General features: G+C 66.4%; 48 protein-coding genes and 1 pseudogene. 23 read left to right on the top strand and 26 right to left on the bottom strand.

The genetic code is table 11. From position 1 onward, the window contains the following. Nucleotides 1-504 precede the first annotated feature (504 nt). The 3 genes from QOJ24_RS00245 to QOJ24_RS00235 are packed head-to-tail and all read right to left on the bottom strand — an operon-like array spanning nt 505 to nt 3,415. Nucleotides 505-1,746: an SLC13 family permease gene (locus QOJ24_RS00245; protein ID WP_526257943.1), complete on the bottom strand. Its 1,242-nt coding sequence runs from the start codon at nt 1,744-1,746 to the stop codon at nt 505-507. Continuing rightward, entirely contained in the window at nt 1,737-2,657 is a 921-nt protein-coding gene (locus tag QOJ24_RS00240) for an MBL fold metallo-hydrolase (protein ID WP_526257941.1), read from the bottom strand. Before QOJ24_RS00240 ends, QOJ24_RS00245 begins: the two co-directional genes overlap by 10 nt. Continuing rightward, entirely contained in the window at nt 2,657-3,415 is a 759-nt protein-coding gene (locus QOJ24_RS00235; RefSeq protein ID WP_526257939.1) for a LamB/YcsF family protein, read from the bottom strand. The genes QOJ24_RS00240 and QOJ24_RS00235 overlap by 1 nt, the downstream gene beginning before the upstream one ends. Before the next feature lie 29 nt (nt 3,416-3,444). On the opposite strand from QOJ24_RS00235, the gene QOJ24_RS00230 reads away from it, so the two are divergent. Continuing rightward, nucleotides 3,445-4,272 (top strand): sulfurtransferase, encoded by an 828-nt coding sequence (locus QOJ24_RS00230; RefSeq protein WP_526257938.1) that lies wholly within the window; start codon nt 3,445-3,447, stop codon nt 4,270-4,272. Here the strand turns inward: QOJ24_RS00230 and QOJ24_RS00225 are convergent. The 3 genes from QOJ24_RS00225 to QOJ24_RS00215 are packed head-to-tail and all read right to left on the bottom strand — an operon-like array spanning nt 4,269 to nt 6,853. Continuing rightward, nucleotides 4,269-5,129, bottom strand: a complete 861-nt coding sequence (locus tag QOJ24_RS00225) for a metal ABC transporter permease (RefSeq protein WP_526257936.1) — start codon at nt 5,127-5,129, stop codon at nt 4,269-4,271. The two genes, QOJ24_RS00230 and QOJ24_RS00225, sit on opposite strands and share 4 nt — an antisense overlap. Then, nucleotides 5,122-5,943 carry a metal ABC transporter ATP-binding protein gene (locus tag QOJ24_RS00220; RefSeq protein ID WP_526257934.1) on the bottom strand — a complete coding sequence of 274 codons (822 nt, stop codon included), beginning with the start codon at nt 5,941-5,943 and terminating at the stop codon, nt 5,122-5,124. The genes QOJ24_RS00225 and QOJ24_RS00220 overlap by 8 nt, the downstream gene beginning before the upstream one ends. Before the next feature lie 4 nt (nt 5,944-5,947). Then, nucleotides 5,948-6,853, bottom strand: coding sequence for a metal ABC transporter solute-binding protein, Zn/Mn family (locus QOJ24_RS00215; RefSeq protein ID WP_526257932.1), 906 nt, complete (start codon nt 6,851-6,853; stop codon nt 5,948-5,950). A gap of 93 nt (nt 6,854-6,946) precedes the next feature. On the opposite strand from QOJ24_RS00215, the gene QOJ24_RS00210 reads away from it, so the two are divergent. Beyond that, nucleotides 6,947-8,047, top strand: coding sequence for an Rv3575c family transcriptional regulator (locus QOJ24_RS00210; RefSeq protein WP_526257930.1), 1,101 nt, complete (start codon nt 6,947-6,949; stop codon nt 8,045-8,047). 1 nt (nt 8,048) lies between these two features. On the opposite strand, the gene otsB is transcribed toward QOJ24_RS00210, so the two are convergent. Continuing rightward, nucleotides 8,049-10,586 carry a trehalose-phosphatase gene (gene otsB / locus QOJ24_RS00205; RefSeq protein WP_526257928.1) on the bottom strand — a complete coding sequence of 846 codons (2,538 nt, stop codon included), beginning with the start codon at nt 10,584-10,586 and terminating at the stop codon, nt 8,049-8,051. Between the two features lie 3 nt (nt 10,587-10,589). Further along, on the bottom strand, nt 10,590-11,201 hold the full coding sequence (kstR, locus tag QOJ24_RS00200) for a cholesterol catabolism transcriptional regulator KstR (RefSeq protein ID WP_526257926.1): 612 nt from the start codon (nt 11,199-11,201) through the stop codon (nt 10,590-10,592). Nucleotides 11,202-11,461: 260 nt separating this feature from the next. Here kstR and QOJ24_RS00195 point away from each other — a divergent pair, with 260 nt between their 5' ends. Further along, nucleotides 11,462-13,582, top strand: coding sequence for an acyl-CoA dehydrogenase family protein (locus QOJ24_RS00195; RefSeq protein ID WP_526257924.1), 2,121 nt, complete (start codon nt 11,462-11,464; stop codon nt 13,580-13,582). 54 nt (nt 13,583-13,636) lie between these two features. Beyond that, nucleotides 13,637-14,236, top strand: a complete 600-nt coding sequence (locus tag QOJ24_RS00190) for a TetR/AcrR family transcriptional regulator (RefSeq protein ID WP_526257923.1) — start codon at nt 13,637-13,639, stop codon at nt 14,234-14,236. Here QOJ24_RS00190 and QOJ24_RS00185 read toward each other — a convergent pair. Beyond that, the gene (locus tag QOJ24_RS00185) at nt 14,233-14,811 is read right to left on the bottom strand and encodes a hypothetical protein (protein ID WP_526257921.1); all 579 of its coding nucleotides are present in this window, start codon (nt 14,809-14,811) and stop codon (nt 14,233-14,235) included. The genes QOJ24_RS00190 and QOJ24_RS00185 overlap by 4 nt on opposite strands. Nucleotides 14,812-14,849: 38 nt before the next feature. After that, complete coding sequence (locus QOJ24_RS00180) at nt 14,850-15,902, bottom strand: 2Fe-2S iron-sulfur cluster-binding protein (RefSeq protein ID WP_526257919.1); 1,053 nt, start codon at nt 15,900-15,902, stop codon at nt 14,850-14,852. Between the two features lie 213 nt (nt 15,903-16,115). Between QOJ24_RS00180 and hsaA the strand changes: the two genes are divergently transcribed. The 4 genes from hsaA to hsaB are packed head-to-tail and all read left to right on the top strand — an operon-like array spanning nt 16,116 to nt 19,664. Continuing rightward, entirely contained in the window at nt 16,116-17,300 is a 1,185-nt protein-coding gene (hsaA, locus tag QOJ24_RS00175; protein WP_526257917.1) for a 3-hydroxy-9,10-secoandrosta-1,3,5(10)-triene-9,17-dione monooxygenase oxygenase subunit, read from the top strand. Continuing rightward, nucleotides 17,300-18,190, top strand: a complete 891-nt coding sequence (hsaD, locus tag QOJ24_RS00170) for a 4,5:9,10-diseco-3-hydroxy-5,9,17-trioxoandrosta-1(10),2-diene-4-oate hydrolase (protein ID WP_526257915.1) — start codon at nt 17,300-17,302, stop codon at nt 18,188-18,190. Before hsaA ends, hsaD begins: the two co-directional genes overlap by 1 nt. Further along, nucleotides 18,187-19,086 carry an iron-dependent extradiol dioxygenase HsaC gene (hsaC, locus tag QOJ24_RS00165; protein ID WP_526257913.1) on the top strand — a complete coding sequence of 300 codons (900 nt, stop codon included), beginning with the start codon at nt 18,187-18,189 and terminating at the stop codon, nt 19,084-19,086. Before hsaD ends, hsaC begins: the two co-directional genes overlap by 4 nt. Before the next feature lie 26 nt (nt 19,087-19,112). Further along, complete coding sequence (gene hsaB / locus QOJ24_RS00160) at nt 19,113-19,664, top strand: 3-hydroxy-9,10-secoandrosta-1,3,5(10)-triene-9,17-dione monooxygenase reductase subunit (RefSeq protein WP_526257951.1); 552 nt, start codon at nt 19,113-19,115, stop codon at nt 19,662-19,664. Here hsaB and QOJ24_RS00155 read toward each other — a convergent pair. Further along, the gene (locus QOJ24_RS00155) at nt 19,661-20,428 is read right to left on the bottom strand and encodes an alpha/beta hydrolase (protein WP_526257911.1); all 768 of its coding nucleotides are present in this window, start codon (nt 20,426-20,428) and stop codon (nt 19,661-19,663) included. The genes hsaB and QOJ24_RS00155 overlap by 4 nt on opposite strands. Before the next feature lie 244 nt (nt 20,429-20,672). Between QOJ24_RS00155 and QOJ24_RS00150 the strand changes: the two genes are divergently transcribed. Next, nucleotides 20,673-20,888 carry a hypothetical protein gene (locus QOJ24_RS00150; RefSeq protein ID WP_526257909.1) on the top strand — a complete coding sequence of 72 codons (216 nt, stop codon included), beginning with the start codon at nt 20,673-20,675 and terminating at the stop codon, nt 20,886-20,888. A gap of 66 nt (nt 20,889-20,954) precedes the next feature. Continuing rightward, nucleotides 20,955-21,701, top strand: a complete 747-nt coding sequence (locus QOJ24_RS00145) for a 3-hydroxybutyrate dehydrogenase (RefSeq protein WP_526257907.1) — start codon at nt 20,955-20,957, stop codon at nt 21,699-21,701. Nucleotide 21,702: 1 nt separating this feature from the next. Here the strand turns inward: QOJ24_RS00145 and QOJ24_RS00140 are convergent, their stop codons facing one another. The 5 genes from QOJ24_RS00140 to fadD3 all read right to left on the bottom strand — a co-directional run bounded on the left by QOJ24_RS00140 (nt 21,703) and on the right by fadD3 (nt 27,517). Continuing rightward, on the bottom strand, nt 21,703-22,815 hold the full coding sequence (locus tag QOJ24_RS00140; protein ID WP_526257905.1) for a pyridoxal phosphate-dependent aminotransferase: 1,113 nt from the start codon (nt 22,813-22,815) through the stop codon (nt 21,703-21,705). A 79-nt stretch (nt 22,816-22,894) separates the two neighbouring features. Next, the gene (gene ipdE2 / locus QOJ24_RS00135) at nt 22,895-23,836 is read right to left on the bottom strand and encodes an acyl-CoA dehydrogenase IpdE2 (protein ID WP_526257903.1); all 942 of its coding nucleotides are present in this window, start codon (nt 23,834-23,836) and stop codon (nt 22,895-22,897) included. Continuing rightward, on the bottom strand, nt 23,833-24,789 hold the full coding sequence (locus tag QOJ24_RS00130; RefSeq protein WP_526257901.1) for an acyl-CoA dehydrogenase family protein: 957 nt from the start codon (nt 24,787-24,789) through the stop codon (nt 23,833-23,835). The genes ipdE2 and QOJ24_RS00130 overlap by 4 nt, the downstream gene beginning before the upstream one ends. Continuing rightward, complete coding sequence (locus tag QOJ24_RS00125; RefSeq protein WP_526257899.1) at nt 24,786-25,925, bottom strand: acyl-CoA dehydrogenase family protein; 1,140 nt, start codon at nt 25,923-25,925, stop codon at nt 24,786-24,788. Before QOJ24_RS00125 ends, QOJ24_RS00130 begins: the two co-directional genes overlap by 4 nt. Beyond that, nucleotides 25,925-27,517 carry a 3-((3aS,4S,7aS)-7a-methyl-1,5-dioxo-octahydro-1H-inden-4-yl)propanoate--CoA ligase FadD3 gene (fadD3, locus tag QOJ24_RS00120; protein ID WP_526257897.1) on the bottom strand — a complete coding sequence of 531 codons (1,593 nt, stop codon included), beginning with the start codon at nt 27,515-27,517 and terminating at the stop codon, nt 25,925-25,927. Before fadD3 ends, QOJ24_RS00125 begins: the two co-directional genes overlap by 1 nt. Before the next feature lie 47 nt (nt 27,518-27,564). Here fadD3 and ipdE1 point away from each other — a divergent pair, with 47 nt between their 5' ends. From ipdE1 to fadA6, 4 genes are read left to right on the top strand one after another with little or no spacing between them, the layout of a single operon-like run. Beyond that, entirely contained in the window at nt 27,565-28,713 is a 1,149-nt protein-coding gene (gene ipdE1 / locus QOJ24_RS00115; protein WP_526257895.1) for an acyl-CoA dehydrogenase IpdE1, read from the top strand. Next, the gene (gene ipdF / locus QOJ24_RS00110; protein WP_526257893.1) at nt 28,710-29,498 is read left to right on the top strand and encodes a (5R,7aS)-5-hydroxy-7a-methyl-1-oxo-2,3,5,6,7,7a-hexahydro-1H-indene-carboxyl-CoA reductase; all 789 of its coding nucleotides are present in this window, start codon (nt 28,710-28,712) and stop codon (nt 29,496-29,498) included. Before ipdE1 ends, ipdF begins: the two co-directional genes overlap by 4 nt. Next, the gene (gene kstR2 / locus QOJ24_RS00105; RefSeq protein ID WP_526257891.1) at nt 29,495-30,100 is read left to right on the top strand and encodes a TetR family transcriptional regulator KstR2; all 606 of its coding nucleotides are present in this window, start codon (nt 29,495-29,497) and stop codon (nt 30,098-30,100) included. Before ipdF ends, kstR2 begins: the two co-directional genes overlap by 4 nt. Further along, nucleotides 30,093-31,241 (top strand): steroid 3-ketoacyl-CoA thiolase FadA6, encoded by a 1,149-nt coding sequence (gene fadA6 / locus QOJ24_RS00100; RefSeq protein WP_526257889.1) that lies wholly within the window; start codon nt 30,093-30,095, stop codon nt 31,239-31,241. The genes kstR2 and fadA6 overlap by 8 nt, the downstream gene beginning before the upstream one ends. Nucleotides 31,242-31,275: 34 nt before the next feature. On the opposite strand, the gene QOJ24_RS00095 is transcribed toward fadA6, so the two are convergent. From QOJ24_RS00095 to echA20, 6 genes are read right to left on the bottom strand one after another with little or no spacing between them, the layout of a single operon-like run. After that, nucleotides 31,276-32,019, bottom strand: a complete 744-nt coding sequence (locus QOJ24_RS00095; RefSeq protein ID WP_526257887.1) for a hypothetical protein — start codon at nt 32,017-32,019, stop codon at nt 31,276-31,278. After that, a complete protein-coding gene (locus QOJ24_RS00090) occupies nt 32,016-32,669 on the bottom strand; it encodes a SatD family protein (protein WP_526257885.1) in 654 nt (217 codons plus the stop codon). The genes QOJ24_RS00095 and QOJ24_RS00090 overlap by 4 nt, the downstream gene beginning before the upstream one ends. Nucleotides 32,670-32,711: 42 nt before the next feature. Next, nucleotides 32,712-33,773, bottom strand: a complete 1,062-nt coding sequence (gene ipdC / locus QOJ24_RS00085; protein ID WP_526257883.1) for a (3aS,4S,5R,7aS)-5-hydroxy-7a-methyl-1-oxo-octahydro-1H-indene-4-carboxyl-CoA dehydrogenase — start codon at nt 33,771-33,773, stop codon at nt 32,712-32,714. Further along, complete coding sequence (ipdB, locus tag QOJ24_RS00080; RefSeq protein ID WP_526257881.1) at nt 33,770-34,519, bottom strand: cholesterol ring-cleaving hydrolase subunit IpdB; 750 nt, start codon at nt 34,517-34,519, stop codon at nt 33,770-33,772. Before ipdB ends, ipdC begins: the two co-directional genes overlap by 4 nt. Beyond that, a complete protein-coding gene (gene ipdA, locus QOJ24_RS00075) occupies nt 34,516-35,394 on the bottom strand; it encodes a cholesterol ring-cleaving hydrolase subunit IpdA (RefSeq protein ID WP_526257879.1) in 879 nt (292 codons plus the stop codon). The genes ipdB and ipdA overlap by 4 nt, the downstream gene beginning before the upstream one ends. Further along, on the bottom strand, nt 35,391-36,146 hold the full coding sequence (gene echA20, locus QOJ24_RS00070; RefSeq protein ID WP_526257877.1) for a (7aS)-7a-methyl-1,5-dioxo-2,3,5,6,7,7a-hexahydro-1H-indene-carboxyl-CoA hydrolase: 756 nt from the start codon (nt 36,144-36,146) through the stop codon (nt 35,391-35,393). The genes ipdA and echA20 overlap by 4 nt, the downstream gene beginning before the upstream one ends. Nucleotides 36,147-36,202: 56 nt before the next feature. Here echA20 and QOJ24_RS00065 point away from each other — a divergent pair, with 56 nt between their 5' ends. The 6 genes and pseudogenes from QOJ24_RS00065 (at nt 36,203) to QOJ24_RS00040 (ending at nt 41,677) form a co-directional block, all read left to right on the top strand. Continuing rightward, nucleotides 36,203-36,994 carry an SDR family oxidoreductase gene (locus QOJ24_RS00065; RefSeq protein ID WP_526257876.1) on the top strand — a complete coding sequence of 264 codons (792 nt, stop codon included), beginning with the start codon at nt 36,203-36,205 and terminating at the stop codon, nt 36,992-36,994. A gap of 17 nt (nt 36,995-37,011) precedes the next feature. Further along, on the top strand, nt 37,012-37,917 hold the full coding sequence (locus tag QOJ24_RS00060; RefSeq protein ID WP_526257874.1) for an SDR family oxidoreductase: 906 nt from the start codon (nt 37,012-37,014) through the stop codon (nt 37,915-37,917). Between the two features lie 120 nt (nt 37,918-38,037). Next, on the top strand, nt 38,038-38,313 hold the full coding sequence (locus tag QOJ24_RS00055) for a hypothetical protein (RefSeq protein ID WP_526257872.1): 276 nt from the start codon (nt 38,038-38,040) through the stop codon (nt 38,311-38,313). After that, nucleotides 38,253-38,450, top strand: a pseudogene (locus QOJ24_RS00050) (NADP-dependent oxidoreductase); the annotation flags it as partial. The gene QOJ24_RS00055 and the pseudogene QOJ24_RS00050, both read left to right, overlap by 61 nt. A gap of 156 nt (nt 38,451-38,606) precedes the next feature. Then, nucleotides 38,607-39,578: a TAXI family TRAP transporter solute-binding subunit gene (locus QOJ24_RS00045; RefSeq protein ID WP_526257949.1), complete on the top strand. Its 972-nt coding sequence runs from the start codon at nt 38,607-38,609 to the stop codon at nt 39,576-39,578. Next, nucleotides 39,575-41,677: a TRAP transporter permease gene (locus QOJ24_RS00040; RefSeq protein WP_526257947.1), complete on the top strand. Its 2,103-nt coding sequence runs from the start codon at nt 39,575-39,577 to the stop codon at nt 41,675-41,677. The genes QOJ24_RS00045 and QOJ24_RS00040 overlap by 4 nt, the downstream gene beginning before the upstream one ends. Here QOJ24_RS00040 and QOJ24_RS00035 read toward each other — a convergent pair. From QOJ24_RS00035 to QOJ24_RS00020, 4 genes are read right to left on the bottom strand one after another with little or no spacing between them, the layout of a single operon-like run. Next, nucleotides 41,674-42,123, bottom strand: a complete 450-nt coding sequence (locus QOJ24_RS00035) for a nitroreductase family deazaflavin-dependent oxidoreductase (RefSeq protein ID WP_526257871.1) — start codon at nt 42,121-42,123, stop codon at nt 41,674-41,676. The genes QOJ24_RS00040 and QOJ24_RS00035 overlap by 4 nt on opposite strands. A gap of 35 nt (nt 42,124-42,158) precedes the next feature. After that, nucleotides 42,159-42,830 carry a mycothiol-dependent nitroreductase Rv2466c family protein gene (locus QOJ24_RS00030; RefSeq protein WP_526257945.1) on the bottom strand — a complete coding sequence of 224 codons (672 nt, stop codon included), beginning with the start codon at nt 42,828-42,830 and terminating at the stop codon, nt 42,159-42,161. A 55-nt stretch (nt 42,831-42,885) separates the two neighbouring features. After that, nucleotides 42,886-43,275: a DUF8021 domain-containing protein gene (locus QOJ24_RS00025; RefSeq protein ID WP_526257869.1), complete on the bottom strand. Its 390-nt coding sequence runs from the start codon at nt 43,273-43,275 to the stop codon at nt 42,886-42,888. Further along, entirely contained in the window at nt 43,272-44,438 is a 1,167-nt protein-coding gene (locus QOJ24_RS00020; protein WP_526257867.1) for a steroid 3-ketoacyl-CoA thiolase, read from the bottom strand. Before QOJ24_RS00020 ends, QOJ24_RS00025 begins: the two co-directional genes overlap by 4 nt. Nucleotides 44,439-44,559: 121 nt before the next feature. Here QOJ24_RS00020 and QOJ24_RS00015 point away from each other — a divergent pair, with 121 nt between their 5' ends. From QOJ24_RS00015 to fadE29, 3 genes are all read left to right on the top strand, one after another. Continuing rightward, complete coding sequence (locus QOJ24_RS00015) at nt 44,560-45,831, top strand: cytochrome P450 (protein WP_526257865.1); 1,272 nt, start codon at nt 44,560-44,562, stop codon at nt 45,829-45,831. A gap of 27 nt (nt 45,832-45,858) precedes the next feature. Next, nucleotides 45,859-46,875 carry an acyl-CoA dehydrogenase family protein gene (locus tag QOJ24_RS00010; protein ID WP_526257863.1) on the top strand — a complete coding sequence of 339 codons (1,017 nt, stop codon included), beginning with the start codon at nt 45,859-45,861 and terminating at the stop codon, nt 46,873-46,875. Next, on the top strand, nt 46,860-47,628 hold a 769-nt coding region (gene fadE29 / locus QOJ24_RS00005; RefSeq protein WP_526257861.1), incomplete at its 3' end, for an acyl-CoA dehydrogenase FadE29. The genes QOJ24_RS00010 and fadE29, both read left to right, overlap by 16 nt.

The raw sequence follows: 47,628 nt of genomic DNA, 5'->3' as shown, positions 1-47,628 counted from the left end.
TCGCGGATCACACCTCAGCGCGGAGCCACGGAATTGAACATGCATTCAAAATCGCCGGGCGGACAGCCGTACTGGGTAGGATCCGGGACGCCCGCGCATCCTGTCCCATCTGTCGTGGGGAATTGTCCCTGGGGACATTGTTGGTTGGGCTGCGGTTCGGCGCTCGCGATGGGTGCGGCGAGCAGCCCGACCGCTGCTATGCCTGACACCGCTGCGAGGACCGCCGGAATCTTCATACGAACGGCAATCTTTTTCGGGTCATGATTGACCCCCCTTTTTTCCCTTTTCGGTGTTGCTGCCCCGTTCTTCCGGGTGCCAGCACGATAACCACATATTTGTCGCCGGGGTTGGTCATTTGCTAGAAACGTATCCAGGTGCCCCCGGGTGACAACGGCAGCGCCTTGGAAAGCGGAAGTGACCACGAGATCTCCAGGCTTTCGAGCACTCGTCAACCGGACGCACGCCGTGGTGAACGTTGCGTCCACCAGCCCGGCGTCCAGCGAGTTAAACGCCGAACAGTCGGGCGCCCACCCACAGCCCCAGCACGGCAACGACTAGCGTGAGTGGCGTCGTGATCAACCCGACTCGGCTGAACTCGCGGAAGCCCGCGGGGATGTCCCGACGGACGACGCTTCGCCACAGCAGGTTCGCTAGCGAGCCGACGTAGGTCAGGTTCGGCCCGATGTTGACGCCGAGCAGCATCGCCAGCACCGCGGCCGGACCCGATGCGGTCACCAGCGGCAGCAGCACGAGAACCGCGGGCAGGTTGTTGACGATGTTGGACAACACCGCGGCGACGGCCGCAATGCCGAGCAGCGCGAGCAACGTGTCGCCACTCGGCAGTACGCCGTGCATCGCGGATTCGAGCCCGTGCAGCATGAGTCCATCCACGACAACGCCGAGGCACAACACGAACACCAGGAACGGCACGTCGGCCGCGGAAGCTATTCGGCGCAAGGATGTCTCGCGCCGGGCAAGCGCACGCACGCCGAGGACTACGGCACCGGCGAGCGCAGCCCACGCAGGCGAGAAACCGAGCAGCGACGCGACGGCGAACCCGACCAACGTCAGGCACAGCACCACCAGCACGAATACCGGTACCCGCACCGGATCCGTCGCAGGCTCGGGGTGCGGTTTCACGGCCAGGTCGCGTGCGAAAAGCCAACGCAGCAAAAGGAATTCGACGGCGACTGCGGCCAACCACGACGGCGCCATCACCGCGGTGAAGTGGAGGAACGACAGGCCCGCGGCGGTGAACGCGAGCAGGTTGGTCAGGTTGGACACCGGCAGCAACAGCGACGCGGTGTTGGCCAGATGCGCGGTGGCATATGCGTGCGGCCGTGCGGGCACCCGCAGCGCGCGCGTCGTGGCGAGCACCACGGGAGTGAGCAGCACGACCGTGGCGTCCAGGCTCAGCACGGCGGTCGTCACGGCTCCGATGACGAACACCCGTGCCAGCAGCCGCCGGGAATTGCCATCGGCCGACCTGGCCATTGCCGCACCCGCCGCCCGGAACAGGCCCTCGTCGTCGCACAGTTGTGCCAGCACAAGCACCGCCGCGAGGAATCCGACCACGGGGAGCAGTTGCTCGACTTCGTGCACCGCATCCCGCAGTGGGACAACATGGAAGGCGATCAGAAGCGCAGCCGCAGGCACCGCGGCGACGGCCTCCGGCCAGCCTCGCGGCTTGACCATTGCGAACGCCAGCACGACCGCCAGCGCGACCAGCGCGAGCGTCAGCTCCACGGGTCGGAGCGCTGCCAGAGCGTCGGCAGATGCAGGGGAATGCCGTCGTCGTCGGCGAGCGCGGTCAGAACCCGCATCGAGACGTCAAGGTCGTCTGCGGCGTAGGGGAGTGCGCGCAGCGGCTTGGTCAGCGGCCGGAAGAAGTCGTCCCAGTGGATCAGCACGACGCGGCGCGCGCCGACGGTCCGCACCGTCTCGATCCAGTAGTCGACGAGGTACCGCTCGGGCTGCATACCCAACTGCCCGACGCCCAGATACACCGCTTCGGCCCGGTACCCGGCGAGGGCGCCCGGGACGAAGCCTGCGCTGCCGATGACCAGCAGCCGTCGATTCGACGGCCGATGGTGCACCAGCGTCGACCAGGCCTCGCCACACTTATAGGCCGATGTCTTCACCGGCGGGGTGACAGGAGCGGTGATCACACCCGGAAAACGGTCGGGCGGACAGTGTTCCGCCTCGACAAGTGTGACGTCATAATCGCCGAGGGTGATGGCCTCGCCAGGGGTTGCGACGACGACGCGGTCCTGCGGGAGGCCGCCGCCGAGGCCGACCTGGGCCGCCGACTCGCCGCCCACGATCCGTGCACCGGTGCGCTGTGCGACGACAGCCGAGTCCATCGCGTGGTCGAAATGGGTGTGTACGGGCAGCACAGCTTCCAGGCCGTGCACCCCCAGCCGCTCGAGGCTGCCATCGATGCGTGCGGCCGACGGAGCGATCTGACCCAGACCGACGGCGGCCAGCCCCGGGCGGGAGAAGAAGCCGTCGGTCATCAGTGCCGACGAGCCGTCGTCGACAAGGAGCGTGGTGACTCCGGCCCACGTCACCGTCAGCGGGGCGTCCGCATTCGCATCCGGCGCGTCGAAATACCGCGCGTAGTCAGCCAGATCCGGTCGACCCGCCTTGAGTCGCATCAGACGAACGCCGCCAGTTCGACGCCGTCGCTCGCCAGCCGGTCCCGCACCGCCGTGGCGATCTGCACGGCTCCCGGCGAATCACCGTGTACGCATACGGATTCGACAGTGATGGCGATTGTCGATCCGTCAACGGCGACGACCCGCCCGGACTGCACCATGGACGCCACCCGGTCGGCGATCTCTGCCGGGTCGTGCAACACGGCGTTGCGTTCCCGCCTGGATACCAGCTGCCCGTCGGGCCGGTAGGACCGGTCGGCGAACGCCTCGGGCACCGTGCGAAGGCCGAGGCGCTCGGCTTCTGCGAAGAACACGGACCCTGCCAGCCCGAGCACGGGGAGATTCGGGTCGACAGCGTGGACCGCCTCGGCAACGGCGCGGGCCTGGTCGTGGTTGTTGACGATCGTGTTGTACAGCGCGCCATGGGGTTTGACGTAGCTGACCGATGATTCGGCCACGTGCGCGAGTGCCTGCAGTGCGCCAATCTGGTAGATCACGTCGGCGGTGAGATCGACCTGTGTGACATCGATGAAGCGCCTACCGAACCCGGCAAGGTCGCGGTAGCCGACCTGGGCGCCGATCCGAACGCTCTGCTTGGCGGCTTCCTCGCAGCTGTGGCGCAGGGTGGTTGGGTCGCCCGCGTGGAATCCGCATGCGACGTTGGCGCTGGTGACCAGGCCAAGCATCGCGTCGTCGTCGCCGAGCTGCCACGTGCCGAAGCTCTCCCCGAGATCGGCGTTGAGGTCGACTGAGGCCATGTCGCAAGCCTAGATGGCAGGCTGCATACGTGGACCGACGACGTCGTGACGAGGTGTTGATCACCGCAACCGAACTGGCCGACCTACTGGCTGCCGGTGACCCGGTGACGATTCTGGATGTGAGGTGGCGGCTGACCGAGCCCGACGGGCGCGCCGCCTATGAACGCGGCCACCTGCCGGGGGCGGTGTACGTATCGCTGGAAGACGAGCTCAGCGATCACTCGGTCGAAGGGCGCGGACGCCATCCGCTGCCCTCGGGCCGCGCACTGGAGGGCGCCGGGCGCCGGTGGGGATTGCGCACGGGCGTGCCCGTCGTCGTCTACGACGACTGGAACAGGGCGGGCTCGTCGCGCGCCTGGTGGGTGTTGACCGCAGCGGGTATCCAGAACGTCCGCATCCTGGACGGCGGATTGGCGGCCTGGGCCGGCGAACTCGAGTGTGGACCGGTGACGCCCGAACCCGGCGACGTCACGGTCGGCCACGATGACCTCTACGCCGGCGCACTTCCCACCCTGACCGCTGACACGGTGACGGCCGCCGACACGCTGCTCGATGCGCGGGCGCCAGAGCGGTTCCTCGGCCACGTCGAGCCGATCGATCCGGTTGCCGGACACATCCCCGGCGCGTGCAACGCGCCGAGCACGGGCTTTCTTGCCAACGACGGGACATTCCTCGACGAGAAGGACCTCGCGATGCTGTTCGGCGACATCGACGGCGTCGGCGCGTACTGCGGCTCCGGCGTCACCGCGTCGGTCGTTGTCGCGGCGCTCGCGACGCTCGGCGTCGACGCTGCCCTGTATCCCGGCTCGTGGTCGGAGTGGTCTTCGGACGGGACGCGTCCCGTCGAAACGGGCTAGTGCATGGCAGCGCGGCGGCTGCCGACGAGCCAGCACAGCAGGAAGATCGCGAACGAGATGATCGTGACGAACACCGATACGGGTACGCCGGGGGCCAGCGACAGCAGAATGCCGCCAACGGCCGATAGCTCGGCGAACGCCACCGAGGCGGCGATCGTGGCGGCCGGGGAGACGAAAACCCGCGCGGCCGCTGCGGCAGGCGTGATCAGCAGCGACATCACCAGCAGCGCGCCGACGATCTGCACGCCCTGCGCCGCCACCACGCCCACCAGCGCGGCGAACACGATGCCCATCGCGCGGACCGGCACGCCGCGCGCCGCCGCCACATCAGGGTCCACGGTGGAGAACAGCAGCGGTCGGTAACAGACGGCAAGCACGACGATGACGACGATGGTGACGACCGCCAGCAGCGCCAGGCCCGAGTAGCCGACGCCGACGATCTGTCCGGTGAGCAGTGCGAAGCTGGTACCCGAACGGCCCGGGTACAGGTGAATGAACAGCACCGCGAGGCCCAGCCCGAATGCCAGCACGACGCCGATGGCGGAATCACGCTCGCGGGCGCGTTGGCCGAGGATGCCGAAGAGCACGGCGGCGAGCGCACTGCCGACGAGTGCGCCGAGACCGACGTTCAGCCCGGTCAGCAACGCGAAAGCGGCTCCGGTCAAAGATAATTCGCTGGATCCGTGCACGGCGAAGGACATCTGGCGCATCACGATGAACGGCCCGATCAGACCAGCGACCAGCGCCAGTAGCGCGGCCGCCACCAGTGCCTGCTGGACGAAGCTGCGGCCCAGGAGGTCGGCGGTGACGTCGAACGCGAACAGGTCCGCGAGCAGGTCGGCGAGCCGATCATTCATGGGAGTGCCCGCTGGTATGGCCGGAATGGTCGATGTGTTCGCCCACGACGACGTAGCGACCGTGCACCTTCACCACTTGGATGTCGGCGCGGTACAGCTCTGACAGCGTGTCGGACGTCATCACCTCGTCGACGGATCCGACGCGGAACCGCCCGTCGACCAGATAGATCACCCGATCCACATACGGCAGAACGGGATTCACCTCATGCGTGACGAACAACACGGCCGTGTCGGCGTCCCGCCGGCGCTGATCGATGAGCGAGGAGACCAGCCGCGCGTTGGCCGGGTCGAGATTGAGCAGCGGCTCATCGCACAGCAGCAACACGGGATCGCTGGCGAGCGCTTGGGCGATCCGTACCCGTTGCAGCTCGCCTCCTGACATGACCCCGACGGGCACACCCGCAAGCCGGCCGGCGTTCACCTGCCGCAGCGCCGTCTGGACGGCGGCACGGCGCCGGGTCCGTTCGGCGGGACGCAGGCTTGTCACACCCCAGCGGTGACCGTCGAGCCCGAGCCCGACGAGGTCGCTGCCGCGCAGGGTCAGGCCACGATCAAGCGCCCGGTGTTGGGGTACGTATCCGATCAGGTCGCTGCCTTCGGTGACAGGTTTTCCCGCGATTGTGACCATGCCCGCGCTCAGCAGCAGCTGACCAAGGAGCACCCTCAGCAGTGAGGTCTTGCCGGTCCCGTTCGGCCCCAGCACCGCAATGAACTCGCCCGCCCGGATCGTGAGGTCGAGGTGGTCCCACAGCACCCGGTCGCCGAACGCGAGGCGGCCGCCCCTCAGGTCGACGACGTCTGCAGCATCAACCAAGGCGCTATCGATTCGTCTGCGGTGCTTTGTCGAACTGGGCGGCGAGTTGGTCGACGGTGTCGCGCTGCCACGTCAGATAGTCAACGCCCGGCGGCAGCGTCTCGGTGACCGTGACGACGGGTAGCGACGCGCTGTGCGCCGCGTCCTCAATCTGTTTGGTGGCCGCCGTCTCGGTCTGCGGGTTGAACAGCAGCACCGACACCTGGTGGCTGCTGATCAGGTCGAGCATGGCGGCGACATCGGCGGGGGCGGGGTCGTCGCCCTCCTCCACCGAGCTGGCGAAGCCGGCCGGGGTGCGGTCGGTGACACCTGCGTTGCGCAGCAGGTAATACGCCACCGGCTCGGTCGCGATGACCGATCCCGACGGGTGAGCTTTGCCGATTGCTCGCTCCGACGTTGCGATGTCATCGGCCTGCTTGCCGAATCGTGTTGCATTGGAGCGGTATTCGTCTGCATGCGTCGAGTCGATTTTCGCGAGGTGCTTCGCGATCTCGTCGGCGACGGCCTTGGCGACGCTCAGGTTGTAGAAGACGTGTTCGTTGTCGCGACCCGGCGTCCCGCGCAGTGAGTAGGCGTCGACGGCGTCGATCTCGGGGTCGGCCGCGATCACGTCGTCCACCCAGTGGTCGTACCCGCCGCCGTTGTAGACAAGCAGTGACGCGTCGGAGATCTCCGCGACGTCGGCGGGACTCGCTTCAAACGAGTGCGGGTCGGCGGAGGCGCCCGATTCGATCGACTTGACCAACGCATATTCTCCGGCAACGGCACTGGCGACGCTGCCCCACACGTCGGTGGAGGCGACGATATCGACCGAGGTGTCGTCATGCCGGGATGAATCCTGGCTGCATCCGGAGGCGGCGAGTGCGGCCACCGTCAGTCCGACTGCGAGCCTGATCGCCGTCTCGCCCACCGAAGCCTCCTAATACAAATGAAAACCGTTTCCAATAACTTTATCGCAACCGGTGCCGCCGCGCGAACCGATACGTCGGATAACGTCACCGGCATGTCCAGGAGCCCCACGCCACGGCGCCGGGCCACGCTTGCTTCCCTCGCGGCCGAACTGAAGGTCTCCCGAACCACGATCTCGAACGCCTACAACCGGCCCGACCAGCTGTCGGCCGACCTACGCGACCGGGTCCTCGCGACGGCCAAGCGCCTCGGATACCCGGGACCGGACCCGGTGGCCCGCTCGCTGCGGACACGCAAAGCCGGCGCGGTCGGTCTGGTGATGACCGAACCACTGAACTACTCGTTCAACGATCCCGCCGCGCTGGACTTCGTCGCCGGGCTGGCCGAGTCCTGCGAGGAGGCGGGCCAGGGCCTGCTGCTCGTCGCGGTCGGACCGAACCGAAGCGTGAGTGACGGTTCGGCAGCGGTGCTTTCGGCAAGTGTCGACGGCTTCGTGGTCTACTCCACGTCCGACGACGACCCCTACCTGCAGGTCGTCCTCCAACGCCATCTGCCCGTGGTGGTCGTCGACCAGCCGAAGGACGTCCCCGACACGTCCCGGGTCTGTATCGACGACCGCGCCGCCATGGCCGAGCTCGCGAAACACGTTGTGCAGCTTGGCCATCGGCAGATCGGCGTGCTCACGATGCGATTGGGCAGGGAGCGGCCGCCAGGTGACGGCAAGCCGGTGGTGGCCGATCCGGATCGGCTCCGGACGCCGCACTTCCACGTGCAACGGGAGCGGATCGACGGCGTGTACGACGCGATGACCGAAGCGGGACTCGATCCTGAATCGCTGACGGTGGTGGAAAGCTATGAGCACCAGCCGGCTTCGGGCGGGATCGCGGCGGACGTCGCCCTCGAGGCCAACCCTGGCATCACGGCATTGATCTGTACCGCGGACGTGCTGGCGGTCTCGGCGATGGACCACCTGCGAGCACGCGGAATCTACGTGCCGGGTCAGATGACGGTGACCGGTTTTGACGGGGTGCCCGACGCGGTGCGGCGCGGACTGACGACGGTGAAGCAGCCCAGCATGGACAAGGGTCGCCGTGCCGGCGACCTTCTGCACAACCCACCGCGATCGGGTCTGCCGGCCATCGACGTGCTCGAAACGGAGTTGATCCGCGGCCGCACCTCGGGTCCGCCTTCCTGACTCAGGCGCCGAGGAGTTGCGCGCAGCGCAGCAGTCCCAGATGGCTGTAGGCCTGCGGATGGTTACCGAGTGCGCGTTCGGCGACCGGGTCGTACTCCTCGGACAGCAGGCCGGTCGGACCCGCCGCGGTGACGAGGCGGTCGAATAGCGCCTCAGCCTGCGACCGCTGGTCGGTCAGCAGGTATGCCTCGACCAACCACGCGGCGCACAGGTGGAAACCGCCTTCGGTGCCCGGTAGGCCGTCATCACTTCGATACCGGTAAACGGTTGCACCACTGCGCAATTGTGCCTCGATGGCGACGACCGTGGCCGCGAACCTCGGGTCGGACGGGTCAATGAGACCGGACAGGCCGATGTGCAGGGTCGCGGCGTCCAGATCGGTGCCGTCATAGGCCGCGGTGTAGGACTGCACCTCGTCGCTCCAGCCACGGTCCTGCACCTGCTGGGAGATGACATCGCGCAGGGTTGCCCAGCCAGGAGGTGTGTCGCGTCCGAACTCCTCGGCGAGTCTCAGCGCCAGGTCAACGGTCAGCCAGCACATCACCTTCGAGTAGACGTGGTGCCTGGGCGCCCCGCGGATCTCCCAGATGCCGTGATCCGGTTCGGCCCAACGGCTCTCGACGGCGAACACCATCTCGCTGACCAGATTCCAGTCTGCGTCGGTCAGTGCGTCGGCACGCCCGCTCTCCACCCGCTTGTGCACCAGATCGGATATCAGCGCAACCACCGGGCCGAACACATCAAGCTGTACCTGGGCGTTCGCGGCATTGCCGACCCGCACCGGGCGCGAGCCCGCGTAGCCGGGCAGCGAGTCGATGACCGCCTCCGGTCCGAGGATCATGCCGGAGAGCGCGTAAAGAGGGTGGAGGCGCTCCGGCCCGTGCATCGTCTCGATCACCGCGTGCAGCCAATTCAGATATCCCTCGGCCTCGCCGGTCGATCCCAACGAAACCAGCGAAGCCGCCGTCATCGCGGCGTCCCTGATCCAGCAGTATCGGTAGTCCCAGTTGCGGACGCCGCCGATCTCCTCCGGCAGCGACGAGGTCGCCGCGGCCATGATCGCCCCGGTGTCGACGTGCACGAGGCCGCGCAGCGTCAGCGCCGACCTCTTCATCAGCGGCTGGTTCAGTGCAGGCAGTGTCAGCGTCTGCACCCAGTCCCGCCAATAGCTCTCGGCCCGCTCGCGTCGTGAATCATCGTCGACCGGGCTTTCGGACAAATCCTCGGTACCGCAGCGTAATTCGAGCACGACGGAGCCCTGCGACGGGTCCACCACCGCACGGGCAGTCTCGTGGACACCGTCCGCGACGATCTCCCATTCGACGCCTGGCGCACGCAACACCATCGGCTCGTTGGTCGCGAACACGCGAAGGCCGCCGTCCTGCACGCGCAGGTGCACCGGCGCCTGGGCGAACTCGGGCCGCGGCGCGAACGACACCACGGCCTTGGCCTGTCCGCTGATCACGCGGATCAGATCGGTGCGGCCCGCGCCGACATCGTGAGACAGATAGTCGGTCACCAGCAGACTGGCCCAACGGGTTTCGACGGTCATCGTGCCGTCGACGTAGCGCTGGCTCAACGGCAGCGACTCGCGCTGCGGGCCGATCTCGTAATGGCCGGCGTTCGCATCACCGAGCAGCCTGGAGAACACCGCCGCCGAATCGGCCTGCGGATGGCACATCCACACCACGTCGGCCTCGGGAGTCAGCAGCGCGACGGTTCGGCTGTTGGACAACATCGTCAGCCGCTCGATGGGCGTCGAATGCCCACCGAGAAGCCAAGTGCGGCGGCACTCGAGAAGAAAGGTCAGCGCGAGCGAGACGTCCTCCGGAGACTCCACCCGGTAGTCGGCCAGCGTGTCGCCGTCGCCGACCTTCACCCCGACATCCGGGCCATGCAGCCGGCGAAAGGCCTTCTCGTCGGTCACGTCGTCGCCGAAGAACACCGCCGCGGACGCGCCCTGCTGGTGGCGCAGGATGTCGAGGGCCTGGCCCTTGTCGGTCTGGATCACCGCGAACTCGAGAACCGCTTTGCCCGATGTGATCTGGGCGTCCCACTGCTGCGATGCGGCGTTCGCCTTCTTCATCGCCTCGTCCGCATCGGCCGGGTCAGCGTTGCGCACGTGGAGTGCGATGCTGGCCGGCTTGATCTCGATCGCCACGCCCGGATACTCGGCGGCGATGGCGCCGAGAGCGTCTTTGATCTTGCGCAGCAAGGCTTTTGCGTCGTCGTCGATGGCGTGCACGAAACCGGTGTCGAACTCCGAACCGTGGCTACCCACGAGGTGCACCTCGGCGGGCATTCGGGACAGGGTGGCGAGGTCGCGCAGCGCCCGCCCGGAGATCAGTGCGGCAATGGTCGACGGCAGCGCCGCCAGCTCGCGCATCGCCGCGGCGGATTCGGTGAGCGGGCGTGCATCGTCGGGATTGGCCACGATCGGCGCCATGGTGCCGTCGTAGTCGCAGGCGATGAGGACACGGGGGACCCGAGCGACCGTCGCGAGGGCGCGCTTCAGCTCGGCGGGCAACTCCTGTGTCACCCGCTAAATCTTAGGGTGCTCCCCGTCCCCGATGAGCAGCCGAACCGCAAGGTCGAGCCGCTTGCTCACATCGGTGGCCGACGCCCGGCGGGTCAGCCAGGCCAGCAGGTTGGACAGCCAGACGTCCGAGATGACCCGCGCGATGTGGTACTGGTCCTCGGTCGGCTCACCCTCGCTCATGGCGCGCGCGAACATCGAGTCCATCAGCTTGCCGACGTGATCGACCTCCCCGGCCGCCGACGCGTCGGCGAAGACGAAGGCCCTTGTCATCGCCTCGGTCAGCAGGGGGTTGCGTTGCATCGCCCGGTTCAGCTTGCCGACCATCAGGTTCAGCCGCTGATAGGGCGTGCCGCCCGCGAGCGCCGCGCGGTCGGTCTTGGCGTCGATGCGTTCGAATTCGCGGCCCAGCGCCGACACCAGCAGGTGCACCTTCGACGGGAAGTAGCGGTAAAGGGTGCCGACCGCGACGTCGGCACGCTCGGCGACGGCGCGCATCTGCACGGCCTCATAGCCGCCTTTGGAAGCGATGGCGAGGGTGGCGTCGAGGATCCGCTTGCGGCGTTCCCTCTGCGCCTCGGAGCCGAGTTCGGATTCGGCGAGGACGGATACCGGCATCACCTGAGGCGGTCGCGATTCAGACCCCGAGGACGGGTTGGACTGTGCTGGCGACGACATCAGTTCCGAGCGCTCCTTAATCGTGCGGTCTCGGTGGAAACGATACGCATGCCGATCCCATTTTTCTCACCTCAGCGACCGTACGGCACCGACGTGTGCTGCTGTAACGGCGTTCGACTTGACGGTCGAACACTGGCACTATTAGAACACGTTCTAGTGAGAAGCTGGCTCTTCTCGCGCGATGGCTGAGGAGTCCGAAAATGTCGCAGGCGTCAGCGACCGCCACCGACGATCAGTTTGCCGCGCGTGAACTGGTCCGTAGTTGGGCAGCGGGGTCGAACGCCGTCAAGGCCGCCCGCGATGTCGAGCAGGGCGATCCCGACGCCTGGCGGACGGCATACGCCGGCCTGGCCCAACTGGGAATCTTCGGGGTGGCGCTGCCCGAGGAATGCGGCGGAGCCGGTGGCACCGTCGACGACCTGTGCGCGATGGTCGATGAGGCCGCTGCGGCGCTGGTGCCGGGTCCCGTGGCCACCACCGCGGTTGCCACGCTGGTGGTGCCCAGTTCGCACGCAGAGTTGCTCGAGGCACTGGCGTCCGGCGAGCGCACCGCGGGCCTGGCGCTGAACGCGGAGTTGCATTGCGACGGTGGCCGGGCATCGGGCACCGCCGAGTTCGTGCTGGGCGCCGACGCCGGAGGGGTGCTGCTGCTGCCTGCGGGCGATCACTTCCTTCTCGTCGACGCCACCGCCGACGAGGTCACCGTCGAACCGCTGACGCCCACCGACTTCTCCCGTCCACTGGCCCGAGTCGTGCTCGCCGACGCTCCGGCCGAGGTTCTGCCCGTTTCGAGGCGTCGCGTCGAGGACTTGGCCGCGACAGTGCAGGCCGCCGAGGCCGCCGGGTTGGCACGGTGGACACTGCAGACCGCGACCGAATACGCGAAGGTTCGCGAGCAGTTCGGCAAGCCGATCGGCAGCTTCCAGGCGATCAAGCACATGTGCGCGGAGATGCTGCTGCGCTCCGAGCAGGTCGCGGTGGCTGCGGGTGACGCGGCCCACGCCGCCAACGACTCCGACGATCCACAGCTGTCGATCGCCGCCGGCGTCGCGGCCGCCGCAAGCATCGAGTTCGCGAAGGCGAATGCCAAGGACTGCATCCAGGTACTCGGCGGCATCGGCATCACATGGGAGCACGACGCCCATCTGTACCTGCGGCGCGCATACGGCATTTCGCAGTTTCTCGGTGGGGCGTCACGCTGGCTGCGCCGGGTCGCCGCGCTCACACAGCAGGGCGTCCGCCGCGAACTGCACATCGACCTGGCCTCCGTCGAGCACATGCAACCCGAAATCGCCGCCGCGGTTGCCGAAGTCGCAGCGCAGCCCGAGGAGAAGCGACAGATCGCGCTGGCGGAGGCGGGGCTGCAGGCGCCGCACTGGCCGCCGCCCTACGGCAGAGCCGCCTCACCCGCTGAGCAGCTGCTGATCGATCGTGAGATGGCCGCTGCGGGCGTCGAGCGTCCCGATCTGGTGATCGGTTGGTGGGCGGCTCCGACGATCCTCGAGCACGGCAGCACCGAGCAGATCGAGCGGTTCGTGCCCCCGACGCTGAGCGGCGAACTGTTCTGGTGCCAGCTGTTCAGCGAGCCGGGTGCAGGCTCGGATCTCGCGTCGCTGCGCATGAAAGCCGTTCGCGCCGAAGGGGGTTGGAAGCTCACCGGGCAGAAGGTCTGGACGTCGCGGGCGAACTGGGCGCAGTACGGTGTGTGCCTGGCGCGCACCGACCCCGACGCCCCGAAGCACAAGGGCATCACGTACTTCCTGATCGACATGTCGTCGCCGGGCATCGACATCCGGCCGCTGCGGGAGATCACCGGCGAAGATCTGTTCAACGAGGTGTTCTTCGACGAGGTGTTCGTGCCCGACGAGATGGTGGTCGGTGAGGTCAACGACGGCTGGCGGCTCGCCCGCACCACCCTGGCCAACGAACGGGTCGCGATGGCGCACGGCACTGCGCTCGGCAATCCGATGGAAGAGGTGGTGCGCACTGTCGCCACTCTCGAGCTGGACCCGACGGTGCAGGACCGACTCGGCCGGCTGATCGTCGCCGCGCAGGTCGGCTCGTTGTTGGACCAGCGCATCGCGCAACTGGCGGTCGGCGGCGCCGATCCCGGGCCGCAGGCCAGCGCCCGCAAGCTGATCGGCGTGCGCTATCGGCAGGCGCTGTCGGAGTTCCGGATGGATCTGTCCGAGGGCGCCGGTGTGGTCGAGAACCAGCCCGTGCACGACTTCCTCAACGTGCGCTGCCTGACGATCGCCGGCGGCACCGAGCAGATCCTGCTCACGATGGCCGGCGAACGGCTATTGGGCCTGCCGCGCTAGGCAAAACCCAGTCCGAACAGCAAAAAAGCACGGTCGTTCCTTTATGCTGAGCAGGTGAAGCGGCGGCCGAAGGGGCAGCGTACGAGGGCGGCGATCCTCACCGAGGCCGCCCGCCTTGCATCCCTCGACGGACTCGACGGGCTGACGATCGGCGGCCTCGCCTCAGCGATCGGGATGAGCAACAGCGGCCTGTACGCCCACTTCGGTTCCAAGGAAGACCTGCAGTTGGCGACGATCGGATCGGCGAGAGAGACGTTCGTCGCCGAGGTGTTCGTGCCCGCCCTCGCCGCGCCGCAGGGCATCCGCCGCCTGTATGCCGCCTGCGATGCGTTTCTGTCTCACATCGAGCGGCGGGTGTTCCCCGGTGGATGCTTCTTCGCGGTCGCGGCCGCCGAAGTCGGCACCCAAGAGGGCGTGGTGCGCGACGCCGTCGCCGCGCAGCAACGTGACTGGATCGAGCTTCTGGAACGGCTTGCCCACAAGGCGATGGACGTCGGCGAACTCGGGCCCGGCGTCAATGCGGCTCAGCTCGCCTTCGAGCTCAACGCGGTGGTGGTGTCCGCCGCTTCGACATTCACCCTTCAAGGCGACCCGGCGGTGTTCGAGTACGCCCGTGCGGCGGTGCGCTCGCGACTGCAGCCGGCCGCACGCTAGCTGAAGGAGGTCTGCGCGCAGGCGCTCGGCGTGGTCAGGTTCACGCCGCCGTACACCACCTGGATCTGCGAGCAAGCGACGAAACCGGCCTGCGTTCTCGGCTGGCCGGTCACCCAGTCGGTGGGCACCGAATCTCCGTCGGTTTGAAAGCGCTCGATCGGGCCGCCGCCGAAGTAGGTCACCGAGATCTCGACGTTGGTGACCGCCTTGAACATCTTCGACAGAACGTTGTCGTGATTGGCGCCCTTGACCTCGCGCGGATTGCCCGAAGGGGCGCTGTAGGAGGCCTCCTGCCACACCTGGCGGTCCAGGCTGCGCAGCGTGATGGTCTGACGCGCCCAGGTGTCGCCGGGGAATCCGGTTGGCCCGTCGGGCGTCAGCAGGTTGGCGGCGGTGTTGAACCAGCATCTGTTCGCCGCCGAGACGCAGTTGGCGGTGACGTGCATTTCGATCGAGGTCGCCGGGTCGACGGCGATCGAGGTGGTGGCCGTGTTGGTGGCGGCCATCGCCGACGCGGGCTGCGCGAGCACCGCCGTCAGCGCGGCCGCGGCGCATGTTGCTGCGAACCGCTTCATGACTGCTCCCCTCCGGTGCGGCGAATGTTAGCCCGCGCTTATTCGTCGTATGTGACTTCAACCGAATCCGACCGCGGACGCGCCTGGCAACCGAGGATCAGGCCCTCGTCGAGATCCTGTTGCTCGAGCACATCATTGACCTCCATCTCGACGTCGCCGCTCTTCTTCAACACCGCACAGGCCCCGCAGTGGCCCTCGCGACAGGAGAACGGGGCGTCGAGGCCCGTGTCGAGGAGCACGTCGAGAAGCTTCGCGTTGCGCGGCCACCGCACCTCGTGCGTGGTTCCGTCGAGGGTGACGACCGCGGTTGCGGGCCCCTCGTCGCTGTCGTCCTCCTCGATCACCACCGCGGCGAACGGGTCGGACTCGAGCGATTTGAACACCTCGATGTGGATGCGGTCGGCGCCCGCGCTCTTCATCGCCTCTTCCGCGGCCGCCATGAACGGCCCAGGGCCGCAGATGTACGCGTCGTGCCCGGCATACGGGGCCGCGAGCGTGGACAGCGCGGCGACGCTGGGCAGCCCCTGTACCGATTCCAGCCAGTGCACGACGCTCAGCCGGTCGGGGTACTTCGCCGCCAGCTCGCGCAGGGCGCCGCCGAAGATGACGGAATTCTCGTCGCGGTTGGCGTAGATCATCACCACCTTGCCGCTGCCCTCGGCGAGCGCCGACTTGCAGATCGACATCATCGGCGTGATGCCGCTGCCCGCCGCCAGAAGCAGGAAGTCGGTGTCCAGCGTCTTGGGCACGAAGTTGCCCGACGGGGCCAAGGCGTGGATCCGCATCCCCACATGCGCGTTGTCGCACAGCCAATGCGACGCGTAGCCGCCGTCGGTGCGCTTGACGGTGACGGTCAACGGATCACCGGTGTGCGGTGAGCTGCACAGCGAGTAGCACCGCGCCACGCATCCGGTGCGGTCGCTCGGCACCCGCAGCGTGAGGAACTGGCCCGGCGCATAGCGAAGTTTTTCGGCCGGGATGTCGGCGCCTTCGGGCACGGTGAACACCAGCGAGCGCGCGTCGTCGGTCTCCTTGACGACGTCGGCCACCTGCAGCTCCAGCACGTGGCTACCGAGCGGCTCGTCTGTCACGCGGTTGCCCTTCCTTCTCCGGCTCGGGGGCCGATAACTAGAACAGGTTACAGAAATGCATGTCCGCAGGTCTAGCTGCCGCAGGAATGCGCTGCTCGACACAAATCGTAACGTGTTCTAATCTTGCTCTAGCGATCTGTCCCCTGCCCTTCGGGCGGGGTCCCCACTTCGCGAGCGCCATCGCCAGGTCCGATCTCTGTTGGAGGCAAACCAGTGACGTCCATTGAACAGCGTGACGTGCAGTCGGTCCTAGCCGGCATCGACGATCTGTTGCCGCTGATCGCCAAGCGGGCGCAGGCTACCGAAGACCTGCGGCGGCTGCCCGACGAGACGGTCGCCGAACTCGACGAGATCGGCTTCTTCAAGCTGCTCCAGCCCGAACAGTGGGGTGGCCTCCAGTGCGATCCGACCCTGTTCTACGAGGCGGTGCGTCGCATCGCGACGGCATGCGGCTCCACCGGCTGGGTCAGCTCGATCGTCGGCGTGCACAACTGGCACCTCGCGCTGTTCGATCAGCATGCGCAGGAAGAGGTGTGGGGCGACGATCCCACCGTGCGCGTCTCCTCGTCGTATGCGCCGATGGGCGCGGGTCACGTGGTCGACGGCGGATACCTGGTCAGCGGCTCGTGGAACTGGTCGTCCGGCTGCGACCACGCGACGTGGACGTTCGTCGGCGGCCCGGTGATCAAGGACGGCAAGCCGGTCGACTTCGGCAGCTTCCTGATGCCGCGCAGCGACTATCGCATCGACGACGTGTGGCACGTGGTCGGCCTGAAGGGCACCGGAAGCAACACGCTGGTGGTCAAGGACGTCTTCGTCCCGCGGCACCGGTTCCTCTCGTACAAGTCGATGAACGACCGCACGGCCGGCGGGTTGAAGACCAACACTGCACCGGTGTACAAAATGCCTTGGGGCACAGTGCATCCCACCACCATTTCGGCCCCGATCGTCGGCATGGCTTACGGCGCTTACGACGCCCACGTCGAACACCAGGGCAAGCGCGTTCGTGCCGCGTTCGCGGGCGAGAAGGCCAAGGACGACCCGTTCGCCAAGGTGCGCATCGCCGAGGCGGCCAGCGACATCGATGCGGCATGGCGGCAGCTCATCGGCAACGTCGGCGACGAATTCGCGCTCCTGAAGGAGGGCAAGGAGATCCCGTTCGAGCTGCGTGCCCGTGCCCGTCGCGACCAGGTTCGTGCCACCGGACGTGCGATCGCCTCCGTCGACCGGCTGTTCGAGGCATCGGGTGCCACTGCACTCAACAACGACGCTCCCGTGCAACGGTTCTGGCGTGACGCGCACGCGGGCCGGGTGCACGCGGCCAACGATCCAGAACGCGCCTACCTGATCTTCGGGAACAACGAGTTCGGCCTGCCACCCCAGGACACGATGGTCTGATGACGTCGTTCGCCGCCGAAGCCGCTCAACAGCAAGAGCTCACTTTCGAGTCGACCTCCCGGTATGCGCAGGTCCGCGAGGACATGCGGCTGCATTATCACGAAGCCGGCGTCGGTAACGAGCAGACGATCGTGCTGCTGCACGGCGGCGGTCCCGGCGCATCGAGCTGGTCGAACTTCAGCAAGAACATCCCCGAGCTGGCGAAGCAGTTTCACGTCCTCGCCGTCGACCAACCGGGATACGGCCATTCGGACAAACACACCGAACACGAGCAGTACAACCGCTACAGCGCCACCGCGGTGCTGAACCTGTTCGATCACCTGCAGATCGAACGCGCTGCGCTGGTGGGCAATTCGCTGGGTGGCGGCACCGCAGTCCGGTTCGCGCTCGACAACCCCAAGCGCGCGGGCAGGCTGGTGCTGATGGGTCCGGGCGGGCTGTCGGTCAACCTCTTCGCCCCCGATCCCACCGAGGGCGTGAAGCTGCTCGGCAAGTTCGCAGTCGACCCGACCCGCGAGAACATCGAGAAGTTCCTGCGCATCATGGTGTTCGATCAGAACCTCATCACACCCGAACTCGTCGACGAACGGTTCGCCATCGCCAGCCAGCCGGAGTCGCTGGCGGCGACCAAGGCGATGGGTAAGTCGTTCGCGGGACCCGACTTCGAACTGGGCATGATGTGGCGCGAGGTGTACAAACTTCGCCAGCCCGTGCTGCTGATCTGGGGCAGGGAGGATCGGGTGAACCCGCTCGACGGCGCGCTTGTCGCGCTCAAACAGATTCCCCGCGTGCAGCTGCACGTCTTCGGGCAGTGCGGACACTGGGCACAGCTGGAGAAGTTCGACGAATTCAACAAGTTGACGACCGATTTTCTCGGGGGCGGGAAATGAGCATCAAATCTCTTGGTTACCTGCGGATCGAGGCCACCGATATCGCCGCATGGCGGGAGTACGGCCTGAAGGTTCTCGGCATGGTCGAGGGTTCCGGGTCCACCGAAGGCGCGCTCTACCTCCGGATGGACGAGTTCCCGGCCCGCCTGGTCATCGTTCCGGGGGATAACGACCGGTTGCTTCAGTCCGGCTGGGAGACGGCCAATGCCGCCGCCCTGCAGGAGATTCGCCAGCGGCTCGACGTCGAGGGCACGCCGTACAAGGAGGCCTCTGCCGCTGAGCTCGCCGACCGTAGCGTCGACGAGATGATCACATTCGACGACCCGTCGGGCAACACCCTTGAGGTGTTCCACGGCGTCGCCCTGCAACACCGCCGCGTCGTCAGCCCGTATGGGCACAAGTTCGTCACCGAAGAGCAGGGCCTCGGCCACGTTGTGCTGACCACGCGCGACGATGCAGAGTCGCTGCACTTCTACCGTGACGTGCTCGGCTTCTACCTGCGTGACTCGATGCGGCTGCCACCGCAGCTCGTCGGCAGGGCCGCCGACGGCGCACCCGCGTGGCTACGGTTCTTCGGCGTCAACCCGCGCCACCACAGCCTCGCCTTCATGCCGGGGGAAACGCCGAGCGGCATCGTGCACCTGATGGTGGAGGTGGGTGAGGCAGACGACGTCGGGCTGTGCCTCGACCGTGCACTGCGCCGCAAGGTGCCGATGTCTGCGACGCTGGGCAGGCACGTCAACGACAAGATGCTGTCGTTCTACATGAAGACACCGGGCGGGTTCGACATCGAATTCGGTTGTGAGGGACTCAAGGTCGACGACCCCGACTGGGTGGCCCGGGAGAGCACCGCCGTCAGCCTGTGGGGCCACGACTTCAGCATCGGGTTCAAGTAGCGTTAGCAGTCGTGTCCGCCGAACCGATGGACCCCCGCACATTCCGCAATGTGCTCGGCCAGTTCTGCACCGGCATCACCGTGATCACCACGATGGCCGACGGTGCGCCGACCGGATTCGCCTGCCAGTCGTTCGCGGCGCTGTCGCTGGAACCGCCGCTGGTGCTGTTCTGTCCGACCAAGGTCTCCCGGTCGTGGAAGGCCATCGAGGCCTCCGGCAACTTCTGCGTGAACGTTCTGCACGAGAAGCAGACGGACGTCTCGGCGCGATTCGGCTCCAGGGAGCCCGACAAGTTCGCCGGGATCGACTGGGGTCCATCGAAATTGGGATCGCCGGTGATCAAGGGCACGCTCGCACACATCGACTGCACCGTGCACTCGGTGCATGACGGGGGCGACCATCTCGTCGTCTTCGGCGCTGTGCATTCGCTCACCGACGTGCCGCACAAGAAGCCGCGGCCGCTGTTGTTCTACCGCGGCCAGTACACCGGGATCGAACCGGACAAGAACATGCCCGCGCACTGGCGCGACGACCTCGAGGCGTTCCTCACCGCCACCACCGACGACACCTGGCTTTAAACCATCTGCCCGATGAAGGCGATGATTTCGTCGGCCACCTCGCGGTGCATCGTGTCGTTCAGTATGTCGTGGTACCCGCCGGCGAACTCCTTGAGCTGCAACGGTTCTATCTGTTCGGCGTAGGCGGCCACAGCGCCGACCGGTGCGACCGGGTCGGCGACACCGTGCACCGCCAGCGTCGGCACCGTCAGGGCCGGCAGGTCGCGGCCGAACCGATCCCATGCGGTGTCGAGTGCGCGCGTCAGTGGGGCGCCGTCGGCGTCAACGAACGCCAGAGGATCGTTCTCGAGCGAGTCGAGGTAGAACGGGTCGTTGGAGAGCCAAAGCGGGTCGAGATCGAATGAGCTGTCCGCGTCGAGCATCTCGGGTAGCGGCACCAGCGGCGCGCCGGAGATGACGCCTGCGCGGTAGCGGTCCGGTTGGTCGAGCAACCGTGTCAGAGTCACCACGGCGCCGAACGAATGGCCTGCGGCGATCAGCGGTAACCCGGGACGCTCGCCCTCGGCAAGCTCGGTCAAGGTGTCGGCGAGATCCGAGCTCTCGGCGATGGAGCCGAAGTCCCCGCGTTCGCCCGGGCTGAGCCCATGGCCGAACTGGTCGACCGCCCACAGGTCGATGCCGGCGGCATTCAGCGCGAAGCCGTACCGGTGATAGACGCCGGTGTGTTCGCCGAAGCCGTGCAGGAAGACGACGAGGGCGCGCGGCTGACGCGCCGCCCAGTGGCGGTAGTAGGCCCGACCATTCGGGTGATCAATGAACGGCATGGCGGTGAGTTTAGCTGTGATCCACCGCACATGGGCATGGCGACTGAGATCCGCCGCGCCCGATCTGTGCTCGGCGACCCAGAGATCCTGCCAGCCGTCGACCAATTGCTGCCAGTGGAATTAAACCCTTGACCTCCCCGTTTAAAGAGGCATACCGGTCAGGGAGAACCCCACAAAAGCCGGTAACGCGGAGTCCGAGCCCACAAGGCTCGAACCCCACACAGAAGAAAGTAGAAGGCACCAAATGAAGAAGTTCGGGTTTGCCACACTCCTCGCGAGCGGTTTGGCCGCCGCCGTGCTCGGCTTTGCTGTGCCGGCTCAGGCGACCGTTCCAGCGAACGCTGTGGACGTCGTCATCACCGGTCCGTCGCAGGGCATCGATCACCTCGACTGGCTGAACGACATCCAGCAGAAGCCGAACGTCGCGCGCCCTGACACGACGGTGCGGAGCAATCCGTAACCAGCCGCTAGCTGACAAGAGGGCACCCCGGCCGGGGTGCCCTCTTTTTCATTTACGATTCCTGTCATGACAGCACTCGAGGGACGCACCGCCCTCGTCACCGGCGGGGCAAGCGGCATCGGTGCGGCGTGTGCCCGCGAGCTTGCTGCGCGCGGCGCCGTGGTGACGGTCGCGGACCTCGACCACGCAGGCGCTACGGCCATCGCGGATGAGATCGGTGGAAAGTCTTGGGCCGTCGACCTTTCCGATGTAGCCGCGTTGGAAAATCTAGCGCTTCAGACCGACATCCTGGTCAACAATGCGGGAATCCAGCACGTCAGCCCCATCGCCGACTTTCCGCCGGAGCGCTTCCGGTTCATGCTCGCGCTCATGGTGGAGGCGCCCTTCCTGCTCATCCGTGCGGCGCTGCCGCACATGTACGACACCGGCTTCGGGCGCATCATCAACCTCTCGTCGGTACACGGACTCCGTGCCTCCGAGTACAAAGTCGCCTACGTCACCGCCAAGCACGCGCTCGAGGGACTGTCGAAGGTGACCGCGCTCGAGGGTGGGCCGCACGGTGTGACGAGCAACTGCGTCAACCCGGGATACGTACGCACACCGTTGGTCACCAAGCAGATCACCGACCAAGCCCGTTCGCACGGCATTCCCGAGCAACAGGTGGTCGAGGACGTTCTGCTGAAAGAAAGCGCGATCAAACGGCTCCTCGAGCCGGAAGAAGTTGCATCCCTTGTTGGCTGGCTCGCATCACCCGCCGCCGGAATGGTGACCGGCGCGTCCTACTCCATGGACGGTGGCTGGAGCGCGCGCTGAATCAGCGCAGCCACTCGCCGATGCGTCGCAGTGCCTCTTCGATGTCCCCGGTCGGGCCCGCGAAGGACATCCTGACGAACGCACCCCCGCGCTGCGTGTCGAAATCGATGCCCGGTGCGATCGCGACTCCGGTGTCGGCCAGAAGTTTCGAGCAGAACCCCAGTGAGTCGCCCGTCAGATGGGATACGTCTGCGTAGACGTAGAACGCGCCGTCGGTCGGTGCGAGCCGGTCGACGCCGACCTTGCGCAGGCCGGTCAACAGCAGCTGCCGGTTGGCGGCATAGTGATCGAGCAGCGCGTCGGCCTCGGCGATCGATTCCGGCGTGAACGCCGAAACGGCGGCCGTCTGCGACAGCGCAGGAGGGCAGATGGTGAAATTCCCCGTCAGGCAGTCCACCGCGCGCTGCAGTTCCCGCGGCACCAGCAGCCATCCGAGCCGCCACCCCGTCATCGCGAAATATTTCGAAAAGCTGTTGACCACAACGGCTTCCCGTGACGTCTCCCATGCGCAGCTGGTGTCGGGGGCGCCCTCATACACCAGACCGTGGTAAACCTCGTCGCTGATCAGCCGAACGCCTGACTCCGCACACCACGACGCGATCCCCGCAAGCTCGTCGGGCGGGATCACGGTGCCGGTCGGGTTGGCGGGGCTTGCGACGATCACACCCTGCACGGGTGGGTCGAGTTCCGCGAGCATCTGCGCAGTGGGCTGGAACCTGGTGTCGGGTCCGCACGGGATCTCGACGACCTCACAACCAAGTGCCGACAGGATGTTGCGGTAACACGGATATCCGGGGCTCCCGATAGCGACGCGATCACCGACGTCGAAGCAGGCCAAAAAGGACAGCAGGAACCCGCCCGACGACCCGGTGGTCACCACTACGTCGTTGGGATCGACGGTCAGCCCGTGCCGCGACTGATAGGAGCCGGCGATCGCCGCACGAAGTTCGGGGATGCCGAGCGCGACCGTGTAACCGAGGACTGTGTTGTCGAGTGCCGCCTTCGCCGCGGTCCGCACCGCGGCGGGCGCGCCTGCGCTGGGTTGGCCTGCCGACAGGTTCACCAGATCGCCGTGCGTGCGCTGACGTTCCGCAGCGGCCAACCACACGTCCATCACATAGAACGGTGGGATGCCTGCGCGTAGCGAGACGGTGCCGATCAGGTGCTCCTCTCGTCCGCCATCAGAAGCAACGTTAGAGCACCTCGGGCTCGAGCCTTCGCAGATGCTCCCGCGGCGGTCCGAGCAGCTGCGCGCTGCCGTGCGCGCGCTTGAAGTACATCTGAATGTCGTGCTCCCAGGTGATCGCGATGCCGCCGTGCATCTGCACCGCTTCGGCTGCCACCTTCGAAAACGCCTCGCTAGCCGCGAACCGGGCCAGCGCCGCCGACGTGGCGGTCGGCTCGGCGACGGCGTCGTTGACGAGGGCGCGCGCGGACTGCACCGCGACATAAAGGTCGGCCATCCGGTGTTTGAGTGCTTGGAAGCTGCCGATCGGGCGGCCGAACTGGACGCGGTCCTTGGTGTATTCGACGGTCAGGTCAAGGCACTTCGTTGCGGCGCCGATCTGCTCGGCCGCCACCAGGATCGACGCAGTATCAGCGAGCCCGGGGTCGGCCCCGATGGTCACGGTGTCCTTCGGCTCCAATCGCGCCAACCACCGCGTCAGGTCCATGGTGGGGACGGGGGTGGCCGTGAACGTGGACCAACGGGTCAGCGTCTCGCCGTCGGCGGCGACCACGATGTCGGCGACCGTCCCGTTGATCACGAAGCCGGGATCGAAGACCACGGTGCCGATTGTGGCGCCTTCGGCCAGCTTCTCGAGTGCATCGGTGTCGGCCTCGTCGGCGGCAAGCAGCGCAAGCTCGGCCAGCGTCGTGCCCAGAAGCGGCGTGGGCGTCAGCGCCTTGCCCAGTTCTTCGATGACGACAGCGGCGTCGGCGAGCTCGCCCCCCGCGCCGCCCATGTCCTCGGGCACCACCAGTGCCGCGGCTCCGACCTGCTCGCACAGCAGCTTCCACAGCGACTCGTCGTAGCCGCGCTCCGTCTCGATCGCCCGGCGCACCGCCGCGGGAGATGCGTGCTTGTCGACCAGCGCCGCGACGGTGTCCCGGAGCAGTTCGCGTTCTTCACTCATGAGAAGGCCTCCAATACCCGGCGGCGGTGCCACGTCGGGTCACCCCATGCCGACCGCAACGCCTGTACCCGCAGAAGCAACAGTGACAGGTCGTGCTCCTGTGTGAAGCCGATGGCGCCGTGGGTCTGCAGCGACGAGCGGGCGGACAGCAGTGCGGCGTCGGCCGCCGCCGCAAGCGCTGCGCTGACATCGCGTGCCGCGTCGCCGGAGCCGTCTGCCAGCGACAGCGCTGCCCCGTAGACCAGCGGCCTGGCCAGCTCGACGGCGATGTACACGTCGGCCAGCTTGTGTTTGATCGCCTGGTATGACCCGATGGTCCTGCCGAACTGGCTGCGTTGTTTCGCGTAGTCGACAGAGGCGTCGAGCATAGCTTGGCCGGCACCGACCAGCTGTGCGGCGTTGGCGAGCACGCCGTACTCGAAAGCCTTGGCGGTGTCGGCCTTTCGGGCGTCGCCGCGGGCCGTCGCGTCGAACAGCTTTCGTGCCGGGTCGACGGACTCGTGTTGAGCGCCCGCGTTGCCGTCGCGCACCTCACCGTCGCCTGCAACCAGAATCAGCCCGGCGGAATCGGCGTCGACGGCGCGCGGCACGTGCGGGGGAAGGGCGACGGTGGCGATCAGTTCGCCGGACGCGAGCGCGGCGCAGCGGTCATCGTCTGCGAGCAGAACCGGAGCGACCGCGATCGATTCGGTGACCGGTCCGGGCACACCCCAGTAGCCGAGTCGTTCGGCGGCGACCACGAGGTCGACGGGATGCGCCTCGATGCCGTCGAACCGTTCGGGCACCAACAGCGCCGTCACACCGAGGTCGGTCAGCGTCGACCACACCTTGCGGCCAGGACCGGTGTCCCCCTGCGCCCATGTGCGCACCGCGCCGGGAACGCCTGCCGCGCCGAGCGCGGCGTCGATGCTCGCCGCGAAGTCGCGCTGCTGTTCGTCGATCTCGAAGTTCATTTCTGCCCCTTGGGTTCGCGGGGCAGGCCGAGTAGCCGCTCGGCGATGATATTGCGCTGAATTTCGTTGGTGCCTGCATAGATCGGGCCGCCGAGGGCAAAAAGCAGGCCGTCTGTCCAGGAGTCGGCCAGCTCGCCGTCGGGTCCCCGCATGTCCAGAGCGGTCTGGTGAAGGGCGACATCGAGTTCCGACCAGAACACTTTGGTGATCGACGACTCGGCGCCGAGCTCGCCGCCGTTGGCGAGCCGCGTGACGGTGCCGAAGGTGTGCAGCCGGTACGCCTGGGCCTTGATCCACGCGTCGGCGACCCGGTCGGCGAAAACCGGGTCTCGGTCGGCCGTCCACTGGTCGACGAGTCGCTCGGCAGGTGCGATGAACCGGGCAGGGCTGCGCAGCGACATCCCGCGCTCGTTGCTCGACGTGCTCATCGCGGAGCGCCAGCCGTCGTGCACGGCGCCGATCACGTCGTGGTCAGCCACGAAGACGTCGTCGAGGAATATCTCACCGAACCCGGTGTCGCCACCGAGTTGCGCGATCGGCCGCACGGTGACGCCGTCGGCCTTCAGGTCGAACATGACGTAGGTGAGGCCCTTATGCCGCTGCGCCTCCGGGTCGGACCGGAATAGCCCGAATGCCCTGTCGCCGAACGGCGCCCGCGAACTCCAGATCTTCTGTCCATTGAGCTTCCAGCCACCATCGACTTTGGTGGCAGTTGAGCGCAGCGACGCGAGGTCGCTGCCTGACTCCGGTTCCGACCAGGCCTGCGCCCAGATCTCCTCACCGCTGGCCATCTTCGGCAGCACCCGGTCGAGCTGTTCTGAGGTGCCGTGTGCGAACAGGGTCGGCGCCAGCATGGAGGTGCCGTTGGCGCTGGCGCGGCCGGGCGCTCCAGCCCGGAAATACTCCTCCTCGTAGACGATCCATTGCAGCAATGTGGCGTCGCGGCCGCCGTAACGCTCCGGCCATGCGATGACCGAAAGGCCCGCATCGAAAAGCACCTTGTCCCAACGACGATGCTGCTCGAAGCCTTCTGCCGTGTCGTAGGACTTCGTCGGGATGTGCTCTGAGTTGGCGGCGAGGAAGTCGCGGACCTCGGCCCGGAATTCCTCGGTGTCATCGTCGAACGCCAGGTCCATCAGACCGTCTCCCGCAATCGTGGTTTGACCACTTTGCCTCCTGGGTTGCGCGGCAGCGCATCGAGGAACGCCACCGATCGTGGGGTCTTGAAATTCGCCAGATGCTCACGCGTATAAGCGATCACGGCCGCCTCGTCGAGTTCAGCGCCCGGTAGCGTGACCACGAACGCCTTGCCGACCTCGCCCAGCCGCTCGTCTGGCACTCCGATGACCGCGGCCTCGGCCACCCCGTCCAGCCGGGCGAGAACCTGTTCGATCTCGGCTGGATACACGTTGAAGCCACCGCAGATGTACATGTCCTTGAGTCGGTCGGTGATCTGCAGATTCCCGGCTCCGTCGACGCGGCCGACATCGCCGGTGTGCAGCCAGCCGTCGGCGTCGATGGCCCTGCCCGTCGCATCAGGATCGTCGAGATAGCCCAGCATCACGTTGGGTCCGCGCAACAGCACCTCGCCCGCGCCGTCGTCGGCCGGGTTGTCGATGCGCAACTCGAAGTCGGCGATCGGACGCCCGCATGTGGTGGCGACGGTGACGGCGTCGTCGTCCGCGCGGCACATCGTGCCGAAGCCACTGGCCTCGGTCAGCCCGTAGGCCGTCAGCACGATGTCGATGTCCAACTCCGACTGCATCCGTTCGATCAGCACCACCGGGATCGTCGCCGCGCCGGTGACCGCGAACCGCAGCGAGCTCAAGTCATAGTCGCCGCGCCTGGGGTGGTCGAGCAGGGTCTGGTAGATCGTCGGGGGTCCGGGAAGCACCGTGATCCGGTGTTCGGCCACCGCAGCCATCGCCTTCTCCGGGTCGAACGTCAGTTGAGGGATCAAGGTCGCACCGGTCTGCAGGCAGGCCAGGATGCCCGCCTTGTAGCCGAAGTTGTGGAAGAACGGGTTGATACACAGGTAGCGGTCGGAGCTGGTGACCTGTCCGCAGGCCGCCCATGCCGCGGGCGCGTCGAGCGACTGCCGGTGTGCGCACAGCGCACCCTTGCTGCGGCCGGTGGTGCCGGAGGTGAACAGGATGTCAGAGACGTCGTCGGGCTGCACGGCGGCCGCGCGGCGCTCGACTTTTTCTAAATCGACGCCACAGGCGACGAACTCGTCCCAGGTGCCGTCGTCCTTATCGACCGGGACGCGCACGATGTGGCGCAGATCGGGCAGGGTCGCGCGGTCGAGGCCCGCGGTCTTGTCCGCGCCGAGGAATTCACCGGCCGCGACGAGCAGCGGCGCTCCGGTGCGGGCCAGCACGTCGGCGGCTTCGCCTGCGGTGTAGCGCGTGTTGAGCGGTACGACGACGCCGCCCGCATAGTGGGTGGCCAGGCATGCCACGACCCAGTGCCATGTGTTCGGCGACCAGATCGCGACGCGGTCCCCGGCGGCGACGCCATGGTCGATCATCGCGGCGGCGGCCACCCGCACCTCGTCGCGCAGTTGCGCGAAGGTCAGCCGTCTCGCGTCGGTGACCAGCGCGTCATGGTCGGCGAATTGGCCGACTATCCGGTCCAGGACCTGCGGAATGGTCCTCAGCTGTCTCTCCGGGTCGTCCCCTGCCCTTCGGCCGTGGGCCCATCGCTCCTGCCCAGTGGGCGGCGTCATCGATGCTCCTCTAACAAAGCAAGTGCTTGGTAGGTTAGCCTACAGGGGTGATAGAGGTCCAGGAGTTCCGGGCCGAGGTCCGCGATTGGCTCGCCGACAATCTGGTCGGCGATTTCGCTGCGCTCAAGGGCCTGGGCGGACCCGGTCGCGAGGATGAGGCTTTCGAGGAACGGCTGGCGTGGAACAAGCACCTGGCGGCCGCAGGCATGACGTGTTTGGGCTGGCCCGAGGAGCACGGCGGTCGCGGCCTTTCGGTCGCTCACCGCGTCGCCTTCTATGAGGAGTACGCCAAGGCCGACGCCCCCGACAAGGTCAACCACTTTGGCGAGGAACTGCTCGGGCCGACGGTGATCGCCTATGGCACACCGGAGCAACAGCAGCGCTTCCTTCCGAAAATCCTCGACGTGACCGAGCTGTGGTGCCAGGGCTATTCGGAGCCCGGCGCCGGGAGTGATCTGGCGAACGTGTCGACCACCGCCGAACTCGACGGCGACCAGTGGGTGATCAACGGGCAGAAGGTCTGGACGTCGATGGCGCACCTCTCGCAGTGGTGCTTCGTGGTGGCCCGCACCGAGAAGGGATCGAAGCGACACGCCGGCCTGTCGTATCTGCTGGTGCCGCTCGATCAGCCCGGTGTCCAAGTGCGACCGATCGTGCAGTTGACCGGGACGGCGGACTTCAACGAGGTGTTCTTCGACGACGCCCGCACTGACGCCGACCTCGTTGTCGGCCAACCCGGCGACGGCTGGCGGGTCGCGATGGGCACGCTGACATTCGAACGCGGAGTGTCGACCCTGGGTCAGCAGATCCGTTACGCCCGTGAGCTTTCCAATCTCGCCGAGGTGGCCAAGAAGACCGGTAGCGCCGATGATCCGCTGATTCGCGAGCGATTGACGCGATCATGGGTCGGTCTGCAGACGATGCGGTCCTACGCCCTGGCGACCATGGATGTCGAGCAGCCCGGCCAGGACAACGTGTCCAAGCTGCTGTGGGCCAACTGGCACCGCGATCTCGGTGAGCTGGCGATGGACATCGTCGGCAAGGCCGGCCTGGTCGCCAAAGACGGGAAGTTCGACGCGTGGCAGCATCTCTACCTGTTCACCCGCGCCGACACCATCTACGGCGGGTCGAACGAAATCCAGCGCAACATCATTGCCGAGCGGGTGCTCGGCCTACCCCGTGAGGTGAAGGGTTGAGCCTCTCTCAGGCCCCGAAAGAGATTGACGGACACGGACTTCTGACGGGGAAGGTCGTCGTCGTCACCGCCGCCGCAGGCACCGGTATCGGCTCGGCGGTTGCCCGCCGAGCGCTCGCCGAGGGTGCCGACGTCGTCGTCTCCGACCACCACGAACGCCGGCTCGGCGAGACCAGAGACCAGCTGGCCGGACTCGGGCTCGGCCGGGTGGAGAGCGTGGTCTGCGATGTGACGTCCACCGCGCAGGTCGATGCGCTGATCTCGTCGACGACCGCGCGGATGGGCCGCCTCGACGTGCTCGTCAACAACGCGGGTCTGGGCGGCTCGACCCCGGTCATCGGCATGACCGACGAGGAGTGGGACCGGGTGCTCAACGTGACGCTGACGTCGGTGATGCGGGCGACACGCGCCGCCCTGCGCTACTTCCGGGACGCCGACCACGGCGGCGCGATCGTCAACAACGCCAGCGTGCTCGGTTGGCGGGCCCAGCATTCACAGTCGCACTACGCCGCGGCCAAGGCGGGCGTGATGGCCCTGACCCGCTGCAGCGCAATCGAAGCCGTCGAGCACGGCGTACGGATCAACGCGGTGTCGCCGAGCATCGCGCGACACAAGTTCCTCGAGAAGACCAGCTCGTCGGATCTGCTCGACCGACTCTCCGAGGGCGAGGCCTTCGGCCGAGCCGCCGAACCGTGGGAGATTGCGGCCACCATCGCGTTTCTGGCCAGTGACTACTCGAGTTACCTGACCGGCGAGGTGATTGCGGTATCGAGTCAGCGCGCATGACAGAGCAACCGGCGGTCAGTCGCCGCGACGAGCTGCTGGAGCTCGCCGCGTTGATGTTCGCCGAACGTGGCCTTCGCGCCACCACCGTTCGCGATATCGCCGACTCTGCAGGCATCCTCTCCGGCAGCCTGTATCACCACTTCAAAAGTAAAGAACAGATGGTGGAGGAGGTGTTGCGAGATTTCCTGGACTGGCTGTTCAATCGCTACCAGGCGATCGTCGACACCGAGCCCAACCCGCTCGAGCGGCTCAAGGGACTGTTCATGGCATCCTTCGACGCGATCGAGCACCGGCATGCACAGGTCGTCATCTACCAGGACGAGGCCAAGCGGCTTTCCGGGTTGCCGCAATTCCAGTTCGTAGAGGCCCGCAACAAAGAGCAGCGGCAGATGTGGCTGAACCTGCTCAACCAGGGCGTCGAGCAGGGATGCTTCCGACCCGATATCGACGTCGACCTGGTGTATAGGTTCATCCGCGACACCACATGGGTTTCCGTCCGCTGGTATCAGCCGGGTGGACCGTTGACGGCCGAAGAAGTTGGCCGACAATACCTTTCAATCGTCCTTGGCGGGATCACCAAAGAAGGAGCCAAGAATGTCTGAGGCATACGTCATCGAAGCTGTACGTACCGCGATAGGCAAGCGAAACGGGTCGCTCGCCGGTGTGCATCCAGTGGATCTCGGGGCCGCCGGGTGGCGGGGTCTGTTCGACCGTGTCGACGTCGACCCCGGTGCGGTCGACGACGTGATCGCAGGCTGTGTCGACGCGATCGGACCGCAGGCGGGCAACATCGCCAGGCTGTCCTGGCTGGCCGCCGGATACCCCGAAGAGGTGCCCGGTGTCACCGTGGATCGGCAATGCGGATCGAGCCAGCAGGCCATTTCTTTTGGCGCACAGGCCATCATGTCGGGAACCGCTGATCTGATCGTGGCCGGCGGCATGCAGAACATGAGCCAGATTCCCATCTCCTCGGCGATGACCGTCGCGGAACAATTCGGCTTCACATCGCCGACAAATGAATCCAAGAGCTGGCTGCACCGCTACGGAGACCAGGAGATCTCGCAATTCCGCGGAGCAGAGCTGATCGCCGAGAAATGGAACATCTCGCGTGAGGAGATGGAGGAGTACTCCCTGGCCAGTCACCGGCGCGCGCAGGAGGCGATCCGCGCCGGGCACTTCGAGAACGAGATCTTCGGCGTTGACGGGTTCGTCACCGACGAGGGACCGCGCGACACGTCGCTCGAGAAGATGGCGGGCCTCAAGACTCTCGTCGACGGTGGCCGGCTGACCGCCGCGATGGCGAGCCAGATCTCCGACGGGGCCAGCGCGGTGCTGCTGGCATCCGAGCAAGCGGTCAATGAGCACAACCTGAAACCGAGGGCGCGAATTCACCACATCAGCGCCCGCGGAGCCGATCCGGTGTTCATGCTGACCGGCCCGATCCCCGCGACGAGATACGCGCTCGAGAAGACGGGCCTGTCGATCGACGACATCGACACCGTCGAGATCAACGAGGCGTTCGCCCCAGTGGTGATGGCCTGGTTGAAGGAGACCAAGGCGGACCCCGAGAAGGTCAATCCGAACGGCGGCGCGATCGCACTCGGTCATCCCTTGGGCGCCACCGGCGCAAAGCTGTTCGCCACCATGCTCAATGAACTCGAGCGCACCGGCGGCCGCTACGGACTGCAGACCATGTGCGAGGGCGGCGGCACCGCCAACGTCACAATCATCGAGCGGCTCTAGCGATCACCGAGAAGCACATCTGCTGCCCATCGAGCTACTGAGCGGTTGTCAGCACCAGTCCGCCGAGCGCGATGATCCAGCTGGCGAAGCTGCCGACGAGGAAGTACTCGGTGACGGCGTCGATGCCGATGTTGCCGTTCTCGCGGGCCTTCGCGGCGTTGATCTCAGGGAACCGGATGATGCTCTTTGCCGCGACGACGGCGGTGGCGGCGGCGAGTTGACCGGCCAGACCCAGCCCGAAGATCAGGGTGCGTTCCATCGGGCCGAGCAGACGACCGCCCTTGAGCCGGTCGGACGGCTGCGGCTGCCCCTCGGGTTTCACGGCACCGACCGAACCGAGCACCAGCCGCACCAGCTGGTTGCCGGTGACGAACTGCAGTAGTACGGCGCCGACGATCATCAGCAACCGGTTCGGGCTGACGTCGCCGATGCCGGCAATCTCGACCCACGCGCTCCAACGCTCTACGAGGCCGCTGACGTCGGAAGCCCAGCCGTTCAACAAGATCAGAGCCGCGAGCGCAAGCCCGAACACCGCCAAGGGCGCGCCCTCGTGATCGCCGGATCGTTCGGCACGAGCACCCAGCAGGACCCAACCGACGCCTGCGGCGGCCGCGATCGCCAACAACGCCACGTCGCCGCGGTGCCACAGCTCCGACAGCGCGGCGCATACGACGACCACGGCGGGTGCTACCACCGCGGGAACCCATATCGGACGCGTCAGCCGACGGACTCCGTCGGCGATGCCCATCGCGATGAGCATCACCGCAAGGACGCTCATGGCACGCTCCGGAGGTACTCCGACGCCACGACGATGAGGTCGAGACCGTCGCGTCCGGAGCGCTGCGACACCGCAGAGGGGCTGATGCCTTCTGCCGCGGCGATGTCCTTCTTTGTCCGGTTCTCCAACAATGCCTTCACAATCCGTGTCGATCGGTCGTCAATCGATCCAAGCAGGTGGTCCCGACAAATCAGCGCGGCGTTGATCGCGTCGACGTCGGTCCTGGTCTCGGCTGCGGCTCGGAGGGAGGTTCGGACCAGCGTCAGTCCGGGTTGGCGCTGAGCCGATGCCGTCCACTCGATGGCTTCGCGGGCGGCCCACCAGCCCGGACCGTCCTGAATGCCTGCGCTCTCGTCGAGCATGGTGACCCCGCCCCAGCCGATGCCGAACCGCACGTCGATGTCGGGTGCGATGGACAACCGCAGCGAAAGCGCCGCATCGATCGCGAGGCCGACACGTGTGAACGCGCCCTGGAATTCGTCGCCGACCGTGAAGGCCGGCGGGTCGATCGCCGCTGCGGCGACGTCTCGCAGGGCCTTGTTCAGCGCTCGGTGGGTGCCGGCGCGGTCGGCAACGGTCCGCGAACCGACGACGTCGCCGATGAGGGTCGCCCGCAAATTTGATGAAGCGCTATTCTTCATCCTCGCCATATGAAGAGTATAGCTTCAATTGCCAAGACTGAAGCAAACGTCTTAATCGACTAGGGCGGCCGCCGCCTGCAGGTGTTTGATCGCGTCGTTGACGATGGTCTCGACAAGCTCCGCACACGTTGGCAGGTCCTCGACTATCCCGGCCACCTGGCCCGACGCCAGCACGCCCGCATCGGTGTTGCCCTCGACCAACCCGGCCTTGAGCAACATCGGTGTGTTGGCGGCCATCACCACCTGCGACCAGGTCAGCTCCTTGCCGTGCCGCATCTGTAGCCCGTCGCTGATCATCGACCGCCAGGTCATCTTCGACATCTTCTTGAACTTCGCCGCGTTGCGTACCGCTGCACTGAACCCGCGCAGTCGCGAACCGCTTTCGAGCTTCTCCACCAGCCCGGTTCGCAGCACTCGATGCGGCATGCCGTCGACGCGGGTCGACACCACGGTGCCGTCGAGACCGGCCTGCAGATAACGCTGCTTGACGTCGTCCGGCACGGTGGAGTCCGACGTGAGCAGGAAGCGGGTGCCCATTGCGACGCCCGCGGCGCCGTATGACAGGGCGGCGGCCAACCCACGGCCGTCGAAGAATCCGCCCGCGGCAACCACGGGAATGTCCACGGCGTCCAGCACCGACGGCAACAGCAGCGTGGTGGCCACCGGCCCTGTGTGGCCGCCACCTTCGCCGCCCTGAACGATCACCGCGTCGGCACCCCAGCCGGCCACCTTCTTGGCGTGCTTGGCCAACCCGACCGACGGAATCACCACGACACCAGCCTCTTTGAGCCTGGCGATCAGATCCGGCTTCGGTGCGAGCGCGAACGACGCCACCCGGACGCCTTCGGAGATGAGTAGATCGATCCGGTCGACGGCATCGCCCGCATCGGCACGGATGTTGATGCCGAACGGCTTATCGGTGGTCGCTTTCACTTTGGTGACCGCGGTCTGAAGCTCTTCCAGCGTCATCGTCGCCGACGCAAGGATGCCGAGACCTCCCGCGTTGGATGTCGCCGCCACCAGCCGCGCGCCCGCCACCCAACCCATTCCGGTCTGGACCACCGGATGGTCGATGCCGACCAATTCAGTAAGGGGGGTGCGTAGCTTGCTCATGTCCGTACTTCCTTGTCCCGCAGCGACTTGGGATCGATCACCTCACGGATCAGCTTCAGCTCGTCGGCGGTGGCGAGTCGCGTCTCGTCGGCCTCATCCAGTCCGTGCACCTCGAAAGAGGTGTTCTCGCGGACCTGTTCGGCATCGATGCCCGGATGTAGCGACACCGCCCGCATGGTGTGCTCGGGGCCGTTGAAGTCGAATACACCGAGGTTCGAGACCACGCAGAAGACGTTGACGAACCGGTATGCCGGATTGTCGGGATCGACCTTGTTCCAACCGATCCCGGACACGATGTCGACGCTGTCGCAGAAGACGCGCTTGGAGTGGTTGCCGACCCAGTAACTGGTCGCGTGGTTGATCGTGTTTCCGGGAGCGCCGCGCACACCGAACATCTGACGGGTCGGGTGCTGCAGTGGCCCGAACGCGGACAGGTTCTGGTTGCCGTACCGGTCGACCTGGTTCGCGCCCATCACGACGTGCCTGCGCCCCCAAGCCAGCGTCTCGAAGACCCGGCCGAACGGCATCCATCCCTCGATCGCGCCCGCCGCACCGATCGCCGGGGTATCGGCCAACAGCCGAGCCTCGCCGTCGGTGAGCACTATGTCAGGGGAGAACGTCAGGCGCGCCAACCGTGCGCCGATCGAGACCATGGTCGCCATCGGGCTGACCATGATCTCGCCTGCGTCGCGGAACAGCTCGGCACACGCGACGGCGCACACCTCTGCACGGGACACGGAAATCACTTCGCCTCCTCGACGAATCTGGCTACGGCCGCTTGGTAATCAGCCTCGCTGCCGGCCAGGTAGGTGCTGACGAACTGCTGCCATGTCTCGTCCGACGCGGCGGCTTCTGCATAGTGGCGCTGGAACTTCTCGTCTCGCTTGTAGTCGGGTTCGGCGGTGGTGAAGTGCGCCCCGTTGGGCGCCTCGACGACGCTGTCCACCATCATCCGGTTGATCAGCAGCGCCTGCGGCGGAACTGATTTCACCAACTCTTCGGTCGGCACCACCGTCTCGACGGACAGCAGGCGGTTCTGCGCGGCCATCAGGAACAGGTCGTCGAAGTACGGGTCGATACCGGTGTAGGCGGCGTTGCCTTGCTGGTCGCCGATGTTGAGGTGCACGAACGCCGCGTCGAGGTTCAGCGCGGGCATCGCGAGGAGTTCCTCGTAGCCGCCGTCGGTGGGGTAGGGGGACCGTACTGTCTGTAGCTCCTCACCCCAGAACGCGCGTACGTCGCTGCCAAGGCCGGCGCGAATCGGCAGGAACGGAAGTCGTTGTGCGGCAGCCTGCAAGCCGCATCGCAGCATGCCTTCGTCCATCTCGCGAGACTCGATCGCACCGGTGGTGCGCGCCTTGGCGAACCACGGATCGTAGAACGGCGGCGAATCCAGCGATACGAATCCGTAGTACACCCGCTTGACCTTGCCCGCCGAACAGAGCAAGCCGAGGTCGGGCCCGCCGTAGGTGACCACGGTCAGGTCGGTGACGTCGGTACGCAGCAGTGCGCGGACAAAGGCCATCGGTTTGCGCCGCGAACCCCATCCGCCGATGCCAATGGTCATTCCGCTCTCGACAACGGCTACCGCGTCATCGAGAGTTGTTCGCTTGTCGCTCATTTAGTTCCCTTGTCCGTCCCGGCGAATGCGTCGCGATGCTCGTCGGACACCCCGGACAGGTTCAGCTCGAAGGTGAAGCCCTGTTCCATCCGGTAACTGGAGTTGACCTTCTGCACGTCGATGAGATTCAGCGCCTCTTTGGCCGCCCGGATGACCCGGGTGTCCTTCGAAGCGATGTCGCGCGCGACCCGGAGCGCGGACTCGTCCAGGTCGGCACGCGGGACCACCTCATGCACTGACCCGAAGTGGTGCAGGGTCGCGGCGTCCACGGTGGCGGCGGTGAAGAACAGTCGGCGCATCATGTGCTGTGGCACCAGCCGCGACAGGTGGGTGGCCGCACCGAGGGCGCCGCGTTCCACCTCGGGCAGGCCGAAAGTGGCGTCGTCGGAGGCAACGATCACGTCGGCGTTGCCCACCAGGCCGATTCCGCCGCCAACACAGAACCCGTTGACGGCGGCAACCACAGGAACCGCGCATTCATAAACCGCGCGGAAGGCCTCGAAGCAGCCGCGGTTGGCGTCGATCAACGCGGTATACCCCTCGGTCTTCTGCATCTCCTTGATGTCGACGCCTGCGTTGAACCCGCGGCCCTCGGACCGAAGGATCACGACATGGGTGGACTGGTCGCGGCCCGCGGCCGTAATCGCGTCCCCGAGTTCGAACCACCCTCGGGACGGGATCGCGTTGACGGGCGGGTAGTCGACGGTGACCGAGACGATGCCCGGTTCGACCGACTTGGTGGTGATCGACATCTTGTCTCCTGCAGGGTCGGCTACCTAAGCAAGCACTTGCTTGGTACGCTAGCACAGTGACCGACGGGGCTGACAGTGCTGGTGTGGCGGGCATCGACCTGGGGCTGAGCGGCCGCATCGTCCTGGTGACCGGCGGCGTGCGAGGGGTTGGCGCCGGTATCAGCGCGGTCTTCGCCGACCAGGGTGCCACCGTCGTGACGTGCGCGAGGCGGCCGGTCGAGGGGTCGCCGTACGAATTTCGTCCCTGCGATGTTCGCGACGACGAATCGGTGAAATCGCTCATCGATGCGATCGTCGCCCAGCACGGCCGCCTCGACGTGGTGATCAACAACGCGGGTGGGTCGCCCTACGTACCCGCCACGGAGGCGTCAGCCAGGTTCAGCGCCAAGATCATCGAGCTCAACCTGCTCGGGCCCCTCTCGGTGTCGACGCACGCAAACACCGTGATGCAGACCCAGGCGCGTGGCGGGTCGATCGTCAATATCGCCAGCGTCAGCGGCAGGCGGCCGACGCCGGGAACCGTGGCATACGGCGCCGCGAAAGCGGGCCTGGAGAACATCACCAGCACCCTGGCCGTCGAGTGGGCGCCCAAGGTGCGGGTGAACTCGGTCGTCGTCGGCATGGTCGAGACCGAGCAGTCCGAGCTCTTCTACGGGGACGCCGATTCCATCGCAGCGATCGCGAAGAACGTGCCGCTGGGCAGGCTCGCGAAACCGGCCGACGTCGGCTGGGCCGCGGCCTTCCTCGCGTCGAACGCGGCGTCCTATATCAGCGGAGCATCGCTGGAAGTGCACGGCGGCGGCGAACCGCCGCACTACCTGACAACGACAACCGCCGACATCAAATAATTAAGGAGACAACAAATATGGGACTGCTCGACGGTCGCGTGGTCATCGTGACGGGCGCCGGCGGCGGCATCGGGCGCGCGCATGCGTTGGCGTTCGCCGCCGAAGGGGCGCGCGTCGTGGTGAACGACATCGGTGTCGGCCTCGACGGTTCGCCGGCAGGGGGAGGCAGCGCCGCGCAGGGCGTCGTTGACGAAATCACCGCTGCCGGTGGCGAAGCCGTCACAAGCGGCGCCAACGTCGCCGACTGGGGCCAGGCCGAAGGCCTGATTGCCACGGCCGTCGACACCTTCGGCGGACTCGATGTTCTTGTGAACAACGCAGGCATCGTCCGCGACCGAATGTTCGCCAACACCAGCGAAGACGAGTTCGACGCCGTGATCGCGGTACACCTGAAGGGCCACTTCGCGACGATGCGGCACGCGGCGGCGTACTGGCGTGCGCAGTCCAAGGCCGGCAACACCCCCGACGCACGCATCATCAACACCAGTTCCGGTGCTGGGCTTCAGGGAAGCGTCGGTCAGGCGAACTACAGCGCCGCGAAGGCGGGCATTGCGGCCATGACGTTGGTCGCCGCCGCGGAGATGGGCCGCTATGGCGTCACCGTCAACGCGATCGCGCCGTCCGCGCGCACCCGGATGACCGAGACGGTTTTCGCCGACATGATGTCGACGGAGGGTAAAGACTTCGATTCGATGGCGCCCGAGAACATTTCGCCACTGGTGGTGTGGCTGGGCAGTGTGGAATCACGTGATGTCACGGGCAGGATGTTCGAGGTCGAGGGCGGCATCATCCGCGCCGCCGAAGGCTGGGCGCACGGGCCCGAGGTCGACAAGGGCGCCCGATGGGATCCCACGGAACTGGGTCCCGTCGTCCACGACCTGCTGGCCAAAGCGCGCCCGCCCGTGCCGGTCTACGGAGCCTGAACCCCAGCACAGCGCACACTGGTAACCGATGCGCGCATACGGCTTCACCGAGATCGGCGGACCCGACAGGCAGGCGACTGGCGGCTGCGCGAAGGCTCTTACGGTCACCGCGGCCCGACGGTGCTGGGTCGGGAAGTTGCGGGGACGGTCGAAAAAGTAGGGCCGGTAGTCTCCGAATTCGCCGCTGCGCTGCCCGTCGCCGCCGCGACCGCGTACGACGCAATGAACCGGTTCGACTTGCCCGAAGGCTCCACGCTGTTGAAGGCCCGCGGGCTCCAGGCGTCGAGGACCGGGTACGTGCGGCAGCACCCGATGGGGTCGACGCCCTCCTCGACATGGTGGGAGGAGATGCCCTGCGGACCGTCGCGGCACTGCTCGGCGATCGGTCCCAACTGACGTCGCTGGCTGACAAGCCGTTGGCGGTCGAGCTGGGTGGCTTCGAGCTCGTTCGTGACCGCAGCACCGCGGGGCTCACCGAGCTGGTGCGTCTGGTGCGGGCAGGCGGCCTGGATCCGCATGTCACCGACGTCCGACCACTATCCGAGGCGCGGGCCGCTCTGGAGCTCGTCGAACAGGGCCACGCGACCGGAAAAGGTCGTTCTGAAATCCCTGAAGGGCGTTTGAAAACTCGCTGTGAAGGTCATCATGATCAAGTGAGGCGGATCACACTGCCGGTCGTCGCCGGCGTAATGCTGTTGGTGTTGGCCGGATGCGGGGGACAACGAGGTGGTGAGGGCGGCGAAGCCGCCAAGGAGCCGACAACGTGCACGGTCGACTCCGACGCCCGCCTGAGCATCGCGACCGGAAACACCACCGGTGTCTACTACAGCCTCGGCGGCGCGCTCGCCGAAGCGATCGGCAAGAGCAGCGGCGGAAAGCTGAAGGCCACTGCGGCCGAGACGTCGGCGTCCCTGCAGAACATTCAGCAGTTGGTGGCAGGTACCCATCAGGTCGCCTTCTCGCTCGCCGACACGGCGGCCGACGCGGTAGAGGGCAAGGAATCGTTTGATTCGCCACAGCCGATTGCGGCGTTGGCCCGGTTGTATCCCAACTACACGCAGGTGATCGCGCGGACAGACTCCGGCATCAACTCCGTCGCCGACATGCGGGGCAAAAGGGTGTCCACCGGAGCGCCGAATTCCGGCACCGAGGTGATCGCAAACCGGATGCTGCAGGCGTCCGGACTGGATCCCGCCAAGGACATCCAGGCGCAGCGCACGGAGTTGGGCAAGACCGTCGAAGGAATGAAGGACGGCTCGATCGATGCGATGTTCTGGTCGGGCGGCCTGCCGACAAGCGGCATCACCGATCTCTTCACGAGCCAGAGCGGCAATGTCAAGTTCATCGACGTCGCAGGCACTTTGGACAAGCTCAAGGAGATCAACACGATCTATGAGCGGGGGGTCATTCCGGCCGCGACGTACCAGACACCCGGTGATGTGCAGACGGTGGTGGTGCCGAACCTGCTTCTGGTGAAGGACGATATGGACGGCAACATCGCGTGCGTCGTGACCAAGGCGCTGTTCGAGAACAAGGCCGAACTGGTCAAGGTGAACAAGGCGGCCCAGGACATCAGCCTGGACTCGGCCCGCCAGACCGATCCCGTTCCACTGCATCCGGGTGCCAAGAAGGCACTCGACGAACTCGGCGCGAAAAGCTGACCGAGCGCGAAGACGACGACGGCCGGCCGGAACCGGCCGGAGGTACCGCGACCAAGACAGCGCCTGCGGCCGCAGCAGCCTATGAAGAAGAGAAGCCCGCCCGCGAGCTGACCGGGTGGGTGAGTCATGCGGTCACGGCCGTGTGCGTCCTGATCGGCGTGTCCGCGATCTATCAGGTGTTCTTGCCGCTGGCGCAGGGCAACCAGGTTTCCCTCATCTACTTCCTGGCGGCCGTGCTGCCACTGACCCTGCTGTGCTATCGCTCCGGTATCCGGTTGTCGCGCAAGGCAAAGACCGAGTCCGACGGTGACGAGCACGACGACGAACAAGACAAACAAGAAGAAGTGCCGGTCGGTAATCCGACGCTCGTGGACTGGTTGCTGGCCGCGGTCGCCCTCGTGGCCTGTCTCTACCCGATACTCCCTTTCGAAATCGCGGGCGGCGGAGGCGGTTTCGATGAGTTCCTCAGCCGACAGGGTACCCCCGCGATGATCGACGTCGTCGTGGGCACCCTGGTGTTACTGCTGGTGCTGGAGGCCTGCAGGCGAACGACCGGGCTGGCTCTGCCGATCGTCTGCCTGCTCGCGCTTGCCTACGCCTACTACGGCGGCTATCTGCCGCAAGGCGCGGCGATCGCACATGCCGGAGTGAACTGGGACCAGATCATCAGCGCGTCGTTCATCCAGTCGACCGGCCTCTACGGTGTGCCGCTCGACGTCGCGGCCACCTACATCGTGCTGTTCACGATTTACGGTGCGGTGCTTGACACGTCGGGCGCCAGCAAGTTCTTCATCGATCTGTCCCTCGCGGCGTTCCGGAGGTCGCGGGCGGCGCCGGGCCGGACGGTGACGCTGGCGGGATTCCTTCTGGGTTCGGTTTCCGGTTCCGGGACGGCGACAACGGTCAGCCTCGGAACGGTGACCTGGCCCATCCTGCGTCGCGCGGGCTATCCGAAGGAGAATGCGGGCGGCATGTTGGCGGCCGCGGGCATCGGTGCGATCCTGTCGCCGCCGACTCTGGGCGCGGCGGCGTTCATCATCGCGGAGTACCTCGGCGTGCCCTACCTGACCGTGCTGGTGTGGGCGATCGCGCCGACGATCCTGTATTACCTGGGCATCCTGTTGGCCGTCGAGATCGATGCCCGCCGGTACGGGACACGCGAAGTCGAGATCAGCGAGCAGTCAGGGTGGCGGCTGCTCGGTAGGTTCGGATACCACCTGATCTCTCTGCTGCTGATCGTGGTCTTCCTCGCGATGGACATCTCGGCGGTGCGGGCGGTGGTCTACGCGATCTTCATTCAGATCGCGCTGTCGTTCCTGGACCGAGAGCACCGGTTGACGCCGGTCAAGCTCTACCGCGCGCTCGGCAAGGGCGTCCGAGGGGTTCTCGCCGTGGCCACCGTCTGTGCCGCCGCAGGCGTGATCGCGGCGATGATCACCAGGACCGGACTGGGCCTGCAGCTGCACTCGATCCTGGTCAGTGCCGCACGGGGAATCACCGAAAACCCGGCGCTGACGCTCACTTTCACCGCGTTGTTCGCTGCGTTGGCGGTGGCGGTGCTCGGCCTCGCTGTGCCGGTGACTGCGTCGTTCGTGATCAGCTGGGTTGTCGTCGGGCCCGCGCTGCAGGACCTCGGCGTCGCAGCGCCTGCGGCAGCGATGTTCGTCTTCTACTTCGCGGTGCTGTCGGAGGTCACGCCACCGACAGCACTGGCGTCCGTCGCCGCGTCCGCGATCACCGGGGGCAGGGTGATGGCCACCATGATGCAGACGTGGAAGTACACGCTGCCTGCGTTTCTGGTGCCGTTCGCTTTTGTCCTGACCGATAACGGCGAGGGGTTGCTCGGCCTACGGTCGATCGGCGACATGGCCTGGACCGCAGCGGTTTCCGCGCTGGGAGTTGCGGCACTCGCGGTCGTGACCGGCGGCTGGTTGATTCGTCGGGCGGGCTGGCCCGAACGGGTGCTGTGCGCGCCGGCGGCGGCCGCGCTGCTCTATCTGCACCCGATGACCATCGTCATCGGTGCCGTCTTATTCGCTATCGCGACCGGCCTGAACCTGGTGCTGCGGCGGCAGCCGGAGCCTGTCGCGGTCGACTAGGGCTCGCAGATCACCAGCGGTATCACCCGGTCGGTCGCCTCGCGGTAGTTGCGATAGGGCGGGTACATCTCGATCAAGCGCGGCCAGTAGTGCCGTCGTTCGTCGTCGGTCGCATCACGGGCAAACAGGTCGAGGTGCTCGCCGCGGATCTGGATGTGCACGTCGGGGTTCTCCCGCAGGTTGTGGTACCACGCGGGGTTCGAGTCGCGCCCGCCGAACGACGCGGGCAACAACACCCGTTCTCCGTCGCGCAGAAACAGCGTCGGAGTTGTTCGCTTTTCGCCGGTCTTCCGGCCGGTCGTGGTGATCAGCGCGGCGGGAAACCGGAGCAACCTGGCACCGAGAAGTCCGTTCGTACGCTGGTAGACCCAGATATGCGCACGTGCAAAGTACTTCATCAGGACGACGACAGCATGTGAGTTCCTGATCGAACGTCGCTCTTTCATGGCCTATGTCTTGCCCACGGCCGGAGCCCGGCAAACTACTTTTTGAGGCGACGGCTTCCGCCGTGCCAATCCTCCTGTTTGCCAACGGATTCGGTGTCGACGCCGAAGCTGGCGAGCTGGGGCCGTTCGCGAAGACTGCGCTTGAGTTCGGCGAAGCCGGCGAACTGCGCCAGGCCGATGACGTGGTCCCAGAGCGCGCCTGCAGCCTCGGGGCTCGGCAGCCGACTGATCACCGGGCCGAAGAACGCGGTGCCATCGGGCGGTTGGAAATGCAGTATCGGGGTGCCGACGTCGCGGCCGGTCAGTGCGAGCGCCTCCTCGGTCTCCGAGCGGATCTCGTCATCGAGCGACGCGTCGTCCAGGGCATCGGCCAACTGGACGGGCAGACCCACGTCGCGCAGCAGCGGCTCGAGGACACGCCTTGCGCCTTGCTCGGCACCGGACAGCGGGTCGATCTCGCGTGGAGTGTCGAAGATGCGGGTGCCGATCGCCTCGTACAACGGGCCGACTACGGCTCTGCCATGCTCGGCACGCGTCCGTGCCGCGACCCTCAGCAGCCGGAGACCGGCCGTGTGCCCGGCCTCGTACCCGGGCGGGAAATGCGCGTCATAGTCGATGTGCGAGTTGAGGATTCGCAGCGAGATTAACCGCCAGTCCACCTGATAGTCGCGCTGCGCCGCGACCAGCCGCACCCACTTGCTGGTCATCCAGGCGAACGGACAGACCGGATCGAAGTAGAAGTGCAGGTCCACCTGCACGATCCTAGGACGTGGTCAAAAACGGGCGGACGATCGCCCGGATGTGGTGGATCTGGCCGTCGGCGGCGGGGATCACGAACGTCTCGTCGACGTGGGCACCCACCCGACGGCCGGCGAGCGACGGCTTGGTGGTCAAGTCGAACCGCGCCCGCACCTGGTCACCGTCGACGGAGTACTCCGGTGGTGTCGCCGACCGGATGACCCGGTACTGGGGGCCGCCGTTGAGGCTGCGCCGCAGATGGTCCCCCGAGAATCCGGTCTTGAAGCCGAACTCGATGCGTACGCACGACGGTGCGAACGGCACGTTGTTCGCATCGTGGTTGACCAGCGCGTCGATGTAAGACTGGGCGGCCGCGATCCGCTCGGCTTCGGTGAAGACCCGCGTTTCGGTCACGAGATCCGCTCGATGATCGTGCCGGTGGACAGTGCGCCGCCTGCACACATCGTGATCAGCGCCGTGCTCTGGTCGGTGCGCTCCAATTCGTGAAGGGCGGTGGTGATCAGCCTGCTTCCGGTGCTGCCCACAGGGTGGCCCAGCGCGATCGCGCCACCGTTCACGTTCACCTTGTCCAGGTCCGGGTTGTGCACCCGCGCCCAGGACAACACGACGGACGCGAACGCCTCGTTGATCTCGGTGATGTCGATGTCGCCCATCTTCATCCCGGCCTTCTCGAGCACCTTCGCCGTGGACTGGACCGGCCCGTCGAGGTGGTAGTACGGCTCGGCGCCGACCAGTGCCTGGCTGACGATCCGCGCCCGCGGCCGCAAGCCCAGCGCCTTGGCCTTGTCTTCGTCCATCCACAGCACCGCGGCGGCGCCGTCGGAGATCTGCGACGACGTGCCCGCGGTGTGGATGCCGCCGTCGATCACCGGTTTCAGCGATGCCAGGCCTTCGAGGGTGGTGTCGCGCAGCCCTTGGTCGCGGGTCACGAATGCGCGCTCGGACGTCGGCTGCTTCTGCTCGTCGAGCACCGGTGCCTCGATGGGTGAGATCTCACGATCGAAGCGGCCCTCGGCCCAGGCCTGCTTGGCCCTGCTCTGCGACTGAAACCCCCACTCGTCGATGTCCTCGCGGGTGATGCCGCGGCGGTTGGCGATCCGCTCCGCGGCGGTGAACTGGTCGGGCAGGTCGATGTCCCACGACTCCGGTCGGAGCACCGAACGGTCGGGACCCGCGTTCGCGCCCAGCCCGATCGCGCTCATCGCCTCGATGCCGCAGGCGATGCCGACGTCGATGGCGCCCGTCGCAATCAGTCCGGCGATCAAATGGTTGGCCTGCTGCCCGCTGCCGCACTGGCAGTCCACAGTGGTGGCGCCGACGTGCTCGGGCAGGCCGGCAACCAGCCAGCCGACCCGGGTGATGTTGTTGGACTGCGCGGCGAACTGCGTCACGCAGCCGCCTATCAGCTGCTCGACCTCGGCGGGGTCGATACCGGCCTTTTCCACGAGCGCCTTCTGGGTGAAGCCCAGGAGCTCGGTGGGATGCAGGCCAGACAACCATCCATGGCGCTTGCCGATCGGGCTGCGGGTGGCTTCGACGATGACAGGGTTACCCATCCCGCCAGGCTAGAACACGTTTCATTACTCTGACAAGCGGAGTTACAGCCGAGCCTTTGATCTGCGGAGAAGGCATGTTTTACTGGCACTAGAACACGTTGCAATTGAGGAGTACTTCGCTATGCCCTGCCCCATTTCGCCCGAGTTCGACTTCCTCGACGCAAGCCTGAACCTGGAGCGTCTACCTGTCGAGGAGCTCGCCGAGCTCCGCAAGTCCGAGCCTATCCACTGGGTCGACGTGCCAGGGGGTACCGGGGGGTTCGGCGACAGGGGCTATTGGCTGGTGACCAAGCACGCCGACGTCAAAGAGGTGTCCAAGCGCAACGACGTCTTCGGCAGCTCGCCGGACGGCGCGATCCCCGCCTGGCCGCAAGACATGACCCGCGATGCGATCGACCTGCAGAAGGCCGTGCTGCTGAACATGGACGCGCCGCAGCACACCCGTCTGCGAAAGATCATCTCACGCGGCTTCACCCCACGCGCCGTTGGACGGCTGGAGGACGAGCTGCGAACCCGCGCCCAGAAGATCGCCGAGACAGCCGCCGCCGAAGGGTCGGGCGACTTCGTCGAACAGGTCTCCTGCGAGCTGCCGCTGCAGGCGATCGCCGGACTGCTCGGCGTGCCCCAGGAGGACCGCGACAAGCTCTTCCGCTGGTCCAACGAGATGACCGCGGGCGAGGACCCGGAGTACGCCGACGTCGACCCCGCGATGTCGTCGTTCGAACTCATCACGTATGCGATGAAGATGGCCGAGGAGCGGTCGAAGAACCCGACCGACGACATCGTCACGACCCTCATCGAGGCCGACATCGACGGCGAGAAGCTCTCGGACGACGAGTTCGGCTTCTTCGTCGTGATGCTCGCGGTGGCAGGCAACGAGACCACCCGTAATTCCATCACCCACGGCATGATCGCGTTCTCGCAGAACCCCGATCAGTGGGAGCTGTACAAGAAGGAACGCCCCGAAACCGCCGCAGACGAGATCGTCCGCTGGGCCACACCGGTGTCGGCGTTTCAACGGACCGCGCTCGACGACACCGAACTCGGCGGCGTGAAGATCAGCAAGGGCGACCGTGTGGTGATGTCCTACCGCTCAGCCAATTTCGACGAAGAGGTCTTCGAGAACTCGCACACGTTCAACATCCTGCGTGACCCGAATCCGCATGTCGGCTTCGGCGGCACGGGAGCGCACTACTGCATCGGTGCCAACCTCGCCAAGATGACCATCAACCTGATCTTCAATGCGGTCGCCGATCGCATGCCCGATCTCAAGCCGATCGGTGAGCCGGAGCGGCTGAAGTCGGGGTGGCTGAACGGCATCAAGCACTGGCAGGTTGACTACACGGGCGCCGGCGAGCCGGCAATCTCACAGAAGTGTCCAGTCGGTCACTGACCCGCAGGCGAATCAAGGAGGATTCGGGTGGACTTCAGTCCAGACGAAGGGCAACAGGCCGTCGCTGACGTCGTCACCTCGGTTCTGGAGCGTGACAACACCTGGGACGCGTTGGTCGCGGGTGGCGTGACGGCGCTAGCCGTGCCGGAACGCGTCGGCGGCGACGGGGTGGGCCTGCCTGAGCTCGCGACCGCGCTGACAGAGATCGGCAGGCACGGCACCACCGGCCCGGCGTTGGGCGTTCTCGGGGCCACCGCGGTGCTGCTGGACCTGGCGTCGGACGCGCAACAGGACCGCTTCCTCGCAGGCATCGGCAAGGGCTCCATCGTGACGCCTGCTCTCAACGAGCCCGGCGCAGCGCTGCCGGACAAACCGACGGCCAAACTCGCGGGCGGCAAGCTGAACGGCACGAAGATCGGCGTTCCGTATGCGGCGCAGGCGGACTGGGTCGTCGTGACGGCCGACACCGGCGTCGTGGTGGTGTCGCCGAAGGCCGACGGTGTGCAGCTCACGCAGACACCGACGGCCACCCATTCCGACGAATACGCGGTGACGTTCACCGATGTCGTCGTTTCCGACGATGACGTTCTGGCGGGCGCGGAGGCGACGCGAGTCAATCAGCTGGTGCTTGCGAGCATCGGCGCGTTCGCGTCTGGCGTCGTCGCCGGCGCCTTGCGGCTGACGGCCGACTACGCCGCCAACCGTGAGCAGTTCGGAAAGCCGCTGTCGACATTTCAGACCGTGGCGGCACAGCTGGCGGAGGTGTACATCGCTTCTCGCACACTGACGTTGGCGGCCACCTCAGTGGTTTGGCGGCTGTCCGAGGGACTGGACGCCGACGAGGATCTGGACGTGCTCGGGTATTGGCTCGCCTCGCAGGCGCCACCGGTCATGCAGCTGTGCCATCACCTGCACGGCGGCATGGGTATGGACATCGCCTATCCGATGGACCGCTACTACTCGACGATCAAGGACCTGACCCGACTGCTTGGTGGACCGTCACACCGCCTCGATCTGGTGGGAGAGCTATGTACATCGAACTGACCCCCGAGCAGAAGCAGCTGCAAGCCGAACTGCGACATTACTTTTCCAATCTCATCTCGCCGGAAGAAGCCAAGGAGATGGAGGCCGACCGGCACGGCAAGGCTTATCGTGCGGTGATCAAGCGGATGGGCTCCGACGGCAAGCTCGGCGTCGGTTGGCCCAAGGAGTTCGGCGGCCTCGGCTTCGGGCCGATCGAGCAGTCGATCTTCGTCAACGAAGCACATCGTGCCGACGTGCCCCTTCCCGCGGTTACGCTGCAGACCGTCGGCCCGACACTGCAGGCGTACGGGACCGAACTGCAGAAGAAGAAGTTCCTGCCCGGAATCCTCGCGGGCGAGATTCACTTCGCAATCGGCTACACCGAGCCCGAGGCGGGCACCGACCTGGCGTCGTTGCGCACCACCGCGGTCCGCCACGGTGACGAGTACATCGTCAACGGGCAGAAGGTGTTCACCACCGGCGGGCACGATGCGGACTACGTCTGGTTGGCGTGCCGCACCGATCCGGAAGCCGCTAAACACAAAGGCATTTCGATGCTGATCGTGGACACGACGGATCCCGGCTACTCGTGGACTCCGATGATTCTGTCCGACGGCGCGCACCACACCAACGCCACCTACTACAATGACGTGCGGGTGCCTGCCGAGATGCTCGTCGGCGAGGAGAACGCCGGCTGGCGTCTGATCACCACGCAGTTGAACAATGAGCGGGTGATGCTCGGACCGGCCGGGCGGTTCGCGGCGCTCTACGACC

This window comes from Mycobacterium sp. (genome assembly GCF_032159775.1).
In the GTDB taxonomy this organism is placed as follows: domain Bacteria; phylum Actinomycetota; class Actinomycetes; order Mycobacteriales; family Mycobacteriaceae; genus Mycobacterium.
Note: the sequence above shows the minus strand (reverse complement) of the source record. Positions and strands in the feature narration are given on the sequence as shown.

Coding starts and splice junctions, on each gene's coding strand:
- QOJ24_RS00240 (WP_526257941.1), bottom strand. CDS start 2,657: ATGCGACTCAAGGCGGGTCGACCGGATCTGGCTGACTACGCGCGGTAT.
- QOJ24_RS00235 (WP_526257939.1), bottom strand. CDS start 3,415: ATGGCCTCAGTCGACCTCAACGCCGATCTCGGGGAGAGCTTCGGCACG.
- QOJ24_RS00225 (WP_526257936.1), bottom strand. CDS start 5,129: ATGAATGATCGGCTCGCCGACCTGCTCGCGGACCTGTTCGCGTTCGAC.
- QOJ24_RS00210 (WP_526257930.1), top strand. CDS start 6,947: ATGTCCAGGAGCCCCACGCCACGGCGCCGGGCCACGCTTGCTTCCCTC.
- kstR (WP_526257926.1), bottom strand. CDS start 11,201: ATGCCGGTATCCGTCCTCGCCGAATCCGAACTCGGCTCCGAGGCGCAG.
- QOJ24_RS00195 (WP_526257924.1), top strand. CDS start 11,462: ATGTCGCAGGCGTCAGCGACCGCCACCGACGATCAGTTTGCCGCGCGT.
- QOJ24_RS00185 (WP_526257921.1), bottom strand. CDS start 14,811: ATGAAGCGGTTCGCAGCAACATGCGCCGCGGCCGCGCTGACGGCGGTG.
- hsaD (WP_526257915.1), top strand. CDS start 17,300: ATGACGTCGTTCGCCGCCGAAGCCGCTCAACAGCAAGAGCTCACTTTC.
- hsaC (WP_526257913.1), top strand. CDS start 18,187: ATGAGCATCAAATCTCTTGGTTACCTGCGGATCGAGGCCACCGATATC.
- hsaB (WP_526257951.1), top strand. CDS start 19,113: ATGGACCCCCGCACATTCCGCAATGTGCTCGGCCAGTTCTGCACCGGC.
- QOJ24_RS00155 (WP_526257911.1), bottom strand. CDS start 20,428: ATGCCGTTCATTGATCACCCGAATGGTCGGGCCTACTACCGCCACTGG.
- QOJ24_RS00150 (WP_526257909.1), top strand. CDS start 20,673: ATGAAGAAGTTCGGGTTTGCCACACTCCTCGCGAGCGGTTTGGCCGCC.
- QOJ24_RS00145 (WP_526257907.1), top strand. CDS start 20,955: ATGACAGCACTCGAGGGACGCACCGCCCTCGTCACCGGCGGGGCAAGC.
- QOJ24_RS00140 (WP_526257905.1), bottom strand. CDS start 22,815: ATGGACGTGTGGTTGGCCGCTGCGGAACGTCAGCGCACGCACGGCGAT.
- ipdE2 (WP_526257903.1), bottom strand. CDS start 23,836: ATGAGTGAAGAACGCGAACTGCTCCGGGACACCGTCGCGGCGCTGGTC.
- QOJ24_RS00130 (WP_526257901.1), bottom strand. CDS start 24,789: ATGAACTTCGAGATCGACGAACAGCAGCGCGACTTCGCGGCGAGCATC.
- QOJ24_RS00125 (WP_526257899.1), bottom strand. CDS start 25,925: ATGGACCTGGCGTTCGACGATGACACCGAGGAATTCCGGGCCGAGGTC.
- fadD3 (WP_526257897.1), bottom strand. CDS start 27,517: ATGACGCCGCCCACTGGGCAGGAGCGATGGGCCCACGGCCGAAGGGCA.
- kstR2 (WP_526257891.1), top strand. CDS start 29,495: ATGACAGAGCAACCGGCGGTCAGTCGCCGCGACGAGCTGCTGGAGCTC.
- fadA6 (WP_526257889.1), top strand. CDS start 30,093: ATGTCTGAGGCATACGTCATCGAAGCTGTACGTACCGCGATAGGCAAG.
- QOJ24_RS00095 (WP_526257887.1), bottom strand. CDS start 32,019: ATGAGCGTCCTTGCGGTGATGCTCATCGCGATGGGCATCGCCGACGGA.
- QOJ24_RS00090 (WP_526257885.1), bottom strand. CDS start 32,669: ATGGCGAGGATGAAGAATAGCGCTTCATCAAATTTGCGGGCGACCCTC.
- ipdC (WP_526257883.1), bottom strand. CDS start 33,773: ATGAGCAAGCTACGCACCCCCCTTACTGAATTGGTCGGCATCGACCAT.
- ipdA (WP_526257879.1), bottom strand. CDS start 35,394: ATGAGCGACAAGCGAACAACTCTCGATGACGCGGTAGCCGTTGTCGAG.
- echA20 (WP_526257877.1), bottom strand. CDS start 36,146: ATGTCGATCACCACCAAGTCGGTCGAACCGGGCATCGTCTCGGTCACC.
- QOJ24_RS00060 (WP_526257874.1), top strand. CDS start 37,012: ATGGGACTGCTCGACGGTCGCGTGGTCATCGTGACGGGCGCCGGCGGC.
- QOJ24_RS00045 (WP_526257949.1), top strand. CDS start 38,607: ATGCTGTTGGTGTTGGCCGGATGCGGGGGACAACGAGGTGGTGAGGGC.
- QOJ24_RS00035 (WP_526257871.1), bottom strand. CDS start 42,123: ATGAAAGAGCGACGTTCGATCAGGAACTCACATGCTGTCGTCGTCCTG.
- QOJ24_RS00030 (WP_526257945.1), bottom strand. CDS start 42,830: ATGACCAGCAAGTGGGTGCGGCTGGTCGCGGCGCAGCGCGACTATCAG.
- QOJ24_RS00020 (WP_526257867.1), bottom strand. CDS start 44,438: ATGGGTAACCCTGTCATCGTCGAAGCCACCCGCAGCCCGATCGGCAAG.
- QOJ24_RS00015 (WP_526257865.1), top strand. CDS start 44,560: ATGCCCTGCCCCATTTCGCCCGAGTTCGACTTCCTCGACGCAAGCCTG.